This window comes from Nitrospirillum amazonense (assembly GCF_007828035.1).
GTDB lineage: Bacteria > Pseudomonadota > Alphaproteobacteria > Azospirillales > Azospirillaceae > Nitrospirillum > Nitrospirillum amazonense.
Window position 1 is genome coordinate 115,344 of sequence record NZ_VITV01000010.1, and the last position, 56,464, is coordinate 171,807.

The following is a 56,464-nucleotide window of genomic DNA, read 5'->3' on the forward strand; positions in this document are numbered from 1 at the left end:
TGGAGGTGTTCAACAACCTGTTCACGGCGGTGGCGGAGCAGATGGGCTACGCCCTGCAGAACACCGCCTATTCGGTCAACATCAAGGAACGGCTGGATTTCTCCTGCGCCCTGTTCGACCGTAACGGCGGGCTGATCGCCAACGCCCCGCACATGCCGGTGCACCTGGGCTCCATGGGTGACAGCGTGCGGGCCATCGTCGAGGCGCGGTCCAAGGATGGCCGGGGCATGCGGCCCGGCGACGTCTACATGCTGAACGCGCCTTACAACGGCGGCACCCACCTGCCCGACGTCACCGTGGTCATGCCGGTGTTCGACAACGACGGCAGCCTGCTGGTCTTCGTCGCCGCGCGGGGCCACCAGGGCGACATCGGCGGAATCACGCCCGGCTCCATGCCACCCGACAGCCGCACCGTGGAGGATGAGGGCGTGCTGATCGACAATTTCCTGCTGGTGGAGGGCGGCCGGTTTTTGGAGGAAGAGACGCGGGCCCTGCTGGCGAGCGGCCGCTATCCCGCCCGCAATCCCGACCAGAACATCGGCGACCTGCGCGCCCAGGTGGCCGCCTGCGCCAAGGGGGCGGAGGAGATGGCCGGGATGGTGGCGCAGTTCGGCCGCGACGTGGTCGAGGCCTACATGGCCCACATGCAGGACAACGCCGAGGAGGCGGTGCGCCGCGTCATCGACGTGCTGAAGGACGGCACCTTCCGCTATGAGATGGACAACGGCGCCGTCATTCAGGTGGCCGTCACCGTGGACCGGCGGGCGCGCCGGGCGGTGGTGGACTTCACCGGCACCAGTCCGCAGCTGGAGACCAACTTCAACGCGCCGCTCAGCGTTTGCCGCGCCGCCGTGCTCTACGTCTTCCGGACCCTGGTGGATGACGAGATCCCGATGAACGAGGGATGCCTGAAGCCCATCGTGCTCAAGGTCCCGGCTGGCTGCCTGCTGAACCCCGCCTATCCGGCGGCGGTGGTGGCCGGGAATGTGGAGACCAGCCAGGTGGTGGTGGACGCGCTCTACGGGGCGCTGGGCGTCATGGCCGGTGCCCAGGGCACCATGAACAACTTCACCTTCGGCGACGACGCCCGCCAATATTACGAGACCATCTGCGGCGGCTCCGGCGCCGGGGCCGATTTCGACGGCACCAGTGCGGTGCAGACGCACATGACCAACAGCCGCCTGACCGATCCCGAGGTGATGGAGGTGCGCTACCCGGTGCTGGTGGAACGCTTCGGCATCCGCCGCGGCTCCGGCGGGGCCGGGCGCCATCGCGGCGGTGATGGGGTGGAGCGGCTGATCCGCTTCCGTGCGCCCATGACCGCCGCCATCCTGTCCAACCGCCGCCGCGTGCCGCCCTTCGGCCTGGCTGGCGGCGAGGCGGGGGCGCCGGGGGTGACGGAGGTGCACCGGGCCGACGGCACGGTCCAGGTGCTGGCCGCCACCGATACCGTCGCCATGAACCCCGGTGACGCCATCCTGGTCAAGACACCGGGCGGTGGCGGCTATGGCAAGGCGGGCGAGGGCGACGCCTGATGCTCAGCCTGGTCGGCATCGCCATCGTCGCCGCCGGCTTCGCCGCCCGCCTGAACCCGCTGCTGGTCGCGGTGGCGGCGGCCTTCGGCACCGGCCTTGCCGCGGGCATGGGCGTGCTGGAGATCGTCGCCGCCTTCGGCCGCCTGTTCAATGCCAACCGCTACATCTGCCTGGTCTACCTGTTCCTGCCCCTGATCGGCCTGCTGGAACGCCTGGGCATCCAGGTGCAGGCGCAGCGCCTGATCGGCGGCCTGAAGGCCGCGACGGTGGGGCGCACCTATCTGGTGTTCTTCATCCTGCGGCAGGTGCTGGCGGCCCTGGGCGCCAAGGATCTCAGCGGCCATGCCCAGACGGTGCGCCCCGTGCTGGCGCCCATGGGCGAGGCGGTGGCGGAGGAAAACCTGGGCCGCCCCCTGGCCCCGGCGGAGCGCACGCTGGTGCGGGCCCACGCGGCGGCGGCGGAGAACATCGCCCTGTTCTTCAGCGAGGACATCTTCGTCGCCATCGGCTCCGTCATCCTGATCAAGGGCTACCTGGCCGCCAACGGCATCGAGGTCAGCCCCTTGGACGTTTCGGTCTGGGCCATCCCCACCGCCCTCGTGGCCGTGGTGATCCACGGCGCCCGCCTGCTGCTGCTGGACCGCCGGCTGAAAGCTGGAAAAGGGGCGGTGGCGTCATGATCGGCATCAGCGTCGCCTATGACCTGGCCGGTCTGATGTTCGCCGCCATCGCCTGGCGCTCGGCGCGTGATGCCGGCAATCCCCGGCGCCTCGGCGCCAGCCTGTTCTGGGCCCTGCTGGCGCTCAGCTTTTTGGCCGGCGATTACCTGGGGGATCTGGGCAACGGCACCCTGGTTCTGGCCTTGGCCATCCTGGGTGGCTTCGGCCTCATGGGCCGGGGGACGGAGGCGGAGGCGCCAAGGGCGGAACGGGAGGCGCAGGCTCGGCACTGGGGCTATTGGCTGTTTCCCGTCCTGTTCCTGCCGCCCGTCATCGCCCTGGCGGGCACGATCTGGGGCCCGGCCCTGACCTGGAACGGCCGGCCGCTGGTGGACCCCAAGCAGGGCACGCTGATCTGGCTGGCGCTGGGCATCGTGGCGGCGCTGGCGGCGACGGTCCTGTACACCCGGCAGCGTTTGGGCACCCCCCTGCGTGACGCCCGGCGCCTCGTGGAACTGGTGGGCTGGGCCGCCATCCTGCCGCAGGTGCTGGCGGCCCTGGGCGGCATCTTCGCGCTGGCCAAGGTGGGTGACGCCGTCGCCGCGCTGGTGGGCCAGTACCTTACCCTGGACCACCGCTTCCCCTTGGTCTGCGCCTACACCGGCGGCATGGCGCTGCTGACCATCCTGATGGGCAACGCCTTCGCCGCCTTTCCGGTCATGACCTCGGGCATCGCCCTGCCGCTGTTGGTGGGCCGCTTCGGCGGCGACCCGGCCGTCATCTCCGCCATCGGCATGCTGTCGGGCTTCTGCGGCACGCTGATGACGCCCATGGCCGCCAATTTCAACATCGTCCCGGCCGCCCTGCTGGAGTTGCCGGACCGCAACGCGGTCATCCGGGCGCAGGTGCCGACGGCCCTGCTGGTCCTGGTGGCCAACACCCTGCTGATCCAAATCCTGGGTTTCCCCAAATGACCGATTCCGCTTTTCCCGGCCTCAGCGAGGCCCACGCTGTCCGGTTCGCCGAGATCGCGCTGGGCCACGTCACCCGTGAATACCCCAATGTCATCACCCATTTTCTGAACGGGCCGGAGGACGCGCGGACGCCGCGTGCCATGCACCCCATCTTCTTTGGCAGCCTGGACTGGCATTCCTGCGTCCATGGCCACTGGCTGCTGGCCCGCACCCTGCGGCTGTTTCCCGGCAGCCCGGTGGCCGACCGCATCCGCGCCCTGTTCGCCGACAGCTACACCCCGGAAAAGGTCGCGGGCGAACTGGCCTATTTCCAGCGGCCCAACACCGGCACCTTCGAACGGCCCTACGGCTGGGCCTGGTACCTGCTGCTGGCGGCCGAGCTGCGGCGCACCGGCATGGGCGCCGTGGGGACGGCCTGGGCCACGGCGCTGGCGCCCCTGACGGCGGAGATCGTGGGCCGGCTGAAGGCCTATCTGCCCAAGGCGACGTACCCGGTGCGCACCGGCCTGCACATCAACACCGCCTTTGCCCTGACCCTGTCCATGGCCTATGCCCGTCGCCGGGGCGACGACGGTCTGGCCGACCTGATCGCCCAAACGGCTCGGGCCTGGTACGGCGGTGATGCCGATGCCCAGGTGTGGGAACCGTCGGGTACCGATTTCCTGTCGCCGGTGCTGACCGCCGCCGTCGCCATGGCGGCCGTGCTGCCGCGTGCGGAGTTCCGCGCCTGGTTCGCCCGCCTGCTGCCCGGCGTGGCGGATGGCCAACCACGCACCCTGTTCACCCCGGCCACGGTCAGCGACCGCAGCGACGGCACCATCGCGCACCTGGATGGCCTGAACCTCAGCCGCGCCTGGTGCTGGCGTGCCATCGCCGCCCAGCTGGACCCGGCCGATCCGGTGGCGGTGCAGGCGCGGGCGGCGGCCGACGTGCACCTGGCCGATGCCCTGCCGCACCTGGAATCCGACTATATGGGCGAACATTGGCTGGCCAGCTTCGCCGTGCTGGCGCTGGATGGGGTGTGACGGTGACAGCTTGGATGAGGGAGGGGTGAGATGGGGCGGCGCGCGATCCTGCTGGACGGTGGCATGGGACGGGAATTGCAGCGCATGGGCGCGCCCTTCCGCCAGCCGGAATGGTCGGCCCTGGCGCTGATCGAGGCGCCTGATTATGTGCGCCGGGCCCATGACGCCTTCCTGGATGCCGGCGCCGATATCGTCACCAGCAACAGCTATGCCCTGGTGCCCTTCCATATCGGGGAGGAAAGGTTCGCCGCGCAGGGCGGGGCCCTGGCCTCCCTTGCCGGACGGCTGGCCCGACAGGCGGCGGACGCCAAGGCCGGCGCCCGCGTCGCCGGATCCCTGCCGCCGCTGTTCGGTTCCTACCGCGCCGACCTGTTCGATGCGGCCCGTGCGGCGGATCTGCTGGCCCCGTTGGTAGATGGCCTGGCGCCGCATGTCGACCTTTGGCTGGCGGAAACCCAAAGCGCGGTGGCGGAGGTGCGGGCTGTGCGCGCGGCCTTGGAGGGCGCCTTGGGGAAGGGTGAGGCCAAGCCGCTGTGGCTGTCCTTCACGCTGGAGGATGAGGCGGCCGATGCGGCCATCCATCCCCGCCTGCGCGGGGGCGAGTCGGTAACCCATGCCACCGAGGCGGCGCTGGCCCTGGGGGCCGCGGCCCTGCTGTTCAATTGCAGCCAGCCCGAGGTCATGGGGCCGGCGCTGGTCGCGGCCCGGGCCGCCGCCGCCGGCGCGCCATTGCCCTTGGGCGTGTACGCCAACGCCTTCCCCCCGCAGCCCAAGGAAGCCACCGCCAACGACGGCCTGGATGAGCTGCGCGCCGACCTGACGCCCGCCAGCTACCTGGACTGGGCACGGCGCTGGGTGGATGCCGGCGCCGCCATCGTCGGGGGCTGTTGCGGCATCGGGCCCGATCATATCCGCGCCCTGGCGGCGGCTTTGCCGTGAGGGGTGCCGAGTCCGCCGCCCTTAGGGACCGCCTGCTGGGGTGGGGCGCCCCCTGGCTGTTCATCCTCATCTGGTCCACCGGCTTCCTGGTGGGGCGGGCGGTGCTGCCCTATGCCGACGTGCAACTGTTCCTGGTGGCGCGCTTCGGCCTGACGGCGCTGCTCTTCACCGGTGCCACGCTGACGGCTGGCGTTTCCTGGCCGCGTGGCCGGGCGGCGCGCCTGCACCTGCTGGCCGGCGCCCTGATGCAGGGCGTCTATATCGGCTTCTCCTACTGGGCCATCGCCCAGGGGCTAGCCGCCGGCATCATGGCGCTGATGGGTGCCTTGCAGCCCCTGTTCACCGCCCTCATCACCACCCTGGTGTTCCGTCAGCGGCTCAGCCGCCTGGCCTGGCTGGGCTTGGCCATCGGCTTCGCCGGCGTCGCCTGCGTGCTGGCGCCGAAGCTGGCCCTGCACGCGGCGGCCGGGGCGGGGTCGGGTGGTTTGCCGCCGCTGGGCGCCGCCCTGGCCGTGCTCAGCGTCCTGTCCATCACCATCGGCACCCTGCTGCAGAAATCCTCCGTGGCCGGGGATGACCTGCGCCCGGCCGGCGCGCTGCAGAACCTGGGCGCCCTGGGCGTGGTCTGCCTGCTGTTCCTGACCGTGGGCACGCCGCACTGGGATCCGCATCCGGTGTTGTGGACGGCGCTGGCCTGGGCTGTCCTGGGGCCCTCGGTCATCGGCATCTCCCTGCTGGTGTGGATGGTGCGCCATGGCGAGGCCACGCGCGCCACGGCGCTGCTGCTGCTGGTCCCGCCGCTGGCGGCGCTGGAGGCCTTCTTCCTGTTCCACGAAACACTGACGCCGCTGCAACTGGCCGGCTTCGCCTTGGCCCTGGGCGGCGTCGGCCTGACCCGCCGGGGATGAGGGGTGCGGCCGGTTGCCCTCCGCCACGGGCGGTGTGCTAAGCTGCGCGGATCATCTGTGGCCTGTTGTTTGATCTGGGATGGGGAAGCCATGAGCCGCTTCGTCGGTTTGAGTTCCACGGTGGAAGGCCTGGCGGGGGGCCGGGTCATGGTCATCGGCGATGTCATGCTGGACCGTTTCGTGCGCGGCAAGGTGGGGCGCATTTCGCCGGAGGCGCCGGTGCCCGTGCTGCGCAACGCGCATGAGGACGTGATGCTGGGCGGTGCGGGCAACGTGGTGCGCAACATCACGGCGCTAGGCGGCCACGTGGTGTTCGGCGGCGTCATCGGTGGCGATGCCGCTGGCGTGCGCGTCAGTCAGCTGGTGGCGGCCGACGCGCAGGTCGCCTCCATCCTACAGGTGGATCCCCGGCGCCGCACCTCGGAAAAGACGCGCTTCGTGGCCGATGGCCACCACCTGCTGCGCTCCGACTGGGACAGTGAGGAGGCGGTGGCGGAGGATACGCACCGCGGCCTGGTGACGGCCATGGCCGCGCACCTGTCCGGCGTCGACGTCGTCATCCTGTCCGACTACGGCAAGGGCGTGTTCACGCCGCCGGTGCTGAAGGAGCTGATCGCCCTGGCGCGCGAGGCCGGCAAGCCGGTGATCGTCGATCCCAAGAGCGCCGACTATTCCATCTATCGCGGCGCCACCCTGGTCACGCCCAACCGGGCGGAACTGGCGCTGGCCGTGGGGCACAATCCCAGGACCACGGAAGAGATCGTGGGCGCCGCCGCCACCCTGATGCGCGACCATGGCATCGAGGGCATGCTGGTTACCCGCAGTGAGGAGGGCATGACCCTGGTCCGGGGCGACGGCACGTCCCTGAACGTGCAGGCCGAGGCCAAGGAGGTCTTTGACGTTTCCGGTGCCGGCGACACCGTGGTGTCCGTCATCGCCACCGCGCTGGCGACGGGGGCGGACATCGCCGAGGCGGTGGAACTGGCCAACGTCGCCGCCGGCCTGGTGGTGGCCAAGGTGGGCACGGCCGTGGTCAGCCCGGCGGAACTGCTGCACGCCCTGGCCGAACAGGACGACCGCCAGAACCTGTCCAAGGTGCTGGGCGGGGCGGAACTGCGGGAGCAGATCGCCCGCTGGCGCCGCCGGGGCCTGAAGGTGGGCTTTACCAACGGCTGCTTCGACCTGATCCATCCCGGCCATGTCCAGCTGCTGGCCGCCGCGCGCGCCACCTGCGACCGCCTGATCGTCGGCCTCAACTCCGACGCGTCGGTGCGCCGCCTGAAGGGGCCCGAGCGGCCCATCCAGGACGAGCGGTCGCGGGCCATCGTGCTGGCGGCTTTCGGCTCGGTCGACGCCGTCGCCCTGTTCGAGGACGACACGCCCCTGGCGCTGATCACCGAGGTGATGCCCGACGTGCTGATCAAGGGTGCCGATTACACCATCGACCAGGTGGTGGGCGCCGACGTCGTCCAGGCCCACGGCGGCCGCGTGGCCCTGGTGGAGCTGGTGCCCAACCAAAGCACCACCGGCATCGCCAAGCGCATCCGCGTGACGGGCTGACCCGGTCGCCCCTCTGGCGTGCGTTGGGGCGGCTTGCCCCGGGGGACGTGGCCCCCTATCAAGGCCGTGTCGGCCTCGACACCAGGGTCCGGCACGGATTTTTACGGGAAGCAGCAGTCCATGATCATCGTGACCGGCGGCGCCGGCTTCATCGGGTCCAATCTGGTGGCCGGCCTGGAACAGCGGGGCCTGGGCCCCCTCGTCGTGGTCGATCGGCTGCGCCAGGGGGACAAGTGGCGCAACATCGCCAAGCGCAACCTGCATGACTTGGTCACGCCGGAACAGCTGCCGGAATTCCTGGAGCGCCACGGCGACGCGGTAAAGGTCATCTTCCACATGGGCGCCATATCGGCCACCACCGAGACGGATGCAGACCGGGTGGTGGAGAACAACTTCCGGCTGACGCTGGACCTTTGGTCGTGGTGCGCCGTCACGGGCGTGCGGCTTATCTACGCCTCCTCCGCCGCGACATACGGCGACGGCGCCCAGGGATTTGACGATGATTCCTCGGCCGGGGCGCTGGCGCGTCTGCGGCCGCTGAACCCCTATGGTTGGTCCAAGCACCTGCTGGACCGCCGGGTGCGCGCCGCCCTGGACCAAGGGGCGCCCAGGCCGCCGCAGCATGTGGGCCTGAAGTTCTTCAATGTCTATGGCCCCAACGAGTACCACAAGGGCGGCATGCGCTCCGTCCCGGCCAAGCTTTATCCCCAGATCACGGGGGGCGAACCGGCCCGGCTGTTCGCCAGCGACCGGGCGGACTACGCCGATGGCGGCCAGCTGCGCGACTTCGTCTGGGTGGGCGATACGGTCGATGTCATGCTGTGGCTCTATGACAACCCGGGCGTCAGCGGCCTGTTCAACCTGGGCACCGGCAAGGCGCGCAGCTGGAACGACCTGGCGCATGCCCTGTTCGCCGCCGCGGGCCTGCCGCCCCGCATCGACTACATCCCCATGCCCGACCATCTGAAGGGCAAGTACCAGTATTACACCCAGGCGAACATGACCCGCCTGCGCGCCGCCGGCTACGATCGCCCCTTCACCGAGCTGGAGGAAGGCATCCGCCGCTACGTCCAGGACCACATGGGGACGGTGGATCCTTATGTGTGACGGCTTCGGCTCGCGCTGGTTCAGTTCCCCAACTTCTGCAGCCAGTTGATCACCGCCGCCTCCAGCGCGATACGGTGGTCGGACCAGCCATGGTCGGTGGCGGCGTGGGCGGTGCTGATCCGGGTGCCGCCGTGGGCGCGGATGCCGGCCACCAGGGCGTCGGTGTGGCTGGCCAGCCCGTCGTCGGATGTCAGGGCCAGCAGGGGCGTGTCCGTGAGGCGGGCGGTCAGCGGGGCGGTGGCGAAGGCGTCGGCATGGCTCTCGATGTCCTTGGCCATGCTTTCCGGCGTGACACCGGCCAGCGACTCGCGATTGTCGGCGGCCAGCGCCACCAGCTTGTCATGGGGCAGGTGGGCGATGACGCCAATGTCCCCCATGGAAATCAGGATCAGACCGGCCAGCTTGCCATCCTTGGCCGCGGCATGGGCGGCCGTCCAGGCGCCCATGCTGTGTCCGGCGATGACCAGGCGCCCGATATCGACACCCAGTTCCTGCGCATGGGCCGGATCGCGCAGGTAGGCCAGGGCCGCCGCTGCGTCCTCCGGATTGTTGGCGAAGCGGAAGCTGCCGGGGCTGCCCCAGGATCCGCGATAGTTCATGGTCACCACGTTCCAGCCGGCGCGGCGCACCGCCTGGGCCAGGTCCAGGTTCTTCTCGTTGCCCGGCAGGCCGTGCAGCAACAGCAGGGTGGGGTGGGGTCCGGCACCCGCCGCCAGATAGGCGACGCCGTTGATCTCCACCGGATGGCCGGTGCGGCCGCCGGTGGGGATGTGCAGCACCGCCATGCGGGCGGGGTGCTGGGAATCGGGGGCGGGATCGGTGCCGACGGCGGCCGGGATGGTCTGCGCCGCCAGGTTGATGTCGCCGGCTGGCGCTGTGGCACCCGCGACGGTTCCGGTCGCGACGGACAGCGCGCAAAAGGCCACGGCCAGGGCGGCGGTGGCAAGCGGATGCCTACGCATGATTGTCGAAGTCTCCCAGGTTTTCCCAGCCCGCATCCTGGCGCAGGAAAAGCGTCCAGGGAATCAGGAACTTCGCGCCGGTCCGGATGGGGATAAAAAAAGAAGCCGGGGCGACGCGCGCCCCGGCTTGGGGAGATAAGACCCTGGGAACGGGAGGGTTCTCTCAGGGCCATCGGGTAACCCCTGCCGGACCATGAGCGGGCCTCTGCAGGACTTGCCAGATGCGATGTGCCGACAGGGCCGGCGAAACTCGGGCGATGGGAAAACGGGAAGTGGTGGCCGTCGGGCCAACCCGCCGCACGCCCAGTGGGCGATGCCGCGTCTTCGGGTGTTTCGTCCCCCATCTTGGTCGATCGATCTCATAGGACCGTTCGCTTGGGATAAATAATATTTATATCCGGCTGTGTCGTCAAGTGACTTTTGTTAGCGGTAACAAATTTTAATGGCGTTACATGATTGCCCCCTCGCCCCTACCCCGGTAGGTCCCCCGAGGGCCATGTGCCATTTTTCCCAGGACCGGGGCGTCGCGTTTGCGCATTCTTGCACAGCCGTTTCGCGTACTTGCTACCTATGTCGCCAAGCTCCCCGCCCGGATAATGGCGATCCGCGCAGGGCCATGCCATGTCTTCAGCGGCACGCGGGTCCTAGGTCCAGCCGGAACCGCACACAGAATAAACAGGAGTGAATCCCCATGAGCACCACCGCCGCCCCGCTGGCCCCGCAACTGGATTCCTATGCCCTGGCGGCCGAGCTGTCAGGAAAGCACCTGATCGGCGGGCGCCTGGTGCCCTCGGCCTCGGGCAAGACCTTCGACGTGGTCAACCCGGCCAAGGGTGAGGTCATGGGCCGCGCCGGCTATGGCGAGGCCGCCGACGTGGATGCCGCCGTGGCCGCTGCCGTCGAGGCGGGCGTACCGTGGAAGGCCCTGCCGGCGCGGGAGCGCGGCCGGCTGGTGGCGGAATGCGGCCGCCTGCTGACCGCCCACACCGAAGAACTGGCCCGTTTGGTGGCGCTGGAGACGGGCAAGGCTCTGCGCACGGAAAGCCGGGTCGAGGCCGGCGTGCTGGCCGACGCCTTCACCTTCTTCGGCGGTCTGGGCGGTGAGCTGAAGGGGGAGACCGTACCCTTCAATCCCAAGATGCTGACCTTGACGGTGCGTGAGCCCCTGGGCGTGGTGGGCGCCATCATTCCCTGGAACGTGCCCATGATGCTGATGGCGCTGAAGATCGCGCCGGCGCTGGTGGCGGGCAACACCGTGGTGGTGAAGTCGGCGGAAGAGGCGCCGTTCGCCGTGCTGCGTGCCTGCCAAATTATGGCCCAGGTGCTGCCGGCCGGCGTGCTGAACATCCTGTCCGGTTTCGGCCCCGAGTGCGGTGCGCCCCTGGTGGCCCATCCCAAGGTGGCCAAGGTCACGTTCACCGGCTCGGTCGAAACCGGCCGCATCGTCAGCCGCACGGCGGCCGACAAGCTGATCCCGGTGACGCTGGAGTTGGGCGGCAAGAGCCCCATGATCGTCATGGGCGACGCCGACCTGAACCAGGCGGTGGCGGGCGCCATCACCGGCATGCGTTTCACCCGCCAGGGGCAGAGCTGCACCGCCGCCAGCCGCATCTTCGTGCACGACAGCCTGCACGACGCCTTCGTCACGGCGCTGAAGGCCAAGGTGGATGCCATGGTCATGGGCGACCCGCTGGATGAGAGGACGGACATCGGCACCATCGTCTCGCCGCAGCAGTTCGACCGCGTCCAGGGCTACATCGCCGAGGGCAAGCGCACCCCCGGCGCCACCGCTCATGAATGCTCCGCCCTGCCCACGGATGCCGCCCTGGCCAAGGGCCTGTACGTCCGCCCCGTCATCTTCACCGGCATGACCAACGACAGCCGCCTTGCGCGGGAGGAGATCTTCGGGCCGGTCACCTGCGTCATCCGCTTCACGGACTATGAGGACGTGATCGCCCAGGCGAACGACAGCGAGTTCGGCCTGGCCGCCACCATCTGGACGCGCGACCTGAAGACGGCGCTGGACGCCACCCAGCGTCTGCAGGCCGGCCTGGTGCAGGTGAACCAGAACCTGGTGGTGCAGCCCAACCTGTCCTACGGCGGCGTGAAGTCCTCCGGCCTTGGCAAGGAGGCGACGCTGGAGGCCATGCTGGAACACTTCACCCACAAGAAGACCATCATGCTGAACATGGCCTGAGGCCGGGCCGCGTAAAACCAAGAACAGGGAGGATAGGGCCCATGGACTTCAACCTGACCGAGGAGCAGGCGGCGTTCCGTGACATGGCGCGGGACTTCGCCGCCGAGCATCTGGCGCCGCACGCCGCCGAGTGGGATGAAAAGGAGATCTTCCCCCTCGACGCGCTGCGCGCCGCGGCAGCCCTGGGCATGGGTGGGCTCTATTGCGGGGAGGAACATGGCGGCTCCGGCCTCACCCGCCTGGACGCGGCCCTGTTGTTCGAGGAGCTGTCGGCCGGCTGCGTCGCCACCTCGGCCTTCCTGTCCATCCACAACATGGCGGCGTGGATGATCGATCGTTTCGGAAACGATACAATTAGGGCGAAGTACCTGCCGGGCCTGATGACCATGGACCGGGTGGCCAGCTACTGCCTGACCGAACCTGGCTCCGGCTCCGATGCCGCCGCTTTGCGGACCAAGGCGGTGCGCGACGGTGACCACTACGTGCTGAACGGATCCAAGGCATTCATCTCCGGCGCTGGCGTTTCGGACCTGTACGTCGTCATGGTGCGCACCGGTGGGCCTGGTCCCAAGGGCATCTCAGCCTTGGTGGTGGAGAAGGGCACGCCCGGCCTCAGCTTCGGCAAGAAAGAGAAGAAGATGGGCTGGAACTGCCAGCCCACCGCCCAGGTGATTTTCGAGGAGTGCCGGGTGCCGGTGGAGAACCGGCTGGGGGAGGAGGGTGCGGGCTTCGGCATCGCCATGAAGGGCCTGGACGGCGGCCGCATCAACATCGCCTCCTGCTCCCTGGGTGGGGCGCGGGCCTGCCTGGACCTCGCCACCCGCTACATGGGCGAGCGCGAGGCCTTCGGCCGCAAGCTGGCGGATTTCCAGGCCCTGCAGTTCCGGCTGGCCGACATGGCGACAGAGCTGGAGGCCGCGCGCCTGATGGTGCACCGCGCGGCGGCAGCCCTGGACGCCGGCGACCCGGAGGCCACCACCTGGTGCGCCATGGCCAAACGCTTCGCGACCGACGTGGGATTCCAAGTTTGCAACGAGGCGCTGCAACTGCACGGTGGCTACGGCTACATCCGCGAATACCCGCTGGAACGCTACGTCCGCGACGTTCGGGTGCACCAGATTCTGGAGGGCACCAACGAGATCATGCGCCTGATCATCGCCCGCCGCCTGTTGGCGAAGGGCTAAAAACTAATCATTACGGGAGAGAAACGATTATGAGCCGCATCGCGTTCATCGGCCTGGGCAACATGGGCCTGCCCATGGCCCGCAACCTGCTGAAGGCCGGTCACACCGTCGTTGGCTTCGACCTGGCGCCTCAGTCGTTGGCGGCCCTGGCCGAGGCAGGCGGCGTCATCGCCGGGTCCGTCGGCGATGCCGCCTCGGGTGCCGAGGTGGTGGTGACCATGCTGCCCGCCGGCCGCCATGTGTGCGGTGTCTATGAGGACGCCGGTAACGTGTTCGACACCGCGGCCCCGGGCGCCCTGCTGATCGACAGCTCCACCATTGACGTCGACAGCGCCCGCGCCGTGGCCGCCGCCGCCGCCGCCCGCGGCTTCGCCATGGTGGATGCTCCCGTCTCCGGCGGCACCGGCGGGGCCGCGGCTGGCACCTTGACCTTCATGGTGGGCGGCAGTGACGAGGCAGTGGAGCGGGCGCGGCCTTATCTGGCACAGATGGGCAAGACCGTGGTGCATACCGGCGGGCCCGGCACCGGCCAGGCGGCCAAGATCTGTAACAACATGATCCTGGGTATATCCATGATCGCCGTGTCCGAGGCCTTCGCCCTGGCCGACAAGCTGGGCCTGGACCGGCAGAAGCTGTTCGACGTCAGTTCCACCTCCTCTGGCCAGTGCTGGGCGCTGACGAGCTACTGCCCCGTGCCCGGCCCGGTGCCGACCTCCCCCGCCAACCGCGACTACACCCCCGGCTTCGCCGTCGATATGATGCTGAAGGACCTGAAGCTGGCCCAGGCCGCCGCCGCCTCCAGCGGTGCGGCCACGCCCTTGGGGGCCAACGCGGCGGCGCTATACGCCTTATTTTCCGCCGCAGGGAACGGGCATTTGGACTTCTCGGCCATCGTGAAGATGCTGCAGTAGTCGAGTAAATAGTCGGCGGTGAATAAGGGCCCAATCGGCTCAATTGGAGCTGATTGGCGCAGCGGCGGCTTCCGTCGCCGCCAAGAAAAGATGGTAGGGCGTGCTGCCCGGCAAATCCCGCATAGTGGGCACGCCCGTTTCATCCTGTGTTTCGATCCAGCGGCCGTCGGCCGGGTCAAGGAAGGCTGCCCGCAGATGGTCCATAAGCCTCTGAGCCAGCGCCCTTGCGGCATCGCCGGCGCTGGTCCCGTGGTGCCGGCGGGCCTGCGACAAGGCTGCCTTGATGGCTTCAGCCACCGGCCAGATGCGGCGGGTACGCAGGATGGGCGCGCCTTGGGGATCCATCTGGTCCATGATGCCCCCGTCGGGCAGGAAGCCATGCGCCACCGCCTTGTCGAACAGGGCGTCGGCCAGGGGAAGTACGGACGTGTCGCCGCCCTGGTTGGCGTAACGGTCCAGCAGCCAGGCCCACTCGAAATGGTGGCCGGGCTCGACGATATGCCCGGTGACGGGATCGGGACGCCAATCCTGGGTGAAGAATTCTCCCAGGGTATTCGTCGCGCCGTCAAAAAAGCGGGCCTGGAACAGGCGGATGACGGCGGTCGCCTCCGATAGCCACGCGCCGTCACCAGTAAACTCATGCAAGGCCAACAGGGCTTCCAGCAGGTGCATGTGCGGGTTCTGGCGGCGCATCGCGCCGTTGGGGACCCAGTCGGCACTTGCCCCTTCCGCCAGGCCGCCCCAGCCGCCGTCCGCCAGCGCCGGCATGGCCAGGCGGTCGCGCATCAGCACCCAGGTTTCCTGCGCCAGCGTCAGGGCGCGGGGGGCGGCGAAAGCGGCATGGGCGTAGGCCAGGCCAAACAAGACGAAGGCGTGACCGTAAAAGTCCTTGGAGCTGTCCAATGGTTGACCGTCGGGCAGCACCTTGAAGAACCAGCCGCCGTTACGGTCATCCCAAAAATTGCGGACCAGGAAGTCGTAGCCCTGTTCCGCGGCGTCTTGGCCGCTGCGATCTCCCGACAACGCGCCATGAGCCAGCACGTACAGCTGCCGGGCCTGCACCATGGACCGCTTGTAGCCCAGGGGCAGGGGCTGTTCCGCCGGATCCAGTCGTTCATGGAAGCCGCCATGGATCGTGTCAGCGAACCGGTCGCGGCACAATGGCAGCAAGTGATCAAAGGCATAGCGGACGAAGGCGGCGGAAGATGACATGAGGCCCTCGGGCTGGAGCGGCCTCCCTTACCGGCGGGGAGGGAGCGCCATGGTGAAGGTAAGGGTCATCTGATCGACCGCGCTGGGCGCCGTCGCTGGGGGCGGATGATGTCCGTGTCCGCCCGCTGGCGCGGATGGCGCCGGTGGCACTTGCGCCACGCCGCGCACCGTCAGCACCGGCCGTCCCGCGCGGCCCAGCAATTCATACAACAGCGGTTGGGTGGAGGTCAGCGCGGCGCTGGTTTCCAGCGCCTGGATGCGGGCGACCGTTTCCGGCGCCGGGGCTCCCGAGACGGTGGCGGCCGACGCAACCTTGGTAATCGCGGCATCCACATGCTCCACCGGGGCGGTGGTGGGGCAGGCACCCGCCGCCATACCCGGCGTATTGCCGTCGCAGGTGAGATAGCGGGCCAGCAAGGTGGCCGCTTCGGCCATTTTTTCACGGCCCTCGGGCTTCAGCGCGGCTGCACCGGGCGCGAAGAACTGCGCGGAAGGCAACGTCAGGATGCCTTTGGCGGCGTCGGCCTCTACCGCGATGTGCCGGGCTTCCAAATCCCGGCGCAGCGCCTCCACCATGCGGGCACGCTCCGCCATGATCTTGGCGATGGTTTCCTGGTAGTCTTGCTCCGACTGCTGATCCTGCTGCTTGGGGGTCTCGTCGATGTTGTACATCGACAGGGCCATAAGCATGATCAGGAAGATGAAGACGATGCCGGCCATCAGGTCCGACATGGAAGCGAAGTAGCTTTCCTGGTCGTCCCCGTGTGCCCTGGTTCCCCGTCGCATGACAGCCTTCCCGTCTTACGGCGCCTGGCCGGCGATATCCGGCTGGGGTGCGGGGGAGAGCGGGGGGCGCGGCGCCGATACCGCGGCGGCCGCCCCGTCCTGTGTCCAGTCACCCATCAGGCGATGGGCAGAGATCAGGGGGAAGCAGAGTTCGATGGCGCGGCACAGGTCATCCAGCGCCGCCTGAACCTTGCGTTGCCAATGGCGGACCACCATCGACGTCACCAGTGACGCGCCGATGCCGACGACGGAACTGACGAACTTCATGGTAGATGCGGCCAGCAACTGGCCCAGCGCCTGCCGGGCCTGCGCCAGATCACCCATCTGCAGACCCTTGCTGGCGAAATACAAGCCGGCCACCAGGCCAAGGAAGGTGAACATCAGGCCCACGCCCACGAAGTAGTTGGGCAAGGCGACGTAAAAGCGGAAATCCAGGCCGCGGCTTTCCATGGCCTCCATGGAAAAATATTCCTGAGGACGAATGGTAGAGTAGGCGCGCCGCTGGGCACCCTGGCCGGCGTCCAACAATGTGGATTCGAACATCCGCCATTCGTCAATCAGCAGCGGACTGGATTCCATCAGGCGCTTCATCGATCCGACCCGGCGGTCGTTCGGTTCCCCCATGATCAGCATGGCGGAGCCCGTGATGGTCTTCAGTGTGTCCAGCGTGCGACGGACCTGGCCCGCCCAGAAGCCGCCCAGCAGGGCGACACAGGCCAGCATCATGCCGGCGGCCAGTACCAGGGCGAATTCCGGCTGACCGAACAAGGCCAGGTAAACCGTGGCCAGTGGCTTGGCCAATTCCCGGATGGTCAGGAAAAAGGACGCGGAATCCCCACCCTGGCTAAGCCTGAACACGAGGACGGCAAGCACGACGGAGATGCCTGCCCAGACGTATTTTCTGACCATGATCGACGGCGGGTTCCGGAGTGTCCCTGGGCATGCCCTGGGGATTGGGATGGGGCAAGCGGCGGGCTCAGGCCTCTGCCAGCGACTGCTGGTAGATGTCCGCCACCTCTTTCAGCGGACCGTAAGCGATCACGTTGCCGTTACGCAAGTACAGCCCCTTGTTGCACCACCTCTCCAGCAGATCCAGAGAATGGGAGGCCAGCACCATCAGGCTGGACCGCTGCACGAAATCTTCCATGCGTTTTTGGGCCTTGGCCAAGAAATGGCTGTCGCCCGCCGCCAGCCATTCATCCATCAGCAGGATCTCGGGCTCGACACAGGTGGACGCGGCGAAGGCCAGGCGCAACATCATGCCGGCGGAATAAGTGCGCACCGGCATGTCGATGTACGGACCCAGTTCGGTGAACTCGACCACCTCCTCGACATGGACCTGCATATCCTTGGGGTGGATGCCCATGTACATGCCGCGCAGCATGATGTTCTCGCGGCCAGTGGCATCCGGGTTCATGCCCATCTGCACATCCAGCAGCGCAGAAACGCGGCCTAGGGTGTGAAGGGTGCCGCTGGTGGGCTCATAAATCCCGGCCAGGGTCTTGAGCAGCGTCGTCTTGCCCGATCCATTGGGGCCGATCAGCCCGACGCGGTCGCCCTTGTCGATCGTCAAGGTCAGATGGTTCAGCGCGCGAACCAGGATGCGATTGGCGGCGTCACGGGCCAGGTTGGTACCCATGGGCGCCGAAAACAGCGCTTTCTTCAGTGAGCGGCCGTTCGCCTGATAGATGGGGAATTCGACCGTCAGGTCATGCAGATGCAGGGAGGCCATAAATCACACCCAGTAAGCGATCCGGGACCGGAAGCGGCTGAAGAAAATGGCGGTCACCAACAGTCCGCCCACGGTCATGATACCCACGATGGACCATGAATAAGGGGCGAACGGCTCGTCCAGCAATGGCGCGCGAACGACGTCGATGGCGGCAAACAGGGGGTTGAAGTCGCCCACATGCCGATACTTGCCCAGCGTTTCCACGGTCCAGAAGACGGGCGTCACGAAAAAGATGACTTGGAGCAGCGCCGCCACGATCGGCGGAACGTCACGGAACCGGGCGCTCAGCATACCCAGCAGGATGCTGATCCAGAAACCGTTGACGCACAGGAGGATAAGACCGGGAATCACCATCAGCGCGCCCCAGCCGATGCCGTGCCCCATCAACAGGAAGACGATGGGGATCAGGACGGCGTTGTGGCCCAGGATCAGCAGGTTGCGGAAGACGCTGCGCAGCACATGCACCGTATAAGGCAGTCGAACCTGTTGGATGGCGTGCTGCACCGACATGAAGGCGGAACAGCCGTCCGTGATCACCGACGAGATGAACTGCCAGACCAGCAGGCCTAGGGTCAGGAAGGGGACATAGCGTACCGGGTCCAGATGGAAGATCTGGGAGTAAACGAAACCCATGGCCGCGATCATGATGGCTGTGCTGAACGTCAGCCACAGCGGGCCCAGCACGGAGCCGCGATAACGTAGCACGATGTCCTGCATGGCCATGGCGCGCCAAAGCCAATGCTGGCCCAGGCCGCTTGCCAGGTCACGCAGGGCCAGACGTGCCCGGTTGGGCGTCGCGGCTGGCTTGGTGGGCGGAATGGGGTCCGCCTGGGCGGAAAGCGGCTTACCGGCGACTATCATGTGAAAGACGGCTCCAAAACTAATCTCACCAGCTCTCGGTCCCAGGACGGTGGCCACTCGACCTCTCTGGAGGCGCGGGCGCGCCGGAAACATCTGACTGTCGGCACCCGGTGGAACAAGGCCATGGCGGTCAGCCTCTTGAGGAAATCCGCCGCCACCTGAAAGGGCTGTGGCCCCAATCAGGGATGGCGCAGGGCATCCTCAACCGCTCAGGGGTTACCATAACCCCATCCCGCTGTTCCATCCTAAAACCTCAAGCCTCCCCGCGGCCAATCGCGGGGGCGAAATATCCGGAGGCTATCGGCCCCAAAGGCCCGGCCGCCCGGGCGGAGACCACACCTTTATACTGTGGCCTTTCCAAGGCGGCGCGGGCGTCATTCGACATCCCAGCGCCCGCGCCTAAGGATCGGGCATGTCCTCATCGGGCAATGCTTAAATATTGGGCAGTTTGCATCGATGCCGCGGCAACCGACCAACGCCGTCCTTACACGCCCAGGGCGGCTGGAATTGGCGCCGTTCTTGCTAGAAGCCGGGATGGGGTGCCGCATTGCGGCAACACTCGCGCGTCAAATATGTGCGTTGCGGCAAAATTTCGGTCGGGTCCTCGCTTTCTTGTTGGATTTGAAAGACCTTCGGTAGTAGTGGGGCTGCCGCAAACGAAATCTGCCGTGTACCCTCCCCCGGCTGTTCCCAGCCTAGCCTTTTGGCGCGGGGACCGGTGCGACGGGCAACGCAAAAGCAGGTCTGGCAAGGGCCTGGAAAAAGTGAAGGGATCGAGCATGATGAGGGTTGAGAAGAGCCGCGGGCTGAAGTCCGCGCTGCTGGGTATGTCGGCGTTGAGCCTGCTGGGTCTGGCCAGCGTGGCGCGGGCCGCCGATGACAGTTCCGACAAGCTGGACGAGATCATCGTGTCGGCCGAACGCCGGCCAGCGCTGGAGCGTGAGGTGCCGATCGCTGTCACCTCCATCAGCGGTGAAAAGCTGGACGTGCTGAACTCCGGCGGCCAGGACATCCGCTTCCTGGCGGGCCGCGCCCCCAGCCTGCAGGCTGAGTCGTCCTTTGGTCGCACTTATCCCCGTTTCTATATCCGCGGCCTGGGCAACGCCGACTTCGACCCCAACGCCTCCCAGCCGGTGTCGGTGGTGTTCGACGACGTCGCCATGGAAAACCCCATGCTGAAGGCCTTCCCGGTCTTCGACGTCGGCGCGGTGGAAGTGCTGCGCGGCCCGCAGGGCACGCTGTTCGGCAAGAACACGCCGGCCGGCGTGGTCAAGATCGACAGCGCCAAGCCCAGCGACACCTTCGGCGGCTTCGCCGACCTGACCTATGGTACCTATGACACGGTGAACTTCACCGGCGCCGTGGGCGGCCCCATCGTCAAGAATGTGCTGAAGTATCGTGCCTCGGTCAATCTGCAGCGCCGTAACGACTGGGTGCAGAACGAAGACATCTCCACGAAGAACGATACCGACTTCGAGGGCTATCGCGACCTGGCCGGCCGGTTCCAGCTGGAATACACGCCCAATGAGAACCTGGATGTCCTGCTGAACGTCCATGGCCGCCAGCTGGACGGGTCCGCCCGCCTGTTCCGCGCCAACATTATCCAGAAGGGCACCAACGACCTGGTCCCCGGCTTCGACATTGAGAAGGCCAACCAGGATGGCGCCAACCCGCAGAAGCTGAACTCCTTCGGCTCCAACCTGCACATCGTTTACGATGCCGGCCCCGTCACCGTCACTTCGGTCAGCGGTTATGAGCGCGCCAACGTGTTCAGCCGGGGCGACATCGACGGCGGCGTGCCCTCCGACGTGCCGTTCTCGGTGGAGACTGGTGGCTACAACTCCCCGCGCGAGCTGAGCCAGGAAGTGCGCTTCGCCTCCAACGACCTGGGGCCGTGGCTGCTGCAGGGCGGCCTGTACTACTTCAACTCTTACCTGGCCGGTAAGGATTACGACTACATCACCGCCACCGGCGCCATCGACGATCAGGTCCGCCACAAGGACCGCAGCGAGACCGACGGCGTCTTCGGTTCGGTGAAGTACAAGGTCACCGATGCCCTGACTCTGGGCGGCGGCGTGCGCTATTCGCACGACAACAAGTCGGTCGAGTCCATCCGTGACTTCGGCTACACCGGCCCGATCTACCTGCGCACCAGCGTCAACGGCGGCAACGCCTCCTGGGACGTGTCGGCCGACTATGCCATCAACAGCGACGTGAACGCCTTCGTCCGCGTGGCGACCGGCTATCTGGCCCCGTCCATCCAGGATCGTATCACTTTCGCCAACTCCACCTCGACCGCGAAGGCCGAGACCACCATCTCGTATGAGGCGGGCGTCAAGTCGTCGCTGTTCGACAAGCGCGCCAGCTTCAACCTGACCGGCTACTACTACGACACCAGCGACATGCAGCTGACCGCCGTGGGCGGCGCCAGCAATACCGCCCGCCTGCTGAACGCCGACCATGCCGTCGGTTACGGCGTGGAAGCGGAGCTGGAGGCCAAGCCGGTGGAGCACATGCTGGTCACCTTCGGTGGCAGCTACAACCACACCGAAATCCAGGACCCGAACGTGTCGGTCGCCACCTGCGGCGGCGGCTGCACCGTGACCAACGCGCTGAACGCCCAGGGCAACGCCCTGCTGGACGGCAACCCGCTGCCCGAGGCGCCGGAATGGGTGCTGAACGCCACGTTCCGCTATGGCGTGCCGGTGGGCGATAAGGGTGAGGTGTTCTTCTACACCGATTGGGCCTACCGCAGCGAGGTCAACTTCTTCCTGTACAAGTCGACGGAGTTCACCGGCAAGTGGCTGCTGGATGGCGGCCTGCGCCTGGGCTACAAGAACGACGACGGCTATGAGGTCGCGGCCTTCGTCCGTAACGTGTTGGACCAGGTGCGCGTCATCGGCGCCATCGACTTCAACAACCTGACGGGCATGGTCAACGAGCCCCGCATCATCGGTGTGCAGGCCAAGTACTCGTTCTGATGGTGTAGGCGCCTCTCCGGAAGCTTGGTGGCTGGTTGCCGCCAGGCTTCCGTGATACCGCTAGTGGAAGGGGCCGGCCGTGGCAGCGGCGGGCCCCTGTCCGTATCCGGCCCCCAACGGGGCGCGGCCCTTGGCCCTGACGGGGACCTTTTCCATGAACCGGCTGTCCCGGATCGCCTTCCTGTTCCTGCGGCTGTGCGCGGGCGTGTTCTGTTTCGTGCCGCTGGCCGGATCCGGCTTGGCGGCCTCCACAGCGGCGACGCCGGCCCGGGAAAAGGTCATCATCGACACCGACATCGGCGACGACATCGATGACGCCTTCGCCCTGGCGGCGGCTTTGAACGACCCGCGCCTTGACATTCTGGGCGTCACGGCCGCGTGGGGCGACACGGGCCTGCGCGTGCGCCAGCTTCAGCGCCTGCTGGCCATCGCCGGGCGCGGGGACATTCCCGTGGCGCAAGGACCCGCTACCCCCAACACCACCCCCTATACGCAAAAGCGTTGGGCGGAGGGGCAGCCGGCCCCGGCTTCGCCCGTGCCGTCCTCCGTGGACTTTATCCTGGAACAGGCGCGGCGCTACCCCGGGCAGGTCACGCTCATTTCCCTGGCTCCGCCCAGCACTCTGGGCGCCCTGATCGACCGCGACCCGGCCGGCTTCGCCAAGCTGAAGCGCGTGGTGATGATGGGCGGCTCCGTCTACGCCGGCTATGACGACACGGGCTACGGCCCGCTGAAGGGACCGACGCCGGAATACAACATCTATTCAGACATCGGCTCGGCCAAAAAGCTGTTCACCAGCGGCGTGCCCCTGGTGGTGATGCCCCTCGACAGCACTCGGCTGAAGCTGGATGAGGTGAAGCGCGACCTGCTGTTCGCCGCCGGCACGCCCATGACCGACGCCCTGGCCCTGATGTATCACCAGTGGCGCCACCTCAACGGCTGGGGCCAGATCACGCCCACGCTGTTTGACCTGGTGCCCGTGGCCTATGTCCTGGACCCCAGACTGTGCCCCACGACGCCCCTGCGCCTGGTCGTGGGCGACAAGGGGGAGACGACGCCGGCGCCAGGCCCGGCCAACGCCCAGGTCTGCCTGAAGGAGGACAAGGAAGGCATCCTGGACCTACTGATGACCGGCCTGCTGGCCCGGCAGTAGGGGAGACATTCCATGCGCCGCCTGCTGGCCGCCGCTTTTCTAGGTATGCTTGTGACCGGTGCCGCCGGGGCGCAGGACACCCAGGCGGTGCCCTACGGCAGCTGGAAACAGCTGATGATCAACGGCCCCGCCTGCCTCACTTGGCGGGAGGCTTGGGAGGGCGGAACGCGGGAGTGCGCGAACGCCGATTACGAGGCCTGGTTGGCGGATGTACGTCATTGGCGCCAGGAACGGCGCATCCGCATCGGCTACGACCCCGCCCGCTATGACGATCCCCGCCTGGCCTGGACGCGCACCAGTTTCGTTCAGACCCAGATGATGGTGGAGGATCGCTATTTCTATGACCCGGTGGCCGGCCGCTACACCGTCGACCGCTACTTGGATGACCTGACGGCCCGTTTCGGTGGTATCGACGCCGTGCTGCTGTGGCCCGATTACCCCAACATGGGCATCGATGACCGCAACCAACTGGACCAGGTGGCCAACCTGCCGGGCGGGTTGCCGGCGGTGAAAGCCATGGTGGCGGACTTCCATCGCCGGGGCGTGCGCGTGCTGCTGCCCATGATGATGTGGGACCAGGGAACGCGGGCGCCGGACCGTCCCTGGCCGCAGGCCATCGCCGAGCTGGCCAGGGAGGTCGGCATCGACGGCATCAACGGCGACACCCAGGACGGCGTGCCCCTGGCGTTTTCCCTGGCGGCCGACAAGGCCGGCCTCCCCCTGGCCTTCCAGCCGGAGGGGGTGCTGGCGGATGAGGCCGTGGCCTGGGACCTGATGTCCTGGGGCCAATACACCTTCGCGCCGGTGCCCAAGGTCGACCGCTACAAGTGGCTGGAGCCCCGGCACATGGTCAACATCTCGGACCGCTGGGCCCGGGACAAGACCGACGACCTGCACTACGCCTTTTTCAACGGCATCGGCTGGGAGGCGTGGGAGAACGTCTGGGGCATCTGGAACGGCATCAGCGCCCGCGATGGCGAGGCGATGCGCCGCGTGGCGACCCTGGAGCGGGGCCTGGGGCCGCTGCTGTCCAGCCCCGATTGGCAGCCTTTTTACCCCACCCGCGCCGCGGGGGTGTACGCCAGCCGCTGGCCAGGTGCCGACGGGCGTGCAGCCTGGACCATCGTGAACCGCAACGACCACCCGCTGGACCAGACGGTGTTGGCCGTACCGGCGGACGGAACGGCCCTGCGCTATTTCGACCTTTACCATGGCGTGGAGCTGACACCGCGGCGGGAGGGTGATCAGCTTCTCCTGTCCTTCCCGCTGGAGGCTCAGGGCTTCGGCGCCGTCCTGGCGCTACCCGGCGCGCCGGACCCCGCCATACGCGGACTGATGGAGCGCATGAAGGCGCTGACGGTCACGGATCTGGCCAGCCTACCGCGCGTGTGGGCTCCGCTGCCGCAGCGCCTGGTCGATATCCCAGCCACGGCGCCCGCCGCTACAGCGCCTGACGGCATGGTGGAAATCCCGGCCGGCGACTTCACCTTCCGCGTCCAGGGGCTGGAGATCGAGGGCGGCACCAGCGCCGGTGTCGATGTGGCCTACCCCTGGGAGGGGGAGGCGCGGCGCTATCATGAACATCGCCTGTCGTTGCCGCGCTTCTTCATGGACCGCTTCCCCGTGACCAACGCGCAGTTCAAGCGTTTCCTGAACGCCAGCGGCTACCGTCCCAAAGACGACCGCAACTTCCTGAAGGATTGGAAAGGCGGCACCTATCCCGCCGGCTGGGACGACCGGCCCGTCACCTGGGTGTCGCAGGAGGATGCGCGCGCCTATGCCGCCTGGGCCGGCAAGCGACTGCCGCACGAATGGGAATGGCAGTACGCGGCGCAAGGGCGGGATGGCCGCCGTTATCCCTGGGGCGACACCTGGCGGGATGACGCCGCGCCCGTGCCGGAACGGGGCCGCGCCGTGCGGCCGCCCGATGCCGTGGGCGCCCATCCGGCGGGGGCCAGCCCCTTCGGTGTCCAGGATCTGGTGGGTAATGTCTGGCAGTGGACGGATGAGTACCAGGACGAGCACACCCGTGCCGCCATCCTGCGCGGCGGCAGCCTGTACCAGCCCCAGGGCTCCATCTGGTATTTCCCGCAGGCCTACCGCAACGACCAGCACGGCAAGCTGTTGCTGATGGCCCCCTCCCGCGATCGCTCCGCCTTGGTGGGCTTTCGCTGCGTGAAGGACGCGGACTAGAGCAAGATGCGATCAGCCATGATCGCGTTCCGCTAAGGGATCAAAGCCCAGGGGCGCGGCCCGCGTGGCGCCGGGCGATGCGTTCCAGCGTGCCGTCCGCGGCCAGGCGGTCCAGCCCCGCTTCCAGCCGTTCCCGCACCTCAGGATCCAGGTGGCGGGAGAAGACCATATATTGATCCTCCACCGCCAGCGGCTGGGGCAGTATGCGAATCCGCCCGTCCCAGCCGTTGCTCTGGATGACCTCGGTTAGGCCAGGGTTGCGAAAGATGAAGAATCGGCCCCTGCCGCTCATCAATTTGCGCAGGTTGGTGTCGCTGTGCGCGGCCCAGGCGTCGATGTTGCGGTCCTCGATGCCGGCGCGGTGCAGCCGATCCAGAAAGGCGGAGCCGGCGTTGACCAGGATGGTGTCGTGTCCATCCGCCAGCGCCGCGCGCAGCTCATCGAAGGTGGCGATGGCGGCCGGGTCGTTGGTGCGCACGGCCAGCACCGTTTCCATGCGGATGACGGCGCGGCGGGAATAGAGTATCCGGGCTTCCCGCTTCGCCGTGCGGTAGTAGCCGCAATCCGTGTCCAGCCGGCCCGCCGCCAGTTCCTGTACCGCCCGGTCATGGGTCAGCCAGTCAGTGGACCATACCAACCGCACGCCGGCCACCTGGCGCGTCAAGGCCAGCAGGATTTCCTCGCACATGCTGGGCGCTTTGGCATCCAACGGCCCGTGGCGTGGGATGCGCAGTTCCAGGACCGGTGTCGGCGCGCCGCTGGGTGCAGGGGACGCGTCCGCTCCCCCCCATACACCGAGAAGGGCGATTGTCAGCAGTGCCACGCGCCATGCCCATGGTCCCAGGCCTTTTTCTTGATGTCGGCTTTTCCTGTCCACGCGGGCCCCCGTTTCCCACGGACGCCAGTCTACACCCTGGCGCGGCGTTCTTCTAAGCGCGCCTTCGGTCAGGCCATGCCCAGACGCACGCGGCGGGCCAGGGCGTCCAGGTCCGCGCGCCGGGCCAGAATGGCGGCGTCCAGGGCCGCCACCACGGCGGCGCAGTCGGGCAGGCTGCGCCGGATGGCGAGGGTCCGCACCACCTGGCCCAGGAAGGGGCGCGGGGTATAGGCCAAGGTGCCGGTCAGGCCGGCGGCGCGGGCCAGATAGCCCATCTGCAGCTCATCATGGACAAAGGCGTCGATACGGCCAGCGGCCAGCATCTTCAGCACGCTGACGGGCTCCGGTACCACCGCCAGCGTGGGGATGGCGTCCATGTGCTCCGTCGCCCAGCCGTTGCCGACGTAGCTGCCCAGACGGAAAGCCGCCAGTTCCTCCAGGCTGCCAACCGACTTGAAACGATCGTCGTCGCGGCGGTGCCAGATGCCGATGTCGCTGGTCATCACCGGCTGCAGGCAGAACTGGACATAAGCGGCCCGATCGGCTGAGGGCACGGTGCAGAAGCCGTCGGCCTGGCCGGCCCGCACCATGGCCTGGGCACGGCCCCAGGGCATGAGGCTGGTGGTCTGGCTATAGCCGGCGGCCGAGGTCACGATGTCCACATCGTCTTTCAGCAGGCCGGTGGCGTTGCCGTCCGCATCAGCATAGCTGAAGGGCACCACATTATCGGCGTAGACGAAACGCAAGGGCGCCGCCACCGCGCGGGCGGCATACGGCCCTAGGGCCACACCCAAGCCAGCGGAACCAGCCCCCAGCAACAGGGCGCGGCGGTCCATGATGGTGCCACTCATCTAGCCCCCGCCTGTCCGGTCCTGGACGATCGAAGGTGTCGGGACGTGCGTTAACTAAGGTAGTCTGGAAACGGGTCGGTTCGTATTTCTAATCCAGACAGGCTACACCAGAGGGGCTGCGGGAGAAAGCGCCACCATCGGTAGTGGTGGTGGCGCCACCCCGGATCAGCGGACGGCGTCCGTCATCATGCGGACGAAACCTTCGCGGTCAGCGCGCTTGATGACGCGCATGTTGGGCACCTGGGGCACCAGGTCCGGATCGGCATCGGCCGCGTCCGGCAGGATGGCGGACGAGACGCTGGAATAGCCGCGCGTGAGCGTGCCGGCCGTCTCAACGTCCACCACGCACTCCTCCGCCTCCAGCACCAGGGCCTCATTCAGGGCGCAGGCGCAGGTCAGGGCGTCGGGATGGATGCTGCCGTCGATGCGCTGGCGTTCACGCGAGAAGGCCAGGCTGTCGCGGTTCACGCGGGTGAAGAACCGGGAAACAGGCGTGCCCAGGGCCGCGATGGCGTCCAACTCGGCGCTGGTGATGACACCCTCGACCATCGAGCGGGTCCAGGTCAGCAGGCTGGCCTTGAAGCCGGCGTTGACCACGATCTTGGCGGCTTCGGGATCGACGTAGAAGTTGAACTCGGCCGCGCTGGTGACGTTGCCCACGGCATTGTCGGTGCCGCCCATGATCCATAAATGCTTGGTGGCCTGGACGATGGCCGGTTCCTTCATCACCGCCAGCGCCAGGTTGGTCAGGGGCGCCTGGGCGATGATGGTGACCTCGCCGGGGTGGGCGAGGACGGTGTCGATGATGGCATCGACGGCGTGCTTGGCCTCCGGCCGCTGCTTGGCCGGCGGATAATTGGCGTCGCTCATGCCGTCCTTGCCGAAGACGTAGGCCGCGTCCAGCGGCTTGCGCATCATGGGCAGGCGGGCGCCTCGGTAGACAGGCACCTCGCCGCCGCGGCCAGCGGCCTCCACCGTGTACAGCGCATTCTCCACGCATTGGTCGAAGGTCACGTTGCCATGGCAGATGGTGATGGCGTCCAGCGTCACCTTGGGATTGCGCAGGGCCAGCAGCAGGGAAAAGGCGTCATCGCCGGCGGTATCGGTGTCGATCAGAAGGCGCATGGGCGCGGTCTCGCTTCGCTGCTCAGGTGGGGGATGGGCCAGGGGATGCGGCGGTGGTTTTAGGGCCCTGGCCCTGGCCCCACAAGCCGCTTTCGGCCTCGGCGGCCACGGCCGCCTCGAAATCGTGGAAGTCCGCCTCCAGCCGCCATTGCAGGGCGGCCTTCTGGCTCTGGTCCAGGAAGGCCTGACAGGCGGCGGACGGGCTCGTGCCGGGATGATCGGCGGCGCAGGATGCCACGGGCTGCCCCGGCCCCGCCCACAGGCTGGCACCCGGCAGGAAGGCATGCTCCAGCCCATTGCGGGAGAAGGCCTTCAGCGTGGCGTAATCCAGGCCATAGGTTCCCGCTGCCCGCACATATTCGTGCGTCAGGTCGATGCGCGACACGCCCTCGTCATCGGTGGACAGGGCCAGCGGCACGCCGAAGGCGCGGTAGGCGGTGATGGGATGGTTGCGGCCCTTCACGCCCAGGATGACGTCGTTGCTGGTCAGGTTGATCTCCACCAGCACGCCCCGGTCGGCCATGGTCTTCAGCACGTGCTGGGCGTCCGTCTCCTGCCCGATGTCAACGCCGTGGCCGATGCGCTTGGCGCCCGCCACCTCCACCGCCAGGCGGATGTGGTCGCGCAGATCTTCCGGCGGCACCAGGCCCAGTGCTAATTCGCCGGCGTGCAGCGACAGGTTGGCCGCCGGCATGCGCCGGCCCAGATAACCCAGCAGGCGCATCTGCAGGCCATAGTCCTTCAGCGTCACCGGGTTGTCCTCCGGCGCCACCAGGTTGACGCCGACGAAGCGCGGGTCGGCGGCTGTCAGGGCATAGCCGTACAGGCTTTGCGCGAACACCTGTGGGGCGGGCAGCACGCGGATGACCTGGGCCAGATAGCGGATGCTGACGGCGCAGCCCGGCTGGGCGTCCGCCGTGCCACAGCGCAGAATGTGGCGCATCTGGGCTTCCGCCGCGTCGGTATCGGCCTTCGCGGCGGCGATGATGGCCGGCAGGCCGGGTTCCACCCTGGCGCGCCAGGCGTCGAATGTGGCGGTGTCGCCGGGGATGGTGCCAGGGGCCGGCGTGCCCAGCGGGACCGCCAAGGCCGCCGCCTTGGACATCCCGTTGGACCACATCAGTTCCAGGTACAGCACGTGGCTGGCGGCGGCGCGGTTCGCCGCCTCCGCCAGCATCTCGGGCACCCGGGTCTTCAGCGCCGGCTCGAACTTGGCGAAGCTGTCGAAGAAATGGTCGTGCCCGGATTCCGCACCCGCCACGAAGTTGCGCATCGACAGGGCGTTGATCAGCCGGTTGTACAGGCCGACGTCGCGCCGCGCGTCGGCCGCCGGCACCAGGCCGCCGGTGCAGGGGGCTGGCTTCAGCACCAGTGCCTTGGGGTCGATGCACGCCGAGTCCGCCGCCGCCCAGTCCACCATGTTCTCGGCATAGATGCCGCCGCTCATGTGGTTGTGCAGATCGGCGCCCTTGGGCATGCGGCGCAGGAACATGGCCAGGCGCACCGGGTCGGCGCGCAAGTGGCGGAACAGCGCGGCCGTTCGGGCCTCAGGCGTCTGGGGGGCTTCGGCCGGGGTGGGGGCAGGGCGACCGGACGCCGGTACGTCGCCATGGTCACCATCGGCGGCGCAGGCAGCCAGAAGCACCAGGCCACCGGCCGCCAGAATGGTGCGGATACGCGTCGCCCAGATACGCCCCGTCTGGGTGCGCCCCATCCGGGTGCACCCCGGCCGGGTACGCAATGCCCCCATACTCATGCCCCTCGCCCCTTGTCATTTCACCCGCCCACGGATGGCGCGCCGCCGGGATGGGTCAGGGTCGGGCCGTCGACACGTCCAGGGGCAGGGGCCACGGGGCGGATACGCCGTCGCCAGTCCAGGGCATTATGGGCATTGGCGGCCAGTGGTGCCACAGCCCAGATCCGGGAAGACTTTCAAGCCGGGTATGGGTGTCCGCCATAGCCGCCGGCTATCAAAACGGGATGTTGAACCTTAACCATTGGCCGCTAAACTTCCGGCTGATCAGGGCGCTCCCGTCCCGGGGCGTCTTTCCAGCCGTCAGGAGATCCCAAGGTGCGCGCCCTTTCCGCCCTCACCCTTTGCACCCCGCTTGCCGTTTCGCTGCTGCTGTCCCTGCCTGCGGTTGCCCAGAGCGCCCCGCCGGCCGATGCCGACAAGAAGGCGGTGATTCAGCAGCAGAAGGAGAATGAGGACGCGGAAACCCTCTGCCGCGTCATCAAGGACAAGGCCGATTACGACAAGTGCCTGGAACTGTATTTCTTGGACCAGGACCAGTTTCGCGCCTTCCTCGATGCGCACAAGCCCAAGCCCGCACCCAAGGCCTGAGGAGCCCAAAGCCTGAGGAAAAGGAGACGACCGCCCCGGTGAACTCGCGGGGGCGGCCGTCGTCTCATTGACCGCCTTAGAACTTGTAGCTGACGCGGCCGTAGTAGAACGCCCCGTTGAAGCCGAAGGGTGAGTAGTTGCTGTAGGGATAGATGCCGCTCGTGCTGTTGGCGGCGATGACCTTGTCGGGATAGACGTCGAACACGTTGTCCGCCCCTATGGTCACGCCGATGGCATCCGTCACCTGATAGCTGATGGCGATGTCGGTGATCCACTTGGCCCCATAGGTCTGGTCCAGCGCCGGGTTGCTGCTGTCCAGTGAGGTGGTGCTGCCATAGCGGGTGGTGCGCACCGTGGTCGACAGCTTGTCCCAGTCGTACGTTGCCGCCAGGTTCAGCTTGTTCTTGGGCTGGCCCTTCTCGATGCGGCCCTTTTCCGACCGGCCGAAGCGGAAGACGGTACTCCCCAGGCTGGCCAACTGCGACGGATTGCCTTCCACCCGCGTCACTTCCGTGTCGTTCAGGTTCAGGCCGGCGGTCAGCGACAGGCTGCCCACGTCGCCCAGGTCGATGGCATAGCGGCCGACGATATCCACACCCCGGGTGCGGGTGTCGACGGCGTTGGTGAAGAAGCGGCCGCCGCCAATGCCGGTGACGCCGTTGGCCGCCAGCAGTCGCACCACCGCCGCGCCCGTCAGGTTTTCCGACAGCACGATGCGGTCATCGATATCAATCTGGTAGAAATCCACAGTGGCATAGAAGTTGTCCGTGGGGCGGAACACCAGGCCGGCGCTGTAGTTGGTGGACTTCTCCGGCTTCAGCGGCTCGGCACCCAAGGCCTTCGCTGCCGGGTCCGTCACCGGGAAGGTGCGGACGTCATAGGGCACGCTGTTGATGAACACCGTGCTGGTGGCGGAATAGTGCGATTGGGCCAAGGATGGCGCGCGGAAGCCGGTGCTGATGGCACCACGCACGGACAGGGCCGAGATCAGGTCGTACTTGGCCGACAGCTCGCCGTTGGTGGTGTCGCCGAAGTCGCTGTAATGCTCGTAGCGGCCGGCCAGGTTCACCAGGAAGTCGGGCGTCAGCTTGGTTTCCAGCTCGGCATAGGTGCCGACGCTGCCCCGGCTGTTGGTGCCGGCGTCGGCCGGCTCGAAGCCGGGGAAGACCTGGGCGCCCGGGGCGGCCACCGTGCCCCTGGATGGGCCGTCCAGCACCGGCACGCCGCCGTTGATGTAGCTGGCGGGTTCGCCGGCCTTGATCGTGTAATCCTCGCGCCGCACCTCAGTGCCTACGGCGATGGACAGCGTGTCGGGCAGGAAGCCGATGTGGGCCAGCTTACGCACATCCAGGTTGCCCACCAGCTCGTCCGACACCAGCTCGCCAGCGTGGAAGTCGCGCGGGCTGGCCGTGCCCAGCGACACGTTGACGGAATTCTCCACGCCATAGTCGAAGCGGTTGCGGCCGTAATCGACGCTCAGGTCGTAGGTCCACGCGTCCGGCAGGTCGCCGCGCACACCCACCGTGGTCGACAGGTCCAACTGCTTGGACGTGATGTAGGGCAGATAGCCGTCTGGCGTCAGGGTCCGCACCGTGCGCACGTCCTGCGCCCGGCGAAAGAAACCGGCGCTCTGCCCGTCGCGCTGGCCCAAGCTGGCGAAGGCGTAGATCTCCGCCTTGTCGTTCACCGGCAGGCTGGCGTTCAGGAAAAGGTTGTATTCCTTGTCCAGCGGATCGCCGAAGCGGCTGTCGTGGCGGTCGAAGGTGGCCTCGCGCGGGTCACCGGCCGTCAGGTATTGCTGGCGCGGGTCGTCGCCGGACCGGTCCGTGGGCCGCGACCGGTGGGCCTCCGCCGACAGGGTGACATAGCCGTTGCGGGGCAGGGGCAGGCCGACATTGGCCTCCACCCGACCGGTCTGGCCGTCGCCGGCGCCGTACTCACCATATTCCACGGCGGCGCTGCCGCCGCTGTCCTGACCCTTCAGACGGATGTTGATGACGCCGGCGATGGCGTCGGACCCATATTGGGCGGCGGCGCCGTCGCGCAGCACCTCGATCTTCTCGATGGCGATGGACGGGATGGTGTTCAGGTCCACGGCGTCGGACCCGCGGCCCACGCTGCCGTTCAGGTTCAGCACGGCGCTGACGTGGCGGCGCTTGCCATTGACCAGCACCAGGGTTTGGTCGGGGCTCAGGCCCCGCAGGGTGGCCGGGCGCACATGGTCGGTGCCGTCGGTGTTGGCTGGCTGGGGAAAGTTAAAGCTGGGCACCAGGGCGCGCAACATCTGGGTGGTCTGGACCAGGCCGGTCTTTTCCAGTTCATCCACCGGCAGCACGTCGATGGGCACGGGGGAGGAGGCGACGGTGCGGTCGCTGCGCCGCGTGCCGGTCACCACCACCTCGTCCAGGTCGCTCAAGGCGGCATTGTTTTGCGGCGCGGGATCGGCCGCCTGGGCGTTCGGGATGAATAAGGGGGCGGCCAGGATCAACGCCAGCGCGGTGGCGGCCCGGCGCTGCTTGCCCTGGGGCAGGGACCTTGAGGAAACGGTCATGGATGAAGGCTCCCAATGGGGTGTCGCCGTCCGCCATCAGGATGACGGACATGAACAACGCTTTTTTTGTGTTCAAATTTTTATTCAACATACGATGGAAACATGGCGCAGATCGTCGCAGTCCCGCAAGCGCCGACCTGGAATGGAGCGCGGCGGGGTGCCATGCCAGAATTGTATAGATAGCGTGGCGTTTGGCTAATCTATGGCCTGCCCAATTTCACGGTACCTCTAATGTGGTATGTAAGCCAAACGTCGCTTGACAGCGGGGGTGGACGCCATTGAGCATGGGGATCAATTTGCGGTCCCCTTGGGCTCGCCCCACCGGCGCCGGGTAGGAACACCCATGACGACACGGCCGACCATCGCCATCATCGGCGCGGGCTTCAGCGGTTCTTTGCTGGCCTTGCACCTCCTGTCCCGCGGGGCCGACTGTCCCCGCATCCTGTTGATCGAACGCGCCTCCGACTTCGGTCGGGGGCTGGCCTACGCCACCGGCAATCCCGCCCATCTGCTGAACGTTCGGGCCGGGAACATGAGCGCGTTCCCCGACCAGCCGGAACATTTCCTGGCCTGGCTGCGCCAGCAGGGCGATGCGGTGCCGGGGGCGGCCGGCGCCGGCCCCGCCAGTTTCGTCGCGCGCCAGACCTACGGCCATTACCTGCAAAAGCTGATCTCGGACGCCGCCAAGCAGTCACGCTCCGCCGGTCGCCTCATCCTGGTGCCGGATACGGCCGTGGCCCTGCGGCACGAGGGCGGGCGCATGGTGGTGCGCCTGGACGTGGGCCGGGAATACAAGCTGGACGCGGCCGTGCTGGCCATCGGCAATTTCCCGCCGCAGCCGCCGCACCTATTCGACGGCGCCTTTTTCCGGTCCAGCCGCTTCCACCCCGATCCCTGGGCACCCAGCGTGGCACGCGACATCGGCGTGCGCGACAGTGTGCTGGTGGTGGGCACTGGCCTCACCATGGTCGACACGGTGCTGTCCCTGCGGGCGCGCGGCCATCAGGGGCAGATCGTGGCGCTGTCGCGCCGTGGCCTGCTGCCTCGCCGGCATACGGACGCCGTGCCCCACGTGGTGCCGCCGCCGCCGGATATGCCCACCTCCCTCTCCCGCGCGCTGGCCCATGTGCGCCGCCTGGTGCGGCAGGAACAGGCGGCGGGGCGCGCTTGGCAGCCGGTGATCGACAGCTTGCGTCCGCGCACGGTGGCCTATTGGCAGGCCCTGCCCTTAGGCGAGAAGAAGCGTTTCCTGCGCCACCTACGCCCTTGGTGGGACGTGCACCGCCACCGCCTGGCGCCCGCCGTCGCCACCCAGCTGACGGCCCTGCAGGCCACGGGTGCGCTGATCGTCACCGCCGGGCGGCTGCAATCCATTGAGGAGGTGCCGGACGCCCTGCAGGGCCGGGTGCGCGTGACCTACCGTCCCCGGAACGAGGATGGCGACATCACCTTCCCGGTCGACCAGGTCATCAACTGCTCCGGCCCGGCGTGCGACATCCTGCGGGTGACCGATCCGCTGGTGCGCGACCTGCTGGCCCAGGGCACCATCCGCCCCGACCCCCTGCACCTGGGCCTGGACGTGGACGCCGAGGCGCGGGTGCTGGATGCCGGCGGCCGGCCGGTTCCCGGGCTGTACGCCATCGGCCCGGTCACGCGTGGCACCTTCTGGGAAATGACGGCCGTGCCCGACATCCGCATGCAGGCGGCCACCCTGGCCCAGCACATCGGCGCCTATATCGACCGCCATGCCAAGGTGGCGGTGGAGGCCTGACGCAGATTTTCCCGGCCCCTTGTCGAAGTCGGGGAAGGTGGAATTATATGCAGCGGTGGTTGGACCGCTCACGGCTCAGCCCGTTTTTCGTCATGAAAGAGTCCGTCCATGGGTTGCCAGGCCTGCCGCGAGGGTGCGGAGCTATCCTTTGACTTCACGATGGCTTTCCAGCCTATCGTTGATATCGCGGCCCGTACCGTCTTTGCCTATGAGGCCCTGGTGCGTGGGCCGAATGGCGAAGGTGCGGGCACCGTGCTGGCCGCCGTGGATGCTGACAACCGCTATTCTTTCGATCAAGCCTGCCGGGTCAAGGCCATAGAGCTGGCGGCGGCGCTGGGACTGCCGGGCACGGGCGCCCGCCTGTCCATCAACTTTATGCCGGCGGCGGTCTACCAGCCGGAAAATTGCTTGCGCACCACCGTGCAGACCAGCCGCGCCGTGGGCATGGCCCTGGATCGCCTGATGTTTGAGGTGACGGAAAATGAACCCATCAACGATCCGGCCCACCTGTTGGGGATATTCCATGAATACCGCCGCCGGGGCTTCCTGGCCGCCATCGATGATTTCGGCGCCGGCTACGCCGGTCTCGCCTTGTTGGCCAAGTTCCAGCCGGACGTGTTGAAGATCGACATGGAACTGACCCGTGACGTCGCCAACCGTTCCGTCAGCCGGACCATCGTCGCTGCCATCGTTCAGGTTTGCCAGACCCTGGGCATCACCGTGGTGGCCGAAGGGGTTGAGACGGCCGAGGAACTGGCCACCCTTCGCGATCTCGGCATCACCCTAATCCAGGGTTATCTGTTCGGCCGACCGGCGTTCGAGGCGCTGCCCAAGCCTTTAGGTCTCTAGGCGCGCGAGGAAATGGTCGAAGGACCGGTCCACCGCTTCCCGCCCGCCGCTGATGATGTTGCGGCCCCAGGTATAGCCATAGACATCCTCGAACCGCAGGCCGGCCAGCCGGTCGCGGATACCCCGCACATCCGCCGCCGTCATGGGCAGGTAATTGGGATAGCTGTACATGAAGGTGACGTGCCGGCGGTCCATCACCACCTGCAGCGCGTCGCCGGGGAACAGGGCGCCGCCGGGGCGTGGGCCGTCGCGCCAGTGCAGGGCGGTGCTGCCGGGGAAATGCCCGCCGCAGCGGATCAGGGTGACGCTGTCCGACAGGGCCAGGCGATCGCCCTCCCAGAATTCCACCTGCGGCGCCGGGCGCATGACCCAGTCGCGATCGGCGGCATGCAGCAGGATAGGGATATTCCCCAGCGCCTCGCCCCACGACACCATGGACGCATAGAAATGGGGGTGGGAGATGATGATCCTGTCCACGCCACCCCGCGCCTTCAGCGCCGCCACCCCCTCCCCCGTCACCAGCGGCACGCATTCCCACAGGATAGTGCCGGCATCGGTTGGCAGCAGAAGGGCGCGCTGGTCGATGGCGAAGGGCGGCGTCATGCCCAGCGCGAACAGGCCCGCATCTTCCTCCAAACGGCTGCGGTGGCGGGCGGCCAGCCCCTCCATGGTGGTCCAGCGTTGGCCCCGCCAGCCGACATATTGGCGCTCATCCTCACAGATGGGGCAATGGTCGGGTGGGGTTGTGGTGGTGAACTGGGTGCCGCAGGTCTCGCAGATGGCGTGCATGGCGGTGCGTCCGTCAGGCCAGGGCGGGGTGGGGGGCGACGCCCTGGGCAGCGCACCAGGCCAGATAGGCGGCCCGCGCGCTGGCGCTGTTGGTGGTCCCTATCACTTGGCCCCGCTCATCCAGATAATCGATATCCCCCGTCAGGCTGATGTGGATGACGCAGGGCTCATCCCCCACGGTCCGCCAGCTGTCTATATTGCCTGCGGGCTCGTGGACGAAAACGCCGGGGCCGATGATCTCCCCCGTCTCGATGATTTCGCGCGATCCCGACAGGGTGTAGGCGTGAACCTCCCCGCTGTGACGGTGGCGGGGGATGACGGTGCCGGGCTCCACCCGCAGCTGCAGGTCGTAGCTGTCCTCGGCGAAGTGCAGCGGACGGAACGACAGGCCGGGGCGCAGCGGAACCCAGGCCTGGGCCAGGGCGTCGATGGGATGCGCGGTGGGGGCGCCGACGGTGGGGGTCATAATGGTTCCTCCGTTGTTCATATCGGTCAGCGGGCTTGGGCGACGGTGCGCTGGGCGGTGGCCAGGGTGATTTCCTCCGGCCCCAGGATGCGGGTGATGCGGCCCTTGGCATCGATGATGGCCAGGCTGGGCACCTCGCGCACACCGAAGGCACGGAACAGGTGGCCATCAGCGTCCAGGGTCAGGGGCAGGCCGCTCGGTACCGCCGTCTTGGGGTTGGCCTGGTAGTCGGCAAGGTCCTTGGCCGAAGCCCACAAGCCCGAGGCCACACCCAGCCAATGGGCCTGGCCCTGGTCGGCCAGGCTGGACGCCACCTCCCGTGCCTGGCGGCAGGCGGCCGCCATGGCCGGGCGACTGGTGGCAAGATAGGATTCGCACCAGGGGGAGAAGAACAGGACGGCGCGGGGCTTGCCGTCGCGGCTGGGGCCGCCCACGGGGAAGGCCTGGCCGGTGGTGATGCTGGTGGTCAGGCCGGGCAGGATGTCGCCCGGTTTGTAGCTCGCTTCCTGCGGATGGCCAGGGGCGGCGGCGATGCCGGCGGCACTCTCGCCCTCCGCCAGGGCTGCCCGCAGCGCCTGGTGCAATTTGTCGTCCGCCAGGTGGCCGACGTACAGGATGCGGCCGTCGCGGCCGATGACCACGTGTTGCGGCGTCACCCGCAGGTTCAGGGCGGCGGCCAGGCTGCCGTCGTCCACCGCCACCGGCATGCGCAGGCCCATCTTCTGCCGGAAGTCGCGCACCGTCGCCGGCTTGTCGTTGAAGCCGGTGTTGACGGCGATGATGGCCATCCTGTCGCCCAGGGCCTCATAATCTGCCTCGAAGCCCGGCATCTGCTCCCGACAGGGCACGCACCAGGTGGCCCAGAACTTCAGGTAGACCGGCTTCTTGCCGTAGTAGGCGCCAAGGTCGATGCGCTCCCCCTCCAGGGTGGTCAGCGTGGCCGCCGGACCGGGCAGGCCCAGCAGGCCGGTGCCCGCAGCCTCCGCCCGGCCTTGGCCGCTTTCCGCATTGACGGCTGGCGCGCTGTCCGTGGCGGCATGGGCAGGGAAGGTGGCGAGCGCGGCCATCAGCAGGCCGGCATGCAAAAGGGTGCGCATCAGGGCATTCCTTCAGGATCCGATAGGGACAGCATGGCGCGGAATTGGATCAGGAACGAGAGCCGATCCGTGGTATTCTTGGTGATCCAATTACGGATGCCGACACCTTGACCATCGCCTTGCAACTCGGCCTGACGCTGCCGCCGCCCGGCTCGCGCCATGTCCGCCGCGCCCTGCATGACCAGTTGCGCGCCGCCATCCTGGACGGGCGGCTGGCGCCGGGCCTGGCCCTGCCGCCCAGCCGGACCCTGGCGCAGGAACTCGGCCTGTCCCGCACCACGGTGGTGACGGTATACGACCTGCTGTTGAGCGAGGGCTATGTCGTCGCCCGCACCGGCGCCGGCACCTTCGTCGCCGACACAGGCTCCAAAGCCCAGGCCGGCGCCGCGGCCGGGGCACCGCCGCCCGGCCCGCCCAGCGGCGTGCGGCTGAACCCCGCGTTGCTGGCGCCCGGCGGCGCCCGCACGCCTACCCCGCCGCCGGAGGTGGCGGTCAATTTCCGCCTGGGACTGCCGGACACCAGTGGCTTTCCCTTCGACATCTGGGGGCGGCTGTACATCCGGGCGCTGCGCGCCTTTGCCCGCACCCAGCCCGGCTATCGCGAGCCGGCGGGCCGGTCGGCGCTGCGGGCGGCGGTGGCGGGCCACGTTTCCTTCACCCGCGCCGTGGCTTGCCGGGCGGACGACATCATCATCACCGCCGGCGCGCAGCAGGCCTTCGATCTGCTGGCCCGCGTGCTGGTGACGCCGGACCGGCCTGTGGTGGCGATGGAGGATCCCGGCTACGCCTCCGCCAGGGGCGCCTTCCTGGCCGCCGGCGCCCGGCTTCATCCGGTGCCGGTGGATGGGGAGGGGCTGGTGGTCGACGCCCTGCCGCCGGACGCGGCGGTGGTCTACGTCACGCCATCGCACCAGTTCCCCCTGGGCGTGCCGCTGTCGCCCCGGCGGCGTCAGGCGCTGCTGGCCTATGCCGCCGCCAGCGGCGCTGTGATCGTCGAAGACGATTACGATGGGGAGTTCCGCTACGGCGGCCGGCCGCTGGATGCCCTGCAGACCCTAGATGGCGGGACCCGCGTCTTCTATGTCGGCACCTTCTCCAAAAGCCTGTTCCCGGCCCTGCGCCTCGGCTTCATCGCCGTGCCCGCCTGGGCGCGGGACCATGTGCTGAGGGCCAAGCAGGTGGCCGATTGGCACGCCCCGGTGGTGGAGCAGGACGCCCTGGCCGCCTTCATGGCCGAGGGGCATCTGGCCCGCCACGTCCGGCGCATGCGGGCCGTTTATGATGACCGTCGCACCGCCTTGCTGGGGGCCTTGGCCGCCCATTGCGGCGATCTGCTGGCGCCGGTACCGGCGGTGGCGGGGCTGCACCTGGCCACGCGCTTCCGCCGGCCGGTGGACGCGGACGCCGTGGTGGCCCGGGCCCTGGCCGCCGGCATCGGGGTGGAAAGCCTGGCCAACTATGCGCTGCGGCCCACCCAAGGGGGACCCGTCCCGGGGGATGGCGTCGCCGGTCTCGCCTTCGGCTATGGCGGGGTGGGGGTGGATGCCATCGCACCCGCCATCAGCCGGCTGGCGGCCATCCTTCGGGACGCAGCGCGGTCCGCAGGCTGAAGGCCAGCAGGCCGGCCGACAACAGCAGGAAGATGGCGGCATGCGGTTCCAGCCAGGTGCCGGCGATGGCGGCGAAGGCAACACAGCAGCCCATCCACGCCATCAGGCCGGCGGCGCAGATCCACGCCAACGCCCTATCCCCCGGCCGGCCGCTCCGCAGCAGGTTCAAGGCGCCCAACAGGATGACCAGGATGCTGGCGCTCAAGGCCCACAGCAGCACCATGGGCTGGCTGCCATACGCGTTGAAGGAGCCGGCGGTGTGCCCACCGGCGCCCAGGATCAGCAGCACCGCCAGCGCGCGGTCGACCATCTTCCCCATCGAGTCTCCTCCCCTTGGCCCCCGTCTGTTTTCACCCGTTGGCGGCGGTCGCGTACAGGTCCAGGATGCCGCCCCAGCCGCCGTCGCTGCCCACCTTGGCCCGCAGGCGCTCGCCATTCTCCGCGCCGAAGCGGTCCAGGTCGCGGTGTTCCAGCGTCACCCGGGTCAGGGTCTCATCCAGGGCGGTGAAGGTCACCTCCACCTCCGAATAGGTGTCGGTGCGGACCTGGAAATCGCCGTCCAGGTGCCAGCTCAGCACCAGGCGGGCCGGCGGCTCCCACGCCAGCACGCGGCCCCAGTCGCATTCCGATCCGTCGTCGCCCACCTCATACCAGCGGCCGTCCACCTTGGGTTCGATGATGGCGTTGGCCAGGGGCGCCTTGCCGATGTGGTGGGTCGCGGGCCACCAACTGGCGAAGCGGGTGGTGAAGACCGTGAAGGCGTGGGCCTGGCTGGCCCTCACCGTCACGGTCTTCACCACGGGGGCGATGGCGATGGTGCGTTCAGCAAGCGGCATGGCGGTGCCTCCCTCTTATGGTTTGTCGCTCGTCCTCTCCGCTTCGGCCGCGAAGGCATCGAGCGCGGTCTCCCAGAACTGGTCCAGCCAGCGGCGCAGCGCGCCCAGGCCGTGCGGGTCGATGTGATAGATGCGCCGCGTCCCTTCCGCCCGATCAGTCACCAGCCCGGCGTCCTTCAGCACCTTCAGGTGCTGCGACACCGCCGGTCGGCTGATGGGCAGATGCCGCGCCAACTCCCCCACCGGCTGCGGCCCGGCCCGCAACCGCTCGAACACCGCCCGCCGGGTGGGATCGGCCAGGGCAGTTAGCGCTTGTTCGTAAGACATGACTTACGGTAAGCGATGGCGAACGGATAAGTCAAGGGCCTTGGGTCGGGGGCCAGAACGGCGTCCTCAGTCAGTCCGCCAAGGATTTAAAATCGGCTGCTGCAACAGGCCAAAATCGGCGACGTTGCGCGTCACCAATGTAAGGTCGTGAATTTCCGCCGTGGCGGCGATGAAGGCGTCCATAACGCTAATGGATCGGCCGGTTGCCTGGCCGCGCGCCACGATGACACCCCAGGCATCGGCCACCGCCATGTCGATGGCCAGGACACGGCGATCGAAACGCAAGGGCAGGTCATCCCGCAACCATGTATCCAGTCGGTTCCGGCGCTGCCCCGGCGCCAATCGCTGCACGCCTTGACGCAGTTCCGCCAGGGTGGCGACGCTGAGGTAGAGGCGATCCTCATCAGCCGTGGCCAGCCATTCTATGACACCGGCGTCAGGGTGAGGTTTCACCCACTCCGACACCACGTTGGTGTCCAGCAGATAGTTCACAGATCAATCTCGCGGGCGCTATCCGCCGCGCGTTCCACTATCAGGCCGGAATCACGCAAGGGGGACGCGGCGAAGAATTCGGCCAGATTGCCCACACGTCTCGTCTTGCGTTCCCACTCTTCGGCCGAGACGACCACGGCGGTGGTGCGACCATTACGAGAGATGACCTGTGGGGTCCCGGCGGCGGCGCGATCAATCACCTCACTGAACTTGGCTTTCGCTTCCGCGACGGTCCAGGTTTTCATGTTCGCCTCCTCCTGATGACTATATTGGTCATTATAGTCATCCGGGTGCTCGCCGGCAAGGTCTACAGGCCACAATGAAAACCGATAGCCAAGGCGGCAAGCCATCCCGTAAGACAGCGGTAGTCCTGCTTAAGCGTGATCAAGCCGTCATGATTCTCGACATCATCGCCGCCCTGGGTCTGCTGGCCATCCTTGCCATCTGCGTCCACGGCATGCGCACGCCACAGAAGCGCCCGGGCTTCCTGCTCATGGCCGCCGTGACCCTGGTGGCCATCGGTGTGCTGGTGGCGGATAATCTGGTGGCCATCGGCCTGGTGCATGGCGCGCGCTTCGGCGCCGTGATCCTGGGCGTGATGGGTCTGATCAACGGCGCCCTGGTCCTGGCGCAGATCGTCAGCGGCAAGCCGTGGAACCCCCGCCGGCCTGGGCGGTGAGGCGGGGGCTGGGGCATCAGGCCGTCAGGAAATCCACCAGCGTCAGGGCCATGACCTCGGTCGCCTTGTACAGGTCGCTCAGCGGCAGGCGCTCATCCGCGCGGTGGGCGTTGGCTTCCTCGATGGTGTGGGGGCCGGCGCCGTAGAGCACGGTTGGGATGCCGGCGGCGGCGTAGTGGCGGGCGTCGGTGTAGATGGGCACGCCTTTGGCGGCCACGGGCTCACCCAGGATGCGGCTGGCGTGGCGGCTGATCGCGTCGGTCAGGCGGTCGGTGCCGGCGATGGGCTTCAGCGGCTCCGCCAGCAGGATGCGGCGCACGGTCACCGTCGCTTCCGGCCGTTCGGCGGCGGCCGCGGCGATGACCTGGCGCAGGGTGGCCTCCACCGCCGCGCCCTGCTCTTCCGGGATCATGCGGCGGTCCAGGCGGAAGGTGATGCGGTCGGGCACGACGTTGGTGTTGATGCCGCCGGAGATGAGGCCCACGGTCAGCTGCGGGCTGCCGATGCCGGGCACGGCCGAGACGGTGGCGGCATAGCCGGCGCGGTGCTGGTACAGCCAGCTGAGGATGACGGTCGCAGCCTCCAGCGCGTCGATGCCGGTGGCTGGCAAGGCGGCATGGGCGGACTTGCCCCGCACCTCCACCTCCAGATGCAGGCAGCCGTTGTGGGCGGTGACGATGCCGTAGCTGAAGCCGGCGGACACGGCATAGTCCGGCTTGGTCAGGCCCTGGTCCAACAGCCAGCGCGGCCCGATCTCCCCGCCCGCCTCCTCATCATAGGTCAGGTGCAGTTCCACCGTGCCGTTCAGGGCCACGCCCTGGCGCGCCAGCTCATCCAGCGCCATCAGCGCGTAGGTGTAGCTGGCGAAGTCGGACTTCGAGACGGCGACGCCGCGCCCGTACATCCAACCGTCCTTGACGGTGGCGGCATAGGGATCGACGGTCCAGCCCTCGCCCGGCGCCACTACATCGCCATGGGCGTTCAGGGCGATGGTGGGGCCGTCGGCACCAAACGTCCGGCGCACGATCAGGTTGGTGGCGCTGATCATGCCGTTGGCCTTGACCAATTCGTCGGGCACGACGTGGCGTTCCACGGAGTAGCCCAAGCCCTCCAGCAGCTCGGCGGCGCGGGCGGCGTGGGGCGCGCAGTCGCCCGGCGGGTTGTCGGAGGGCACCTTGATCAGTTCCGCCAGGAAGCGCACCTGCTCCTCCCGCTTGGCCGTCAGGAAGGTGTGGACGGCCCCCTGGATGGTGGCGGCGGTGTCGGCGTTCATGACAGGGGTCCTTCAAGGGGGGAAACAGGGTCGAAACGGCGCAGGAAGTCCAGCAGCACGGTGACGGCCAGGTCGGCATCCTCCACCGTGATGGCCTCCGCCGGGTTGTGGCTGATGCCGCCGGCGCAGCGCACGAACAGCATGGCCATGGGGCACAATGCCGCCAAGGCCATGGCGTCGTGGCCGGCGCCGCTGGGCAAATGGTGGGGGATGATGCCGGCCCGCGCCACCGCCTGGCCCAGCTGGCGCATCAGGCCGGGGTGGCAGTGGGCGGCGGGGGCGTCGTGCGTGGGCTGTATGTCCAGCACCACGCCCCGGCGCGCCGCGATGGCGGCCAGGGTGTCCAGCAGACCGGCGGCGGCCGCTTTGCGGCTGTCGTCACGCGGGCTGCGCAGGTCGATGGTGAAGCTGGCCTGGCCAGGAATGACGTTTACCGCACCCGGCTTGGCCTCGATGCGGCCCACGGTGGCGACCAGGTCGGGTTCCGCCCCGCCGGCCGTCTCCACCGCCAGCACCATTTCCGCCGCCGCCGCCAAGGGGTCGTGGCGCAGGGCCATGGGCACGGTGCCGGCGTGGCCCGCCTGGCCGGTGACGGTGACGGCGTAGCGGCTGGCGCCGTTGATAGCGGTGACGATGCCCAGGGGCAGGCCCCGGGATTCCAGCACCGGGCCCTGCTCGATATGCACCTCGACGAAGCCCAGCACCTGGGACGGGTCGCGCGCCACGGCCCCCAGGCCGTCGGGGTCGCCGCCGAAATCCTTCAGCGCGGCGCCCAGGGCGATGCCGTCGCGGTCGCGCGCGGCCATGGCGTCGGGGGCGATGGTGCCGGCCACGGCGCGGCTGCCCGTCAGGGTGACGGGGAAGCGCACGCCCTCCTCATCGCCGAAGCCCAGTACCTCGATGGCATAGGGCAGGCGCTCCCCCCGGCGGTTCAGTTCCGCCACGGCGGCCACGGCGGCCAGCACACCCAGGTTGCCATCGTATTTGCCGGCGTTGCGCACCGTGTCGATGTGCGACCCCAGCAGCAGGGCCGGTTGGCCTGGGGCCGCGCCTTCATAGCGGCCGACCACGGTGCCGGCGGCGTCCAGGTGCGCCTCCATCCCCGCCTCGCGCATCCAGGTCAGCAACTGCTCGGCGGCGGCGCGGTGCTCCCGCGTCAGGTACAGGCGGGTCAGGGCCGGCCGGTCGGCGCTGTGCCGGGCGAAGTCGTCCAGGCGCGCCATCAGGGCGGGGCCGAAGGTCACGGCAGCATCTCCTTCAGGCGCAGCAGCGCGATGCGCTCTACCTGGGCCGTCGCCGTGGCGAACTCGGTATCCGTATCATTGCCCACCCGGGCCTCGAAATTCTTCAGAATGGCGGCGCGGGTCAGGCCGCGCACCGCCAGGATGAAGGGGAAGCCGAAGCGCGCCTTGTAGGCGTCGTTCAATTCCTGGAAGCGCGCGTATTCCTCCGGCGTGCACTTGTCCAGCCCGGCGGAGGCCTGCTCCGCCGTGGAGTCCGCCGTCAGCTCCCCCCGCACGGCCAGGCGGCCGGCCAGGTCGGGGTGGGCCAGCAGCACGCCCAGGCGCCGCTCCCGCCCCGCCGCCCGGAACTGCGTCACCAGCGCGGCGTGCAGGCCCTGGGCCGTGCGCCCGTCGGCGGGCAGGCCGGCGTCCCACGCGGCCTCGGCGATCCAGGGCGAATGCTCGAACACCCCGCCGAAGCGGGCGACGAAAGCCTCGCGGCTGTCGAAGAAATCGCTCATGCCGCGGCGCCCTTGTAAGGATGGCGGGCGTGCCAATGCCGGGCGATGTCGGCGCGCCGGGCGAACCATACGCCCTCATGGGCCGCGGCATAGTCCAGGAACCGTTCCAGCGCCTGGATGCGGCCGGGCTTGCCCACCAGGCGGCAATGCAGGCCGACCGACATCATGCGCGGCGTCTCCGCCCCCTCCGCATACAGGGCATCGAAGCTGTCCTTGAGGTAGGTGAAGAACTGGTCGCCGGAATGGAAACCCTGGACCTGGACGAAGCGCATGTCATTGCAGTCCAGGGTGTAGGGCACGATCAACTGCGGCCTGTCGCCTACCAATTGCCAGTAGGGCAGGTCGTCGTCATAGGCGTCGGCATCATAGAGGAAACCGCCATGCTCCGCCACCAGGCGGCGGGTGTTGGGGCTGGTGCGGCCGGTGTACCAGCCGACGGGGCGGGTGCCGCTGACCTGTTCCAGGATGGTCATGGCCTTGGCCATGTGCGCCGCCTCTTCGGCCGGGTCCATATACTGGTAATTGATCCAGCGATAGCCATGGCTGGCGATCTCATGCCCCTGGTCCACCATGGCGCGGATGACGTCCGGATGACGCTCGGCGGCCATGGCCACGGCGAAGATGGTAAGGGGGATCTTCTTCTTCTCGAACAGCCTCAACAGGCGCCAGACACCGACGCGGGAGCCATATTCGTACAGCGATTCCATGGACATGTGGCGCACGCCGGGCAGGGCCTGCGCCGCCACCATTTCCGACAGGAAGGCCTCGGACGCGGCGTCGCCATGCAGGATGCAGTTCTCCCCGCCCTCCTCATAATTCAGCACCAGCTGAACCGCGATGCGGGCGGCGTTCGGCCAGTCCGCCTGGGGCGGGTTGGCGCCATAGCCGATCAGGTCGCGCGGGTAATCCGCCGTCATCATGCCCCCAGCATCCCCTGTTGTGCCCAGATCCTTTAGGCGCATCATCGCCCGATAGGGTTGCCGCCGCGACCCCTAAAGGTCCAGCATGGCGAGAGGCAGCATATCGTGCGCCTGGGTATGGGCGCTTTCCTGATTGTTTTGAAAGACTTTCCAGGGGCGGCTGGCTGACGGGGCGATGCCACCCCATGTACCTTTTGTGCATAAGCGAGATCAGGGCGACGAACGGGCGATCATCATGAGTGCAGGCCATATGAATGCGGGCCGGGGCGAAGGACGCCTGACCACCCACGTGCTGGACACCATGGCGGGCAGGCCCGGGGCCGGCATCACCGTCGTGCTGGACCGGCTGGGCGATGGTGGCGCCCGCACCCGCGTGGCGGAGGCGCGCACCAACGCCGACGGCCGCTGCGACGCGCCGCTGCTGGCGGGTACCGACTTGACTGTCGGCCGTTACGAACTGACCTTCGCCGTCGGCGCCTATTTCCAGGCGCGCGGCGTGGCCCTGACCGACCCGCCTTTCCTGGATGAGGTGCCCATCCGCTTCGCGATATCCGATGCCGGCCAGCATTACCACGTGCCCTTGCTGATCAGCCCCTACGCCTACTCGACATACCGGGGCAGCTGAGATGGCCCACCGCACAACCATCCGCTTCCTGCTGGGCAATGAACCACGCACCCTGACCGACGTGGATCCGACGCTGACCGTACTGGACTGGCTGCGCGGCACGGAGCGCCGCATGGGCACCAAGGAGGGTTGCGCCGAGGGCGACTGCGGCGCCTGCACCGTGGTGGTGGGTCGCCTAGTCGACGGTGCTGTGAAGTATGAGGCCATCAACGCCTGCATCCGCTTCCTCGCCACCCTGGACGGCTGCCAGCTGCTAACGGTGGAGCACCTGAAGCGGCCGGACGGCGCCCTGCACCCGGTGCAGCAGGCCATGGTGGATTGCCACGGCTCGCAATGCGGCTTCTGCACCCCCGGCTTCGTCATGTCGCTGTATGCCCTGAACCGGGCGGAGGCGGCGCCCTTAGAGGGTGTGCTGGATGAGCAGTGTATCGACGATGCCCTGGCCGGCAATCTATGCCGCTGCACCGGTTACGCCCCCATCGTGGCGGCGGCTCAACAGGTGCGTAATAGGACGCCGGACCATATCGACGACGCCCTGCCCAGCGTGACACGGGCGCTGGCCGCCTTGGCCGATGACGCGGTGGTGGAGACGGGCCGCGATGGTCGCCGCTTCCTGGCGCCGGCCACGGTGGACCAGCTGGCCGACCTGGTGCTGTCCAACCCGGACGCCACCATCGTTTCCGGCGCCACCGACGTGGGCCTGTGGGTGACCAAGCACCAGAGGGTGCTGTCCACCGTCATCTACACCGGCCGCGTGGCCGGCCTGGCACGCATCACGGACCGGGGTGACGCCCTGGAACTGGGGGCCGGCGTCACCTTCACCGCCGCCAAGGCGGCCCTGGGCAGGCTGCATCCCGACCTGGACGAATTGCTGCGCCGGGTGGGGGCGGAGCAGGTGCGCAACGCCGGCACCATCGGCGGCAACATCGCCAACGGCTCCCCCATCGGCGACACGCCGCCCGCCCTGATCGCCCTGGGCGCCAGCCTGACGCTGCGCTGGGGCGCGCAACGCCGCACGCTGCCGCTGCAGGACTATTTCCTGGCCTATGGCAAACAGGACCGCCAGCCGGGCGAGTTCGTGGAAAGCGTGACCGTGCCCAAGCCGGGCAAGGGCGACCTGTTCGCCGCCTACAAGATCTCCAAGCGCTTCGACCAGGACATCTCCGCCCTGTGCGCCTGCTTCCTGGTGACGGTGGGCGACGATGGCCTGGTCACCCGCGCCCGTCTGGCCTATGGCGGCATGGCGGGCACGCCCAAGCGGGCGGATGCGGCGGAGGCGGCGCTGCTGGGCCGTCCCTGGGACGCGGCGGCAGCCCGGGATGCCAAGGCGGCCCTGGCCCAGGACTTCACCCCGCTCAGCGACTGGCGCGCCAGTGCTGCCTACCGCCTGGCGGTGGCCGGCAACCTGCTGCTGAAGTTCCAGGCGGAGAGTGTGGCCGACGCCCCCGCGACCCGTGTGCTCGCCCAGCGGACCCAGGGGCGTCCAGCGGGTTGCGACATCGCAAAGGCGGTGCCCCATGCCTGACAAGACGCCCATCGACATTTCCGCCGTCACCCCGCGCCGCATCGACGGCGCCGTGCACGACAGCCGGCGTCACGAAAGCGCGCACAAGCATGTGAGCGGGGAGGCGCTGTACGTCGACGACATCGCCGAGCCCGCCGGCCTGCTGCACGTGCAGTTGGGGCTGGCCACCCGCGCCCATGCCCGCGTGCTGTCCCTGGACCTGGACGATGTGCGCCGGGCGCCCGGCGTGGTGGCGGTGTTCACCGCCGCCGACATCCCGGGCGACAATGACATCGGCGCCGGCCTGCGCCATGACGAGCCGCTGTTCGCCGAAGACGTGGTGCAGTACCACGGCCATCCCCTGTTCGCCGTGGCGGCGGAGACCCGCGACCAAGCCCGCCGCGCCGCGCAACTGGCCAAGGCGGAATATGAGGATCTGCCGGCGGTGCTGGACATCGCGGCGGCGCGTGATCCGGGCACGCTGGTCACCCCGCCCATGACCCTGCGCCTGGGCGATGCCGAGGCGGCGCTGAAGACGGCCCCGCGCACCCTTTCCGGCCGCATCAAGATCGGTGGGCAGGAGCATTTCTATCTGGAAAGCCAGATCGCCATGGCCATCCCGGGGGAGGATGAGGACGTGCTGGTCCACGTCTCCACCCAGCACCCCAGCGAGGTGCAGCACATCGTCGCCCACGTCCTGGACATCCCCGACGGCGCGGTGACGGTGGAGGTGCGGCGCATGGGCGGTGGCTTCGGCGGCAAGGAGACGCAGGCCAACCTGTTCGCCGCCTGCGTCGCCCTGGTGGCCAAGAAGACGGGCCGCGCCGCCAAGCTGCGCCCCGATCGCGACGACGACTTCCGCATCACCGGCAAGCGCCATGATTTCGAGGTGGACTATCAGGTCGGTTTTGACGACCAGGGCCGCATCCTGGCCACCGACATGCTGTTCGCCGCGCGCTGCGGCTTCGCGGCGGATCTGTCGGGCCCGGTGACGGACCGCGCCCTGTTCCATGCCGACAACTGCTATTTCTACGGCAATGCCCGCATGTCGTCGCTGCCGCTGAAGACCAACACGGTTTCCAATACCGCCTTCCGCGGTTTCGGCGGGCCCCAGGGCATGGTGGCGGCCGAGCGGGTGGTGGAGGAGGTGGCCTTCGCTACCGGCCTGGACCCGCTGGACGTGCGGAAGGTGAACTTCTACGGCACCACCGACCGCAACGTGACGCCCTATCACCAGACCATCGAGGACAACATCATCGGCCCCCTGGTCGATGAGCTGGAGGCATGGTCGGACTATCGCGCCCGCCGTCAGGCCATCCGCGCCTTCAACGCCGCCAATCCCTACCTGAAAAAGGGCCTAGCCCTGACACCCGTGAAGTTCGGCATCTCCTTCACCTTCACGCCCTATAACCAGGGCGGGGCGCTGATCCACATCTACACCGACGGCTCCATCCACCTGAACCATGGCGGGACGGAGATGGGGCAGGGCCTGAACACCAAGGTCGCCCAGGTGGTGGCCGATGAGTTCCAGGTGGACATCGGCCGCATCCGCATCACCGCCACCACCACGGGCAAGGTGCCCAACACCTCGGCCACCGCCGCCTCCTCCGGTGCCGACATCAACGGCAAGGCGGCGCAGAACGCCGCCCGTGTGCTGAAGGCCCGGTTGGTGGAGTTCGCCGCCGGCCATTGGAACGTTCCCCAGGACGCCGTGGTTTTCACCGCCGACGGGGTGCGGGTGGGCGACCAGCTGCTGACCCTCAGGGAGGTGGTGAAGGCCGCGTACATGGGCCGCATTTCCTTGTCGGCCACCGGCTATTACAAGACGCCCAAGATCCACTGGGACCGGGCCAAGGGCCAGGGCCGCCCCTTCCTCTATTACGCCTATGGCGCGTCGGTGGCGGAGGTGACGGTGGACACGTTGACGGGCGAGTATGTGGTGGACCGCGTGGACATCCTGCACGACTGCGGCGACAGCCTGAACCCGGCCCTGGACAAGGGCCAGGTCGAGGGCGGCTTCATCCAGGGCATGGGCTGGCTGACGACGGAGGAACTGTGGTGGGACGCCCAGGGCCGCCTGCGCACCCACGCCCCCAGCACCTACAAGATCCCGGCCTGCGGCGATCGCCCGCGGCAATTCAACGTCCGCCTGGTGCGGAACAGCCCGAATGTGGAGGACACCATCCACCGGTCCAAGGCGGTGGGCGAGCCGCCGCTGATGCTGGGCATCAGCGTGTTGCATGCCCTGTCCGACGCCGTGGCCAGCGTGGCGGATCATAAAATCTGCCCGCAGTTGGACGCGCCGGCCACGCCGGAACAGGTGCTGGCCACCATCGAACGCCTGCGGGAGCGGACGGCATGACGGTGACGGCGCCCAAGGTTCCGCTCTCCGCCCCCGGCCCGCAATCCGCCGGCCTGGCCGCCTGCCTGGCCCGGGGTGAGGCCGTGGTGCTGGTCACGGTGACGGAGGCGCGCGGCTCAACCCCGCGTGAGGTCGGCGCCTGCATGGCGGTGGGCGCTGACTGGCAGACAGGCACGGTGGGCGGCGGCCGGTTGGAACATCTGGGCCTAGAAACCGCCCGCCGCCTGCTGGTCGAAGGTGGCGAGCCGGTGCGCCTGGACGTGCCCCTGGGCCCGGCGGTGGGCCAGTGCTGTGGCGGTCATGTCGTGCTGACGGTGGAACGGGTGGACGAGGCGGTGCTGTACCGCCTGCGCGCGGCGGAGGCGACGGCCCTGGCCGGACAGCCCTGGCTGATGCTGTTCGGCGCCGGCCATGTCGGCAAGGCGGTGGCCCGCGCCATGGCGCCCCTGCCGCTGCGCCTGGTGTGGGTGGACAGCCGCGCCTCGGAATTCCCCCCCGACCCGCCGGTGGATGCCGACATCCGCGTGGCGACGGAACTGCCCAGTCAGGTGGCGCTGGCCCCGCCCGGCGCCGGTTACCTGATCATGACCCACAACCACGACCTGGACTTCGCCATCACGGCGGAGGCGGTGCAGCGCACCGACACGGCCTATGTCGGCCTGATCGGGTCGCACACCAAGCGCCAGCGCTTCTCCCGCTGGTACCAGGCGCAGGGATATGATCCCAACCATTTGCGGCGCCTGATCTGCCCCATCGGCGCGGGCCTGTCGGGCGACAAGCGGCCGGAGGTCATCGCCGCCCTGACGGCGGCGGAGGTGCTGACGGCCCTGTTGCGCCGGCCGCCGCAGACCACGGTGATGATGGGCGACATTTACGGGGCCATCTAGTGGGGGACCATCCAGGGGAGGGCGGTCCGATGGCCGGCGCCGACACGGGCGTGATCTATCTGGATCATCTGGCCAGTACCCCCCTGGACCCCGCCGTGCTGGCCGCCATGCTGCCCTGGTTCCAGCCGGAGCGCGCCGGCAATGCCCAGTCCGCCCATCACAATCCCGGCCGCCAGGCGGCGCGGGCCATCGCCCAGGCGGCTCATGCCGTGGCGGCGCTGGTGGATGCGCCGGCGGATGCGACAGTCACCTTCACCCCCAGCGCCAGCGAGGCCAACCGCCTGGCGCTCCAGGGGCTGGCGCCGGCCGGCGCCCCGCTGCTGGTCTCGGCCATCGAACATGACAGCGTGCTGCGCCAACTGGACGGCCTGCGCGCCGCCGGCCATGCCGTGACCCTGCTGCCGGTGGACGGCCAAGGCGTCATCCGTCTGGATGCGCTTGAGGCCGCCTTGAGCCGGGCCGGTCCCCGGCCCGTGCTGTCGCTCATGGCCGCCAACAATGAGGTCGGCAGCCTGCAGCCGCTGGCGGCGGTGGCCGACCTGTGCCGCCGCCATGGCGCCCTGTGGCACTGTGATGGGGTGCAGCGCGTGGCCACCGGGCCGCTGGCCCTGGGCGGAAAAGATCGTTCCGGGCCCGATATGATCACCCTGTCGGCGCATAAACTCTATGGGCCGCAGGGCGTGGGCGCGCTGGTGGCTCGGGCGGGGTTGGCGCCGGCGGCACCATGGTCCTGGGGTACGCCGCCCACCGCCTTGATCATGGGCTTTGCCGAGGCGGCACGGCTGGTCCTGCGGCGGCGCGACGCGGATCGCGATCATCTGGTGGCGCTGACGGCGCGGCTGTGGGCGGGCCTGAGCGCCACCGTTCCCGGCGTCACGCGCAACGGCCCGGCCGATGGCCTGCCCGGCTGTCTCAATGTCACGCTGCCGGGCGTGGACGCCGCCGACCTGCTGCTGGATCTGCCCGACCTGGCGTTGTCCACCGGCTCCGCCTGCCGCTCCGCCACCGGCCAGCCCTCGCATGTGCTGACGGCGATGGGCCTGGATGCGGCGGCGGCCTTCGGCAGCCTGCGCTTCGGCCTGGGCCGGGGTACTACCGAGGCGGCGGTAGATCTGGCGGTGGGCCGCCTCGCCGCGGCGTTGCGGGCGCGCTAGTATCCAGGCGCACAATCGGGAGCATCCCATGCCTGACCAGGACGCCGTGATCCTTTGGCTTATGCGGTCCGACGCGGCCATCCGCTGGCAGGTGATGCGTGACCTGCTGGACTTGCCGGAAGCGGATTGGGCAGCGGAACGCGCCAAGGTGGAAACCGAAGGCTGGGGCGCCCGGCTGCTGGCCTGCCAGGACGCGGACGGGCAATGGGCCGGCGGCGCCTTCTTCCCCGCCGACTTCACCCCCGACGAATGGCATCGCAGCGGCCAGCCCTGGACCGCCACGGCCTTCGCGCTGGACCAGTTGCGCGAATTCGGCCTGGACCCGGCGACGGAGCGGGCCCGGCGCACCGTCGCCCTGGTCGGCGCGCATTCCCGCTGGGACGAGGGCGGCCAGCCCTACTGGCAGGGCGAGGTGGAGGAATGCATCAACGGCCGCACCGTGGCCAACGGCGCCTATTTCGGCGCCGACGTCGCCGCCCTGGTCGAACGCCTGGTGGGCGACCGCCAGCCGGACGGCGGCTGGAATTGCGAGCGCGCCGCCGGCTCCACCTGTTCCTCCTTCGCCAGCACCCTCAACGTGCTGGAAGGGCTACTAGAGTATGAGCGCGCCACCGGCGGCACCGACCGCTCACGCGATGCGCGGCGGACGGGGGAGGACTACCTGCTGTCCCGCCATCTGTTCCGCCGCCTGACGACGGGCGAACCGGCCGACCCGCAGTTCCTGGACCTGCTGCACCCCAACCGCTGGCGCTATGACATCCTGCGCGCCCTGGACTATTTCCGCGCCGCCGGCCAACTGACCGGGGCCCAGCCCGACCTCCGCCTGGCCGAGGGCGTCGCCCACCTGCGGTCCCGCCGCCAGCCGGACGGCACCTGGCCGCTGGACTGGGACTTGCGCGGGCGGGTGTGGTTCAAGGTCAACGACGGGCCAGGCAAGCCGTCGCGCTGGATCACCCTGCGGGCGCTGCGGGTGTTGAGATGGTGGGGGCGGGGATGATTGTGCGGTGGCACATAGGGTGGGCCAATCCATCATCTTGGTGTAGCAGTTATATTAACGCAGCCAGCGCGCGCCTTGCATTCGAAGCAGCAATCTACAAACGTCCAGGGCACTGCTAGCCGGCTCGGAGAGGTGGTTAGTGTATGATTTGACGTGCGGAAGTGATCCGAAGCCGGAGGCAGCTTCTGAATGGTTGCTTTCATGAGCCTTACCATGGCTTTCTTGGCTAAGCAGATCGTTGGCGCTACCTGCATAAAGGTGCCGGGAAACGTTTGAGGTGCACCTGTGAGTAACGATTTGAATTTCAATCCGTTTACGCCCCGTGAAGCATTTGCGCTGGTCCTGGACAGGATTTTTCGAAGTAATCGCCTTGCCAATAAGAGTTTTGATGATATTGGAGTTCATTATAGAACTATCGGTGGGTGGAGAAAGGGTAATAGTTTTCCGCTATACTCGAATTTCGAATATCTTCTAGGTGGACTTAAAGCAAGGGGTATTAATACAGAGGAACTTGAGACGGCATATAGGCTTGCAAGCGCACGAGATTTAGCCAATCAATTTTCGGACAATGTCGAAACTAAAACCATCGAAGATGCGGCGCGACAGGTACCTGCCGCCTATCGGTTTGGGATTTACGACCGGAAGATTGATGCGCTGCCGGAGAATCCAGAGACGCTCGACCGGGAAATCGCGCAGGACCTATACGACGCTTTCGCTCGCAAGCTCGATGAGCTGATCTTGCGGCTGAACCGCTCAAACGCGGATGCTTATGCGGCAAGCGCGGTTGAGCGCGTGCGGGGTAGCCTGGGCGAAAATTTCGATGAAATGCGCCCAGGCGTCGTGTTGGGGCATTTTCGCACCATTGAGGCCATCGTCGCAGGGTTCGATACCGAGGAGGGCAGGGCGGCCCTTTTCCCTGACGCTATCGCCATCTTTAATGACGTCAACTTGACAGGGCAGGATCTGCTCGCGTGCTTTCCAAATGTGCGCCGCATCGAACGCGCGCGTATCGCGGCTGATATCGAGAAGAATCCCGAGGTCATTAAGGAGATCCGGCGGCAGACGGGTGCCATCAAGACTGCGGCGGCCGAAAGCGGGATCGTTGCGCCGGGGGCATTGAAGGCCCTCCGGGAGAATGATCCTGATATTGAACAGGCAGGTGATGTTGGGTTGGTGGCAGATCTAACCGCCGACGAAGCGCTTATCTCCAGAAACTTTGTTGGCGAACTGCTGCGAAGCGCCTGGGATGTTGTAGGGGATGACTTAAAGGCAGGAAGCAAAATCGCGGCCCGCATCCTTCCTCCACTGGCAGTTATTGCGCTTGTAACCCTCATTGCGGGGCCTATTGGGGGACTGGCGGCCGTAGTGCGCGGTGATCTATTTAAGACAGTTCGCGGAGGATTGGAGGCCGTTCAAGCCACACGGCGGGGCGGAAAGATTCTACAAGTAGAGCCACTCGATCTGTTTCCGTCCAAGGCGGCAAGCAAGCAACTCGGCATATCGTTGCGGCATTTTCGAGCGCTGGTTAGAGCCAACATGGTGGAGAAGCCGCATTTGGAGGTTAAGAAGGGTAAATCCGTTGAATATTTTGTCACTAATGATTGGATAGAAAGAACGAGGAAAGTTCTCGAAAGGCGTGACAGCATCGCACGCCAATTATTGGTGGAGAAAAAAATAATAGTAAAAAGATAAACAAGTGCAGTCATTATACGACAAATCATGATACGGTTACGCAGCTATAATTTCCAATAACATCCACAAATTGAATTATATTGAAATGATATTGATTTATATTATCGAGTTATTTTTATTGACTTAAAGATTTACTAAATACTATCACGTCTGTGACGGGGGAGCCTGTCTTTCCATGATTTTTGAAGCTGTTGCCGATACGCGAACCCTGGCGCGGCGGCGCCCGGCCCCGTAGCGTTGTGCGGTTGCGAGACAAAAAGCGGGCGGCGGGGCCATGGAGTTCATTTTTTGGGAATGGGTCAATACGCTGGCGCGCTGGCTGCATATCGTGGCGGCCGTGGCGTGGATCGGATCCTCCTTCTACTTCATGGCCTTGGATGCCAGCCTGCGCAAGCGGCCGCACCTGCCCCAGGGTGTGCAGGGGGAGGCCTGGCAGGTCCACGGCGGCGGCTTCTACAACATGGTGAAGTATCTGGTGGCGCCCAGCCAGATGCCGGCCGAGCTCACCTGGTTCAAGTGGGAGGCCTACACCACCTGGCTCAGCGGCTTTTTCCTGCTGTGCGTCCTTTATTACCGGGGCGCCGACCTGCTGCTGATCGACCAGTCGGTCATGGCGCTCACGCAAGGACAGGCCATAGGCCTCAGCGTCGGCCTGCTGGCCGCGGGCTGGATCGTCTATGACCTGATGTGCCGCTCTCCCCTGGGCCGGCACAACGGTGCCCTGGCGGCGGTGGGCTTCGTCTTCCTGGTGGCGGCCTGCTGGGGCACGACCCACGTTTTCAGCCCGCGCGGCGCCATGCTGCAGATGGGCGCCCTGATCGGCACCATGATGGTGGCCAACGTCTTCCTGCTGATCATCCCCAACCAGCGCAAGGTGGTCGCCACCCTGCTGGCCGGCGGCACGCCGGACGCCAGCCTGGGCAAGGCGGCGAAGCAGCGGTCCATGCACAACAACTACCTGACCCTGCCGGTCGTCTTCCTCATGATCGGCAACCATTATCCGCTGACCTACGCCACCCGCTACAACTGGGTGATCTTCGCCGTCATCCTGGTGGTGGGCGCCAGCGTCCGCCATTTCTTCAACACCAAGCATGCCGGCAAGCCGGCGCCGTGGTGGACCTGGGGCGTGGCCGCCGCCGGCATCCTGCTGACCGCGTGGCTGAGTGCGCAAGGGTCGGCCGACGGCGGCCCTGCCGCTGGCGCTGCAACCTCCACCACCGCCACCTTTGCCCAGGCGCAGGAGGTGGTGATGAACCGGTGCAGCATGTGCCACACGGCGGCCCCGGCCTGGGACGGCATCAACGCCCCGCCGCATGGCGTCATCCTTGACAATCCGGGCGATATCCTGCGCCATGCCGACGACATCCGGCGCCAGGCCGCGCTCAGCAGCGCCATGCCGCCCGGCAATGTCACCCTGATCACGCCGGAGGAACGGGCCATCCTGGCCGCCTGGTCCGCCGGTGCGGCATCGCCCCATGCGGCATCCGCAAGCGTCCCGTAACCTGGATATTCGTCATGGCGTTCACCCCCGGCACCACCGCCCTGCGCGGCCGGCTTTTGACCTTCCTGCGCGCGCCCCAGGGCCCGGGTGACCGCGACAGCTATTGGTACATCGCCGACGGGCTGGTGGTGGTCACGGCCGGCCGCATCACGGCGGTGGGGGATGCCTCGGACCTGCTACCCACCCTGCCGGCCGGGATGGCGGTGGACCATTACCCCGACAGCCTGATCCTGCCGGGCTTCATCGACACCCACATCCACTT

General features: G+C 67.7%; 51 protein-coding genes (2 of these 51 only partly in view). 28 read left to right on the top strand and 23 right to left on the bottom strand.

Features of this window, described 5'->3' with window-relative positions; translation table 11 throughout:
• The 8 genes from FBZ87_RS23400 to rfaD form a co-directional block, all read left to right on the top strand.
• On the top strand, window positions 1-1,535 hold the 3' portion of the coding sequence (locus FBZ87_RS23400; RefSeq protein ID WP_145613007.1) for a hydantoinase B/oxoprolinase family protein. It extends 2,107 nt beyond the left edge of the window; only the last 1,535 of its 3,642 coding nucleotides appear in the window; its start codon lies beyond the left edge, outside the window; its stop codon occupies window positions 1,533-1,535.
• Window positions 1,535-2,215, top strand: coding sequence for a DUF969 domain-containing protein (locus tag FBZ87_RS23405; protein WP_145613008.1), 681 nt, complete (start codon window positions 1,535-1,537; stop codon window positions 2,213-2,215). Before FBZ87_RS23400 ends, FBZ87_RS23405 begins: the two co-directional genes overlap by 1 nt.
• Window positions 2,212-3,168, top strand: coding sequence for a DUF979 domain-containing protein (locus tag FBZ87_RS23410; protein ID WP_186454944.1), 957 nt, complete (start codon window positions 2,212-2,214; stop codon window positions 3,166-3,168). Before FBZ87_RS23405 ends, FBZ87_RS23410 begins: the two co-directional genes overlap by 4 nt.
• Window positions 3,165-4,193, top strand: coding sequence for a DUF2891 domain-containing protein (locus FBZ87_RS23415; RefSeq protein ID WP_145613009.1), 1,029 nt, complete (start codon window positions 3,165-3,167; stop codon window positions 4,191-4,193). The genes FBZ87_RS23410 and FBZ87_RS23415 overlap by 4 nt, the downstream gene beginning before the upstream one ends.
• A 30-nt stretch (window positions 4,194-4,223) precedes the next feature.
• Window positions 4,224-5,132 carry a homocysteine S-methyltransferase family protein gene (locus tag FBZ87_RS23420; RefSeq protein WP_145613010.1) on the top strand — a complete coding sequence of 303 codons (909 nt, stop codon included), beginning with the start codon at window positions 4,224-4,226 and terminating at the stop codon, window positions 5,130-5,132.
• Window positions 5,129-6,040 carry a DMT family transporter gene (locus FBZ87_RS23425; protein ID WP_211107132.1) on the top strand — a complete coding sequence of 304 codons (912 nt, stop codon included), beginning with the start codon at window positions 5,129-5,131 and terminating at the stop codon, window positions 6,038-6,040. Before FBZ87_RS23420 ends, FBZ87_RS23425 begins: the two co-directional genes overlap by 4 nt.
• A 90-nt stretch (window positions 6,041-6,130) precedes the next feature.
• On the top strand, window positions 6,131-7,600 hold the full coding sequence (gene rfaE1 / locus FBZ87_RS23430) for a D-glycero-beta-D-manno-heptose-7-phosphate kinase (RefSeq protein WP_145613011.1): 1,470 nt from the start codon (window positions 6,131-6,133) through the stop codon (window positions 7,598-7,600).
• A 120-nt stretch (window positions 7,601-7,720) separates the two neighbouring features.
• Complete coding sequence (rfaD, locus tag FBZ87_RS23435) at window positions 7,721-8,707, top strand: ADP-glyceromanno-heptose 6-epimerase (RefSeq protein WP_145613012.1); 987 nt, start codon at window positions 7,721-7,723, stop codon at window positions 8,705-8,707.
• Window positions 8,708-8,727: 20 nt separating this feature from the next.
• On the opposite strand, the gene FBZ87_RS23440 is transcribed toward rfaD, so the two are convergent.
• The gene (locus FBZ87_RS23440; protein ID WP_211107134.1) at window positions 8,728-9,669 is read right to left on the bottom strand and encodes an alpha/beta hydrolase family protein; all 942 of its coding nucleotides are present in this window, start codon (window positions 9,667-9,669) and stop codon (window positions 8,728-8,730) included.
• A 691-nt stretch (window positions 9,670-10,360) separates the two neighbouring features.
• Here FBZ87_RS23440 and FBZ87_RS23445 point away from each other — a divergent pair.
• From FBZ87_RS23445 to mmsB, 3 genes are read left to right on the top strand one after another with little or no spacing between them, the layout of a single operon-like run.
• Complete coding sequence (locus tag FBZ87_RS23445; RefSeq protein WP_145613013.1) at window positions 10,361-11,866, top strand: aldehyde dehydrogenase family protein; 1,506 nt, start codon at window positions 10,361-10,363, stop codon at window positions 11,864-11,866.
• A 41-nt stretch (window positions 11,867-11,907) separates the two neighbouring features.
• Entirely contained in the window at window positions 11,908-13,050 is a 1,143-nt protein-coding gene (locus FBZ87_RS23450) for an isobutyryl-CoA dehydrogenase (protein WP_145613014.1), read from the top strand.
• A 29-nt stretch (window positions 13,051-13,079) separates the two neighbouring features.
• Window positions 13,080-13,961 carry a 3-hydroxyisobutyrate dehydrogenase gene (gene mmsB, locus FBZ87_RS23455; RefSeq protein ID WP_145613015.1) on the top strand — a complete coding sequence of 294 codons (882 nt, stop codon included), beginning with the start codon at window positions 13,080-13,082 and terminating at the stop codon, window positions 13,959-13,961.
• Window positions 13,962-14,000: 39 nt separating this feature from the next.
• Here the strand turns inward: mmsB and FBZ87_RS23460 are convergent, their stop codons facing one another.
• From FBZ87_RS23460 to FBZ87_RS23480, 5 genes are all read right to left on the bottom strand, one after another.
• A complete protein-coding gene (locus tag FBZ87_RS23460; protein ID WP_145613016.1) occupies window positions 14,001-15,173 on the bottom strand; it encodes an AGE family epimerase/isomerase in 1,173 nt (390 codons plus the stop codon).
• A 27-nt stretch (window positions 15,174-15,200) separates the two neighbouring features.
• Window positions 15,201-15,959, bottom strand: coding sequence for a hypothetical protein (locus tag FBZ87_RS23465; protein ID WP_145613017.1), 759 nt, complete (start codon window positions 15,957-15,959; stop codon window positions 15,201-15,203).
• Window positions 15,960-15,974: 15 nt separating this feature from the next.
• The gene (locus tag FBZ87_RS23470) at window positions 15,975-16,832 is read right to left on the bottom strand and encodes a hypothetical protein (RefSeq protein WP_145613018.1); all 858 of its coding nucleotides are present in this window, start codon (window positions 16,830-16,832) and stop codon (window positions 15,975-15,977) included.
• 103 nt (window positions 16,833-16,935) lie between these two features.
• Window positions 16,936-17,691 (bottom strand): ABC transporter ATP-binding protein, encoded by a 756-nt coding sequence (locus tag FBZ87_RS23475; RefSeq protein ID WP_145613019.1) that lies wholly within the window; start codon window positions 17,689-17,691, stop codon window positions 16,936-16,938.
• Window positions 17,692-17,694: 3 nt separating this feature from the next.
• Window positions 17,695-18,552 carry an ABC transporter permease gene (locus tag FBZ87_RS23480; protein WP_186454945.1) on the bottom strand — a complete coding sequence of 286 codons (858 nt, stop codon included), beginning with the start codon at window positions 18,550-18,552 and terminating at the stop codon, window positions 17,695-17,697.
• A gap of 779 nt (window positions 18,553-19,331) precedes the next feature.
• On the opposite strand from FBZ87_RS23480, the gene FBZ87_RS23485 reads away from it, so the two are divergent.
• From FBZ87_RS23485 to FBZ87_RS23495, 3 genes are all read left to right on the top strand, one after another.
• A complete protein-coding gene (locus FBZ87_RS23485) occupies window positions 19,332-21,533 on the top strand; it encodes a TonB-dependent receptor (protein ID WP_145613021.1) in 2,202 nt (733 codons plus the stop codon).
• A gap of 154 nt (window positions 21,534-21,687) precedes the next feature.
• Window positions 21,688-22,686: a nucleoside hydrolase gene (locus FBZ87_RS23490; RefSeq protein WP_186454946.1), complete on the top strand. Its 999-nt coding sequence runs from the start codon at window positions 21,688-21,690 to the stop codon at window positions 22,684-22,686.
• Window positions 22,687-22,698: 12 nt separating this feature from the next.
• On the top strand, window positions 22,699-24,879 hold the full coding sequence (locus FBZ87_RS23495; protein ID WP_145613022.1) for a formylglycine-generating enzyme family protein: 2,181 nt from the start codon (window positions 22,699-22,701) through the stop codon (window positions 24,877-24,879).
• A 40-nt stretch (window positions 24,880-24,919) separates the two neighbouring features.
• Here FBZ87_RS23495 and FBZ87_RS23500 read toward each other — a convergent pair whose 3' ends face one another.
• The 4 genes from FBZ87_RS23500 to FBZ87_RS23515 all read right to left on the bottom strand — a co-directional run bounded on the left by FBZ87_RS23500 (window position 24,920) and on the right by FBZ87_RS23515 (window position 29,446).
• Window positions 24,920-25,567, bottom strand: coding sequence for a substrate-binding periplasmic protein (locus tag FBZ87_RS23500; RefSeq protein ID WP_145613023.1), 648 nt, complete (start codon window positions 25,565-25,567; stop codon window positions 24,920-24,922).
• 257 nt (window positions 25,568-25,824) lie between these two features.
• The gene (locus FBZ87_RS23505; RefSeq protein WP_145613024.1) at window positions 25,825-26,607 is read right to left on the bottom strand and encodes a substrate-binding periplasmic protein; all 783 of its coding nucleotides are present in this window, start codon (window positions 26,605-26,607) and stop codon (window positions 25,825-25,827) included.
• Window positions 26,608-26,772: 165 nt separating this feature from the next.
• Window positions 26,773-27,732 (bottom strand): nucleoside hydrolase, encoded by a 960-nt coding sequence (locus tag FBZ87_RS23510; RefSeq protein WP_145613025.1) that lies wholly within the window; start codon window positions 27,730-27,732, stop codon window positions 26,773-26,775.
• Between the two features lie 22 nt (window positions 27,733-27,754).
• Entirely contained in the window at window positions 27,755-29,446 is a 1,692-nt protein-coding gene (locus FBZ87_RS23515) for an amidohydrolase family protein (protein WP_145613026.1), read from the bottom strand.
• 357 nt (window positions 29,447-29,803) lie between these two features.
• Here FBZ87_RS23515 and FBZ87_RS23520 point away from each other — a divergent pair, with 357 nt between their 5' ends.
• Window positions 29,804-30,076, top strand: coding sequence for a hypothetical protein (locus FBZ87_RS23520; RefSeq protein WP_145613027.1), 273 nt, complete (start codon window positions 29,804-29,806; stop codon window positions 30,074-30,076).
• Between the two features lie 76 nt (window positions 30,077-30,152).
• Here the strand turns inward: FBZ87_RS23520 and FBZ87_RS23525 are convergent, their stop codons facing one another.
• The gene (locus FBZ87_RS23525; RefSeq protein ID WP_145613028.1) at window positions 30,153-32,627 is read right to left on the bottom strand and encodes a TonB-dependent receptor plug domain-containing protein; all 2,475 of its coding nucleotides are present in this window, start codon (window positions 32,625-32,627) and stop codon (window positions 30,153-30,155) included.
• A gap of 343 nt (window positions 32,628-32,970) precedes the next feature.
• On the opposite strand from FBZ87_RS23525, the gene FBZ87_RS23530 reads away from it, so the two are divergent.
• Both FBZ87_RS23530 and FBZ87_RS23535 read left to right on the top strand, forming a co-directional pair.
• A complete protein-coding gene (locus FBZ87_RS23530; protein WP_145613029.1) occupies window positions 32,971-34,398 on the top strand; it encodes an FAD/NAD(P)-binding protein in 1,428 nt (475 codons plus the stop codon).
• Between the two features lie 159 nt (window positions 34,399-34,557).
• Window positions 34,558-35,247, top strand: a complete 690-nt coding sequence (locus FBZ87_RS23535) for an EAL domain-containing protein (protein WP_211107136.1) — start codon at window positions 34,558-34,560, stop codon at window positions 35,245-35,247.
• Here the strand turns inward: FBZ87_RS23535 and FBZ87_RS23540 are convergent.
• The 3 genes from FBZ87_RS23540 to FBZ87_RS23550 are packed head-to-tail and all read right to left on the bottom strand — an operon-like array spanning window position 35,236 to window position 37,599.
• Window positions 35,236-36,036, bottom strand: coding sequence for an MBL fold metallo-hydrolase (locus FBZ87_RS23540; protein WP_145613031.1), 801 nt, complete (start codon window positions 36,034-36,036; stop codon window positions 35,236-35,238). The genes FBZ87_RS23535 and FBZ87_RS23540 overlap by 12 nt on opposite strands.
• 13 nt (window positions 36,037-36,049) lie before the next feature.
• Window positions 36,050-36,502, bottom strand: coding sequence for a cupin domain-containing protein (locus FBZ87_RS23545; protein WP_145613032.1), 453 nt, complete (start codon window positions 36,500-36,502; stop codon window positions 36,050-36,052).
• Window positions 36,503-36,528: 26 nt separating this feature from the next.
• Window positions 36,529-37,599, bottom strand: a complete 1,071-nt coding sequence (locus FBZ87_RS23550; RefSeq protein ID WP_211107138.1) for a redoxin domain-containing protein — start codon at window positions 37,597-37,599, stop codon at window positions 36,529-36,531.
• Window positions 37,600-37,706: 107 nt separating this feature from the next.
• Here FBZ87_RS23550 and pdxR point away from each other — a divergent pair, with 107 nt between their 5' ends.
• Window positions 37,707-39,209, top strand: a complete 1,503-nt coding sequence (pdxR, locus tag FBZ87_RS23555; protein ID WP_211107139.1) for a MocR-like pyridoxine biosynthesis transcription factor PdxR — start codon at window positions 37,707-37,709, stop codon at window positions 39,207-39,209.
• Here pdxR and FBZ87_RS23560 read toward each other — a convergent pair.
• The 5 genes from FBZ87_RS23560 to FBZ87_RS23580 all read right to left on the bottom strand — a co-directional run bounded on the left by FBZ87_RS23560 (window position 39,160) and on the right by FBZ87_RS23580 (window position 41,109).
• Window positions 39,160-39,528 carry a hypothetical protein gene (locus tag FBZ87_RS23560; RefSeq protein WP_145613033.1) on the bottom strand — a complete coding sequence of 123 codons (369 nt, stop codon included), beginning with the start codon at window positions 39,526-39,528 and terminating at the stop codon, window positions 39,160-39,162. The genes pdxR and FBZ87_RS23560 overlap by 50 nt on opposite strands.
• Before the next feature lie 31 nt (window positions 39,529-39,559).
• Window positions 39,560-40,045: an SRPBCC family protein gene (locus FBZ87_RS23565; protein ID WP_145613034.1), complete on the bottom strand. Its 486-nt coding sequence runs from the start codon at window positions 40,043-40,045 to the stop codon at window positions 39,560-39,562.
• A gap of 15 nt (window positions 40,046-40,060) precedes the next feature.
• Window positions 40,061-40,372, bottom strand: coding sequence for an ArsR/SmtB family transcription factor (locus tag FBZ87_RS23570; RefSeq protein WP_145613035.1), 312 nt, complete (start codon window positions 40,370-40,372; stop codon window positions 40,061-40,063).
• 66 nt (window positions 40,373-40,438) lie between these two features.
• Complete coding sequence (locus FBZ87_RS23575) at window positions 40,439-40,864, bottom strand: type II toxin-antitoxin system VapC family toxin (RefSeq protein ID WP_145613036.1); 426 nt, start codon at window positions 40,862-40,864, stop codon at window positions 40,439-40,441.
• Window positions 40,861-41,109 carry a type II toxin-antitoxin system Phd/YefM family antitoxin gene (locus FBZ87_RS23580; RefSeq protein WP_088875162.1) on the bottom strand — a complete coding sequence of 83 codons (249 nt, stop codon included), beginning with the start codon at window positions 41,107-41,109 and terminating at the stop codon, window positions 40,861-40,863. The genes FBZ87_RS23575 and FBZ87_RS23580 overlap by 4 nt, the downstream gene beginning before the upstream one ends.
• A 149-nt stretch (window positions 41,110-41,258) precedes the next feature.
• Here FBZ87_RS23580 and FBZ87_RS23585 point away from each other — a divergent pair, with 149 nt between their 5' ends.
• A complete protein-coding gene (locus tag FBZ87_RS23585; RefSeq protein ID WP_145613037.1) occupies window positions 41,259-41,543 on the top strand; it encodes a hypothetical protein in 285 nt (94 codons plus the stop codon).
• 16 nt (window positions 41,544-41,559) lie between these two features.
• On the opposite strand, the gene FBZ87_RS23590 is transcribed toward FBZ87_RS23585, so the two are convergent.
• From FBZ87_RS23590 to puuE, 4 genes are read right to left on the bottom strand one after another with little or no spacing between them, the layout of a single operon-like run.
• A complete protein-coding gene (locus FBZ87_RS23590; RefSeq protein ID WP_145613038.1) occupies window positions 41,560-42,816 on the bottom strand; it encodes a M20/M25/M40 family metallo-hydrolase in 1,257 nt (418 codons plus the stop codon).
• Window positions 42,813-44,060, bottom strand: a complete 1,248-nt coding sequence (locus FBZ87_RS23595; protein WP_246134553.1) for an allantoate amidohydrolase — start codon at window positions 44,058-44,060, stop codon at window positions 42,813-42,815. Before FBZ87_RS23595 ends, FBZ87_RS23590 begins: the two co-directional genes overlap by 4 nt.
• Window positions 44,057-44,560 (bottom strand): 2-oxo-4-hydroxy-4-carboxy-5-ureidoimidazoline decarboxylase, encoded by a 504-nt coding sequence (gene uraD, locus FBZ87_RS23600; protein WP_145613039.1) that lies wholly within the window; start codon window positions 44,558-44,560, stop codon window positions 44,057-44,059. Before uraD ends, FBZ87_RS23595 begins: the two co-directional genes overlap by 4 nt.
• Window positions 44,557-45,480: an allantoinase PuuE gene (puuE, locus tag FBZ87_RS23605; RefSeq protein WP_422394446.1), complete on the bottom strand. Its 924-nt coding sequence runs from the start codon at window positions 45,478-45,480 to the stop codon at window positions 44,557-44,559. The genes uraD and puuE overlap by 4 nt, the downstream gene beginning before the upstream one ends.
• Window positions 45,481-45,715: 235 nt before the next feature.
• On the opposite strand from puuE, the gene uraH reads away from it, so the two are divergent.
• The 9 genes from uraH to guaD all read left to right on the top strand — a co-directional run.
• Window positions 45,716-46,105, top strand: coding sequence for a hydroxyisourate hydrolase (uraH, locus tag FBZ87_RS23610; RefSeq protein ID WP_246134554.1), 390 nt, complete (start codon window positions 45,716-45,718; stop codon window positions 46,103-46,105).
• A 1-nt stretch (window position 46,106) separates the two neighbouring features.
• A complete protein-coding gene (gene xdhA, locus FBZ87_RS23615; protein WP_145613040.1) occupies window positions 46,107-47,630 on the top strand; it encodes a xanthine dehydrogenase small subunit in 1,524 nt (507 codons plus the stop codon).
• Window positions 47,623-49,971, top strand: coding sequence for a xanthine dehydrogenase molybdopterin binding subunit (gene xdhB, locus FBZ87_RS23620; protein WP_145613041.1), 2,349 nt, complete (start codon window positions 47,623-47,625; stop codon window positions 49,969-49,971). Before xdhA ends, xdhB begins: the two co-directional genes overlap by 8 nt.
• On the top strand, window positions 49,968-50,858 hold the full coding sequence (gene xdhC, locus FBZ87_RS23625; RefSeq protein WP_246134555.1) for a xanthine dehydrogenase accessory protein XdhC: 891 nt from the start codon (window positions 49,968-49,970) through the stop codon (window positions 50,856-50,858). Before xdhB ends, xdhC begins: the two co-directional genes overlap by 4 nt.
• A 29-nt stretch (window positions 50,859-50,887) precedes the next feature.
• Window positions 50,888-52,012 carry a cysteine desulfurase family protein gene (locus tag FBZ87_RS23630; RefSeq protein WP_246134556.1) on the top strand — a complete coding sequence of 375 codons (1,125 nt, stop codon included), beginning with the start codon at window positions 50,888-50,890 and terminating at the stop codon, window positions 52,010-52,012.
• Between the two features lie 28 nt (window positions 52,013-52,040).
• On the top strand, window positions 52,041-53,009 hold the full coding sequence (locus FBZ87_RS23635; RefSeq protein ID WP_145613042.1) for a squalene cyclase: 969 nt from the start codon (window positions 52,041-52,043) through the stop codon (window positions 53,007-53,009).
• A 285-nt stretch (window positions 53,010-53,294) separates the two neighbouring features.
• Window positions 53,295-54,701: a hypothetical protein gene (locus FBZ87_RS23640; protein WP_145613043.1), complete on the top strand. Its 1,407-nt coding sequence runs from the start codon at window positions 53,295-53,297 to the stop codon at window positions 54,699-54,701.
• Between the two features lie 274 nt (window positions 54,702-54,975).
• The gene (locus tag FBZ87_RS23645) at window positions 54,976-56,202 is read left to right on the top strand and encodes a urate hydroxylase PuuD (RefSeq protein ID WP_145613044.1); all 1,227 of its coding nucleotides are present in this window, start codon (window positions 54,976-54,978) and stop codon (window positions 56,200-56,202) included.
• Between the two features lie 14 nt (window positions 56,203-56,216).
• Window positions 56,217-56,464 carry the start of a guanine deaminase gene (guaD, locus tag FBZ87_RS23650; RefSeq protein ID WP_145613045.1) on the top strand. Its footprint extends 1,093 nt past the window's final position, so only the first 248 of its 1,341 coding nucleotides appear in the window; it begins with the start codon at window positions 56,217-56,219; the stop codon falls past the right edge of the window.

What these genes read in the sequence shown, in the direction of transcription:
- FBZ87_RS23405 (WP_145613008.1), top strand. Translation starts at nt 1,535, where the DNA reads ATGCTCAGCCTGGTCGGCATCGCCATCGTCGCCGCCGGCTTCGCCGCC.
- FBZ87_RS23410 (WP_186454944.1), top strand. Translation starts at nt 2,212, where the DNA reads ATGATCGGCATCAGCGTCGCCTATGACCTGGCCGGTCTGATGTTCGCC.
- FBZ87_RS23415 (WP_145613009.1), top strand. Translation starts at nt 3,165, where the DNA reads ATGACCGATTCCGCTTTTCCCGGCCTCAGCGAGGCCCACGCTGTCCGG.
- FBZ87_RS23420 (WP_145613010.1), top strand. Translation starts at nt 4,224, where the DNA reads ATGGGGCGGCGCGCGATCCTGCTGGACGGTGGCATGGGACGGGAATTG.
- rfaE1 (WP_145613011.1), top strand. Translation starts at nt 6,131, where the DNA reads ATGAGCCGCTTCGTCGGTTTGAGTTCCACGGTGGAAGGCCTGGCGGGG.
- rfaD (WP_145613012.1), top strand. Translation starts at nt 7,721, where the DNA reads ATGATCATCGTGACCGGCGGCGCCGGCTTCATCGGGTCCAATCTGGTG.
- FBZ87_RS23440 (WP_211107134.1), bottom strand. Translation starts at nt 9,669, where the DNA reads ATGCGTAGGCATCCGCTTGCCACCGCCGCCCTGGCCGTGGCCTTTTGC.
- FBZ87_RS23445 (WP_145613013.1), top strand. Translation starts at nt 10,361, where the DNA reads ATGAGCACCACCGCCGCCCCGCTGGCCCCGCAACTGGATTCCTATGCC.
- FBZ87_RS23450 (WP_145613014.1), top strand. Translation starts at nt 11,908, where the DNA reads ATGGACTTCAACCTGACCGAGGAGCAGGCGGCGTTCCGTGACATGGCG.
- mmsB (WP_145613015.1), top strand. Translation starts at nt 13,080, where the DNA reads ATGAGCCGCATCGCGTTCATCGGCCTGGGCAACATGGGCCTGCCCATG.
- FBZ87_RS23460 (WP_145613016.1), bottom strand. Translation starts at nt 15,173, where the DNA reads ATGTCATCTTCCGCCGCCTTCGTCCGCTATGCCTTTGATCACTTGCTG.
- FBZ87_RS23465 (WP_145613017.1), bottom strand. Translation starts at nt 15,959, where the DNA reads ATGCGACGGGGAACCAGGGCACACGGGGACGACCAGGAAAGCTACTTC.
- FBZ87_RS23475 (WP_145613019.1), bottom strand. Translation starts at nt 17,691, where the DNA reads ATGGCCTCCCTGCATCTGCATGACCTGACGGTCGAATTCCCCATCTAT.
- FBZ87_RS23480 (WP_186454945.1), bottom strand. Translation starts at nt 18,552, where the DNA reads ATGATAGTCGCCGGTAAGCCGCTTTCCGCCCAGGCGGACCCCATTCCG.
- FBZ87_RS23485 (WP_145613021.1), top strand. Translation starts at nt 19,332, where the DNA reads ATGATGAGGGTTGAGAAGAGCCGCGGGCTGAAGTCCGCGCTGCTGGGT.
- FBZ87_RS23490 (WP_186454946.1), top strand. Translation starts at nt 21,688, where the DNA reads ATGAACCGGCTGTCCCGGATCGCCTTCCTGTTCCTGCGGCTGTGCGCG.
- FBZ87_RS23495 (WP_145613022.1), top strand. Translation starts at nt 22,699, where the DNA reads ATGCGCCGCCTGCTGGCCGCCGCTTTTCTAGGTATGCTTGTGACCGGT.
- FBZ87_RS23500 (WP_145613023.1), bottom strand. Translation starts at nt 25,567, where the DNA reads ATGTGCGAGGAAATCCTGCTGGCCTTGACGCGCCAGGTGGCCGGCGTG.
- FBZ87_RS23505 (WP_145613024.1), bottom strand. Translation starts at nt 26,607, where the DNA reads ATGAGTGGCACCATCATGGACCGCCGCGCCCTGTTGCTGGGGGCTGGT.
- FBZ87_RS23510 (WP_145613025.1), bottom strand. Translation starts at nt 27,732, where the DNA reads ATGCGCCTTCTGATCGACACCGATACCGCCGGCGATGACGCCTTTTCC.
- FBZ87_RS23515 (WP_145613026.1), bottom strand. Translation starts at nt 29,446, where the DNA reads ATGGGGCGCACCCAGACGGGGCGTATCTGGGCGACGCGTATCCGCACC.
- FBZ87_RS23525 (WP_145613028.1), bottom strand. Translation starts at nt 32,627, where the DNA reads ATGACCGTTTCCTCAAGGTCCCTGCCCCAGGGCAAGCAGCGCCGGGCC.
- FBZ87_RS23530 (WP_145613029.1), top strand. Translation starts at nt 32,971, where the DNA reads ATGACGACACGGCCGACCATCGCCATCATCGGCGCGGGCTTCAGCGGT.
- FBZ87_RS23535 (WP_211107136.1), top strand. Translation starts at nt 34,558, where the DNA reads ATGGCTTTCCAGCCTATCGTTGATATCGCGGCCCGTACCGTCTTTGCC.
- FBZ87_RS23540 (WP_145613031.1), bottom strand. Translation starts at nt 36,036, where the DNA reads ATGCACGCCATCTGCGAGACCTGCGGCACCCAGTTCACCACCACAACC.
- FBZ87_RS23545 (WP_145613032.1), bottom strand. Translation starts at nt 36,502, where the DNA reads ATGACCCCCACCGTCGGCGCCCCCACCGCGCATCCCATCGACGCCCTG.
- FBZ87_RS23550 (WP_211107138.1), bottom strand. Translation starts at nt 37,599, where the DNA reads ATGCGCACCCTTTTGCATGCCGGCCTGCTGATGGCCGCGCTCGCCACC.
- FBZ87_RS23560 (WP_145613033.1), bottom strand. Translation starts at nt 39,528, where the DNA reads ATGGGGAAGATGGTCGACCGCGCGCTGGCGGTGCTGCTGATCCTGGGC.
- FBZ87_RS23565 (WP_145613034.1), bottom strand. Translation starts at nt 40,045, where the DNA reads ATGCCGCTTGCTGAACGCACCATCGCCATCGCCCCCGTGGTGAAGACC.
- FBZ87_RS23570 (WP_145613035.1), bottom strand. Translation starts at nt 40,372, where the DNA reads ATGTCTTACGAACAAGCGCTAACTGCCCTGGCCGATCCCACCCGGCGG.
- FBZ87_RS23580 (WP_088875162.1), bottom strand. Translation starts at nt 41,109, where the DNA reads ATGAAAACCTGGACCGTCGCGGAAGCGAAAGCCAAGTTCAGTGAGGTG.
- FBZ87_RS23585 (WP_145613037.1), top strand. Translation starts at nt 41,259, where the DNA reads ATGATTCTCGACATCATCGCCGCCCTGGGTCTGCTGGCCATCCTTGCC.
- FBZ87_RS23590 (WP_145613038.1), bottom strand. Translation starts at nt 42,816, where the DNA reads ATGAACGCCGACACCGCCGCCACCATCCAGGGGGCCGTCCACACCTTC.
- uraD (WP_145613039.1), bottom strand. Translation starts at nt 44,560, where the DNA reads ATGAGCGATTTCTTCGACAGCCGCGAGGCTTTCGTCGCCCGCTTCGGC.
- puuE (WP_422394446.1), bottom strand. Translation starts at nt 45,480, where the DNA reads ATGATGACGGCGGATTACCCGCGCGACCTGATCGGCTATGGCGCCAAC.
- uraH (WP_246134554.1), top strand. Translation starts at nt 45,716, where the DNA reads ATGAGTGCAGGCCATATGAATGCGGGCCGGGGCGAAGGACGCCTGACC.
- xdhA (WP_145613040.1), top strand. Translation starts at nt 46,107, where the DNA reads ATGGCCCACCGCACAACCATCCGCTTCCTGCTGGGCAATGAACCACGC.
- xdhB (WP_145613041.1), top strand. Translation starts at nt 47,623, where the DNA reads ATGCCTGACAAGACGCCCATCGACATTTCCGCCGTCACCCCGCGCCGC.
- xdhC (WP_246134555.1), top strand. Translation starts at nt 49,968, where the DNA reads ATGACGGTGACGGCGCCCAAGGTTCCGCTCTCCGCCCCCGGCCCGCAA.
- FBZ87_RS23630 (WP_246134556.1), top strand. Translation starts at nt 50,888, where the DNA reads ATGGCCGGCGCCGACACGGGCGTGATCTATCTGGATCATCTGGCCAGT.
- FBZ87_RS23635 (WP_145613042.1), top strand. Translation starts at nt 52,041, where the DNA reads ATGCCTGACCAGGACGCCGTGATCCTTTGGCTTATGCGGTCCGACGCG.
- FBZ87_RS23645 (WP_145613044.1), top strand. Translation starts at nt 54,976, where the DNA reads ATGGAGTTCATTTTTTGGGAATGGGTCAATACGCTGGCGCGCTGGCTG.